Source organism: Ruegeria arenilitoris (genome assembly GCF_013035425.1).
Taxonomy (GTDB): Bacteria; Pseudomonadota; Alphaproteobacteria; order Rhodobacterales; family Rhodobacteraceae; genus Ruegeria; species Ruegeria arenilitoris_A.
In genome coordinates this window covers 1-44,293 of record NZ_WQHX01000014.1, presented here as the reverse complement: position 1 = coordinate 44,293, position 44,293 = coordinate 1, and the positions used below count along the sequence as shown (strand labels likewise).

Below are 44,293 nucleotides of genomic sequence, written 5' to 3'. Positions count from 1 at the left end.
TTGAACGGAGTGAAATGGGCATCACGGAGCACGATATCGAATGGCACAACGCCTTACATGGTCCCTTGGTTAAATGAACAGAGCAGCCCTTTTTGCTAAACCGATAAGCGAGAACGACCAACAACCGTTCTCAAATGCTATTGAGCGGCGGCTTCGTCCGTAAATCAGTCATTCATGCCTGTTGCAGCGAATGTCTACTTCTGAGCCCGAAGCGGGCTTCTTTGCGTCTCACTAATCTGGCAATCCTGCGGCTTTCAGGCCCGCAACAATTTTTTGTCTGTGCTCTTCCTTTGCGTAGGGCAATTGGGAACTCAGTGTGGATACCGTAGCTACAGGGATCAATCCGAGAAGTCTCATGCCGGCTTCCTCGGCCTCCTGCAATTTGCCCTGCGCAGTTTTTACCGCCGACAAAAATATGTAGTTCATAGGGAACTGAGGAGCGTTTCGTATTGCTGCCTGCAAATATTCGATGGCTTCTTCATAGCGGTCAAGCTGCAACATCAGGTGACCATAATTCAGAAGGTAAATGGGTGGAGTATGCGGTTCTAGCCGCATTGCTCGATCCATGGGAGCAATTGCCAACTCCGGCGTTCCCGCGTAGATAAGTGAAGAAGCCTGCCACAAGTGTCCATCTGAGGAATTGGGGTCCAATGATAGAGCTGTCTCATGCTCAGAAAGAGCTCTTTCGAATCCCTCGCCCCACATATGCATCCAACCCAGAAACGCGTGAGCCGCGGCTAGGTTAGGATCGATCTTGGCTGCATGTTCGGCCTCAGCCAATGCTTCGTCGAACGCGTTGTGGTGGCTGTTCCACTTGAAGAACCAAGCATGGAATTTCAGGTAGCTTCTAACAGCCATTGCATACGCGAAGTTTGGGTCAGCTTCTAAAGCCTTGGTCAACAGTAACTGCGCTTCGGCGTTGGCTTGAGGACCCGGTTCACGATAGCGCAGTCGCCCTTTAAGAAACCAGTCACGCGCTTCGATATTCTCTGTGTATTGACTGCCAAGGCGCTTTTCCTCACCTTCCCGTAACTCAATTGACAGCGCATCGACAATTTCTCTTGTAATCTCGTCCTGCAGGTCAAAAACATCTTCTAGCGTTCCGTCCCTGCGATTGGCCCATACGTGGGTTCCATTCGCTGTTTCAATTAGCTGCGCGTTCATGCGAACCCGATTGCCTGCCTTGCGGATACTGCCTTCAAGGACATAGTGCACACCCAACTCCTTACCGACGCGTCGCAGATCTACGGCCTTGCCTTTGTAAACAAAAGAAGAGTTGCGACCGATGACTAACAAGCCAGACAATTTTGAAAGGTCGGTGATCAGGTCCTCTGTCATGCCGTCTGCGAAGTACTCCTGCTCGGTATCGCCTGACATATTGTCAAACGGCAAAACCGCGATAGACGGAGTGTCTGGCAGCTTGGGAGTTGAAATCAGGACTGACTCTGAATTGGGCTCTTTAGTAGTTGCTGGTTCGTTTGCCGCGCCCACCCATTTCCAGACGCGGATTGGCTCTGCAATGTTTTTAACCTGCTGGTCACCCGCGTCTTGAAAAGGCACATCCAGGCGGTGCTTGATCTGTTCATAGACTAAGGCCGAAATGCAAATCCCACCAGGATCGGACAGCGTCTCCAACCTTGAGGCCACGTTGACACCATCGCCTTGAATGTCATCACCTTCCACCACGACGTCGCCGATGTTGATGCCGACGCGAAAAGTAATCCCCTCATCAATTGGGAAGTCTCCGTTGCGTGAATGGATAGACTTTTGAATATCATAAGCGCATGAAACCGCGTCGACAGCGCTTGCAAACTCCGTCAGTACTCCGTCGCCCATCCATTTGACTACACGGCCTTCATGTTTTGCAAAGGCGGGCTCGATGAGGTTTTCCCGTAGTTCTCGCAATTGCTCTAACGTACGCTCTTCATTGGAGCGGACAAGGCGCGAATAACCCACGACATCTGCTGCAAGTATTGCAGCAAGTCTTCGTTTCATGCACGCACCTCCCTAAACGCTGAAACTAGACTCAGAAACAACTGAAATCCAGTTTTTGATTGTATCTCCCGGTCAACAAGATTGCGGCGTCTAAGCTAAACTCTATTGGCGACCACTGGGTTTTGGAGCAACGATGCTGTGAGAGAGAAGTTTCATCCAGCGCCGCGCTTTAACCCGATGTCAAACTAGAAGTTAAAACGAATTTACGAGCGGACGGCACCACTTGATATGTTCTGGCGTCCATGGAATTAGTCGTGCATTTTCGGTGTTTCGAAGGTTGTGTCGAAGAATGTCGGCATTGTCCGCAACAGGGCCATCGCTCAAATTTCCGCCACCGTCCGCTTTTGCGAGGAGCAGCCATTCACAGTAGGAACTTCAAAATTTTTGTCCTGAACGTCGGCTTGGTTCACGTCGCATGCATTGGAGCAAGTTGCAACGAACGACGGCTCTGTGGACTTTTGCCAACGGAACTAAGGCGATCCAAATGAATTAACGCGAGAGTATCTGCATCGTCTTTTCGCAGATTTTTCCGTCATAGAACTCGTCGATAGCTTTTTGGACAATTTCCCCCCCACCTGCCGCCAGCATCAGTGTCAAAGAAGACTGAAGTTTTTTGGCATCCAGAGGCCCCATAATGTCCTTGATCGGAATTTCAGAGTTTGAAAGCAGAGCGTTCACACACTTCACGTATCGAGGACCGAGCGTGGGGTCATTGAGATAAGCTCGAGCTTCACCCAAGTCCTCGATCCCGAACCACCGTGATTTCTCAGAAAACCCTAGTCCTTTAACTTGTGGAAAAATGTACCAAACCCAATGGCTTGTTTTCATACCCCGTTCGATCTCAGCCAGCGCGCGCTCGTAACCGTGTTCCTGTGCCTTTGCGAACCGCAGAAGATCATACATTAAGTGTCCCCCCGAAGCTGAATGAATGAAAACTCTTGAGGCTTGTTTTATCATCTCTAGGAGGCGAGTAATGGAACTTTCTAATCGACACCATCCAAGTGAACGCATAGCGCATCAAGGACAGCTTTCGGGTTTTCCTCCACAAGAAAATGGCCGGCTTCAACAGGGTGGCCTAGCGCGTTCGGAAACCACGCCTGCCAAGCCTCGACTGGGTCGATGTGATGATCCACCACGCCTTTACTGCCCCAAAGTACAAGGCACGGAATGAGGCTCTTTTCGCCCTGACTCGCCCGGTCGTGCTCCACGTCAATCGTTGCCCCTGCCGAATAATCTCCGCACCACGCTGCCACAACATCTGGATTCTGCGCGGCGCGTTCATATTCAGCCAGCGCGTCTTTGTCGAAAATATCGATCGACCCTGACAAGCCAAGTAAGGCGGAATGCAAAAACAAAAGAGGATCGTTGTTAATCAAGCGGCGAGGCATGTCGCCTGGTTGAGCCAAGAAGGTCCAATGATAGTAGCGTTTGGCGAGCCAATCATCCATTGTGCGCCAAACATCAAGCGTTGGAAGTATATCGAGGAGTGCAACGGAACGCGTCACGCCAGGGTGGTCCAACGTCATCCTGTGAGCGGTGCGTGCGCCACGATCATGAGAAACCACATGAAAGATGGTATGTCCCAAGTGCTTCATTAACGAAACCTGATCCTGAGCCATGGCGCGAAATGAAAAGTCTGCATTCTTCGCAACAGAGTCTCCGTAACCCCGCAAGTCTGGCACGATAACGTTGTAGGAAGCTGCAAGTTCCTCGACAATTGTATGCCACATAACGTGAGATTGTGGGTAACCGTGTATGAGAAGCAACGGCTCTCCCTCTCCACCAACCTTAGCGTGAATTTTGGCGTTTTCTAGTTCCACATCGATTTCGGTGAAACCCTCAAACATAACTTTGCTCCGGCTGCTTCTCACTTCCGGTTTCTTACGATGTGCTCCTGTAGAAGGCAAAGCTGTTGCTTCTATCTCTGCATCGACGTTCTGCTTTTTCCGAATAACGGTCATTGGCGCGAGACGCAGCGAACGACCGCTTCGAGCCCAAACTTGCCGTTGGAGGATAGGTTGCGAACGTCTGCTTTATCCTCTCTTTCACTGAGCTCGAGCTACGATTGTGGTTTTAAGCGCCGGGTTTCGAAAGGAAGCTACGCTACATCCGGCTTTCAACGCGAACCTGTCTGGCTAAAACTGTGACAAGCTTCTCGAAAACGAAGTTTTCAACTTTGCCAGAGAAGCCATCCAATCATCATTAGCCTGTAATTCTACATCGAATTGACGGGCCGGTTAATCAGCGGAGGCCGGCTCTCAGAATACTAAGTGCTAGACAGAAGTTTCGGTTTTTTTCTGTCTCATAAGTTGAATCTCAACCTCAGCCCGAACACCAGAGGATCATCATCGGAGAAGCCGGGATTGTTCAAATATTGGACATCTGCCGTGAGCGCGAGGTTGTCGGAGATATCCAGCCGGTAAAACGCTTCGACGGTGGTTTGCGTGTCAAGGCTTTGATCGGTTGGGTCGGCGACCGTCACGCCAAACCCGAACAAGTCGTCATAGAACCCGGGGCGCCACATGACCCCGGCGTTGACCGCACGTCTGGCAATCGGGGCATCGCCGTCGGACCAGCCAAGGCGGCCGAACAGCATAACGCTTTCGTCAAGGGTCACATTGCCCGACAGCATCGCTCCGTGACTGCTGGGCACGCCGGCGTCTTCTCTGTCATCCACATGGAATACACCGAGGTGAACATTGGTGAGGTATCGTTGGTCTCTTGCAGGCGTCCAGCCGATCTCTCCGTAGGTGAAGAACTCCGAACCGCCGGGAAACCAGTCTATATCCGTCAATGATCCATTGGCATCGCTGACCACGCCAAGTGCGTAGATCTGATCTGTAAAGTAACCACCGCCAGCAATGCCAAAGCCGGGATCGGGAATGGGAAGGACTGGACTGAACAGAATTGAAAAATTCGAAAAGGTCGTGCGGGGATTCACATAGCCAAGGATATCGGAATAGTCGCCGGGGTCGATGCGACCTGCAACGAAGCCTCCGTCGATGCCGGACAGCGCCTGCGACCAATAAGCAACCGACAGCGTTGAATCTGTGTCGCTGAAGGTCGTTGCCGTGACACCGAGATATCCGATTTCGCCCGCGAGACCGCCCGGCGCGATATCCGTTCCTAGCCGATGACGGTTTTCGAGGATGAAGACAAAGCTACCCGCATTTTCACTGCCACGATTAAAGAGTGCCCAGTTGCCAATGATCCGCGCCTGCCCGGATGCCGCCTCGTCGGTGCCACTCAGGCTGTCTGAAGACTTCTGGTACAGCGCTTGGTAGTCGAAGGACAAATTCAACCCAGTGCGTTTGGCAAAAGCCTCGCGCGACTGTTCGAAGGGATCGAAAAACCGATCCAGCCCCGGCAATCTGGAATTCTCGAGACGCCGGAGCCTGTCCTGCTCCAATTGCGCCTGAGCCGACGCTGGCCCCCCGAGCGATGCGGTGGCTGCCGCCTCCAGTTGCCGTACCGTGCTGTTCTCTTGGGCTGCCGCCCCGGATGCGATGGCCGCCACTCCTGCGCAAACGCTCATGGTCTGTTTCAACCGCGCCATTGCAACTGTTACATTGAGGTTTGAGCGCATGGTTTTGTTCCTGATACGACTGACACTACTTCAAATCATCCTGCGCCTTGATCTCGGGCACGCGGGACAACGCTTCGGCCATGTCCGCGCTGCTCATCAATTCGATCATCTGGTAGTCGTCCAGCAGTCCATCCCCAAGACGGCTGACGTAAAACGCCTGAATGAAGGTGGGATCGTCAGGTAGCAAAACAGTGATATAGTTTTTCCCGTTTCCGAGCCCCCAATAGTAACTGAGAAGCTCCCCGCCAAGCGCCTCAATTCCACCTTTGACGCTAGCTGCACGATCGCCTGGATTTGCAATCTGCATTTCCCACGCGGCACTGTTGGACGTGCCAATGAACAAAAACGTGCGCATGTTTTGGGTATCTTCTGCAGTGGCCAATGTGGCGTATCCCGCCATAAGAGCCCCTAGGATAAGATGTTTCATCGTACGTCCTTTCGATGAAGAGCCTGACGAGGTTATTGGTTCTCTGTTTGAGATTGACGGTTTTGCTTGAGCTTTTCGGCGAGACCTTCCGCCCAAGCCTTGGTGGCGGCTGATGGATCGGTAGTGCCCACTGACTGGCGGACGTCATTTTTACTGAACGTTTGAACGTCAGTAACATCCATTTCGAAGGTGGCACGCATTGAAACGAAACCGTCGACTACCAACATCCGCTCATCCGACGGCTGGATTTGCAACTGTCCCGTCACAACAATTGGTTCATACATCTCGGTCGACTTCCAGCCATTGGTCAGACGCAAGCGAACCATCTGGTTTGGCGGTGGTGGTGGTACGTGGCTGCACATTCCCCGCTCTGGAACCAGATAGCCCACAGGCGTGCCGTCCTCGGCGGCGGGTGCCGGAATGACAAATCCACCCAGCTTGATGATTTCCCCGTCTTTCGCCGGATTTCCGGCTTCTCCTGCCAGCTTTCTCCGATCCGCAACAACCCACCTTTGCGAAATAAGCCAATTGGCATCAATCCCCTCGGCTTTCAGCTCCGCCTCGACGTCGGCGAGCTGAGCTTCCAGTTGCGATCGGTCATCTTCCGCAGTGTCTCCGGATGTCAGGCTCTCCTGAGCATTCACAAAGGTGCGCAGTGCGACAAGCTGATCGAAGGTCAGATCACGGAAGGGATCCTCGAAGTTCTGAGCCGCCTCATCAACGAGATCGGGCCAGTCAGTTACCAAAGGTTCGGCAACTGCGGCCTGCCAACAGGCTGAGAAGACAAAGGAGGCGAGGACCGACCGGAAAGCCCTCATTGCTCCGGGCTCCCGGGTATCGTGGTTTCGAGCGCTGCCGGCCGATCAGGGAACTCCGAGTGTTCATCCTCTGGCGTTTCGATATCCGCATGCCACGAGAATGCCTTGTCGCCCAGATCGAGATCGATTTCACCGTCTGTGATGCGCGCGTACCGGATCGGCTTTCCGGGCCGCAGATCGGTGTTTGCAACGCCGCCGTCGATGATGATCTGACCGCTCACCAGAACGTAGGGAATCCCCTTGGTGAATGATCCGTTCATGCCCTTTTTCATCGATGATGTCTCAGTGATCGTCTCGGGGTTGAAAATTGTGATATCTGCGATCATGCCTTCCTGCATCCGGCCGCGCTCTTGCATCGCCTGAAGACCGACGCGGGAGAAGTACTTGGCGGGGATGTAAGAGGCGTTGTTGACGATCTCCATGAGCGGGATACCCTGCTCGCGGGCTTCGCGGAACACGATGCCATAAGTGCCGGCATTGCGCGGGTGGCCGCCGTACTCTCTGAAATCGGCCTCAACTGGCAGCGGTTCGCCATCGACGAGATAGCCGACGATATCATTGGCGATCGCAATGTCCTTCATGTGGATCCAGCGCTTCAGATCGGCTTCCGGGCGCACAGTGATGAAGATTGGCTTGGACGGGTCCTCTGCCTGTTGACGGAAGAATTCTTCGTCCGTTTCATAGAGCTCCCCGGTGGAGGTATCGAAGATATCCCGCGTCGGAACGATATTGTTCGACTCGATCTTGTCGGGCAGCAGTTGTGGGGTTGCGATGTTGGGATTTCCGGTGATCGCCGGATAGTACTCGGCGAAGATGTCCATGTCGCGCTGCTGCAGGCGGCGGGCGAGTTCGTAAATCTCTTCCCAGCCCTGATTCTGAATGTGCGACAGGATCAGCGCGCCATCCAGGGCCACGGCATTTGCGATCACCTCGTTTGCACCCAGCGAGTAGTAGAGCGGCAGGCTCTCGGTCGGCCCGAACCGTGTATGTGCGCCAAAGTACCGGTCATATTCCTTGGCAAGCTTCTGGAGTGCGAAGATCTCTTTCGGGAAGGTGTTGTACCCCATGTAGCCGACCGTCGTATTAACGGTGATCGCGCCGGCGCGCAGACCCTTGACGTACATGGTCATGACTTCTTCGAGTTGTTCCTTGGACGGGACATCGAGGGCCCAACTGGCATGGCCGTCTTCTTCCTCGGCCGCCCCGCGCGATTTGAGGATGTATGTCGGATCGGATGCCAGTTCGACCGGTACGCCGTCCATAACCACACGCCGGATCTCTTCATGTCCCATCCCGGTGCCGTAATTGAGAAAGGAGTTGCCCTCATACTTGTCATAGAACAGGTCGGCATCGGCCACACCGCTTTCCGTGTCGAGGATCGTGGTGGTCCCGTCGTGGGCCATCATCTTCTGATCAAACCCCCCGAAGGAGTGCGAGTGGGTATTGATGAAGCCGGGCGCGACCACGTGGCCTGCAACGTCGATCTCGCGTTCACCCGAAATTGCATCTTCGGTAATCGACGTGATCCTATCGCCCTTGATGCAGACGTTACGAACGGCGTCGAAATTGTTTTCCGGGTCCATGACCCGCCCGTTGAGCAGTGCAACATCGCAATCTGCGGCAAACGCCGGGGTTGCGAAACCTGAGAGTGCGACCAGAATGGCTATCGCGGATGTTTTCATTTCTAAGACTCCAAAAGTTGTTGGCGGACAGAGACCGATGACCCCGCCGTAATGGAGAGGTCAGTTCAGCGTGTTCTTGTAGATCACGCCGTCCTTCATGATCATTCGAATGCTTGGGACATCCTGTCCGCGCGGCGGCGCATCAAACCATGTATCCACCGCGCCGATGGCCGAGATGTCTTCAAGTGGGTTCCCGTCTACGATCAGAATGTCGGCGTAGGCGCCTTCTTCGATCACACCAAGCTTGCCTTCAGGGTAAGGGTTTCCTCGTCCGGTCAGAGCCGCCAATTCGCCACCATTCGAGGTCATCATCTGCAATGCCCAGAGGTTGCCAAACTCACGCGCGACAAACGCCTTCGTAAAATCCATTGACTGGCGATAAGGGACACCCGTGAGAAGCACGTAATCGGAATCGAACACCATCTTCGGCTTGTATTTTTTCACAAGATCCATGAGCTGCTTGCTGTTTTCCCGCAACCACAGAAACTTCGCCGTCGGCGGGAAAGTCGGGTCCTGATGCATCGGGTGTTCCAGAGCTTCGGGCGCAAGCGCAGTCAGGTTGGGCGAAAAGAACGCCTCTTTTTCGACCAGCTTCTGCATCGTCGGTTCGGTAATAGTCAGGCCGTGGTCTACCACTTTGACACCAAGATCGAGAGCACGGGACAGGTCGCTGTCCATAAATACGTGCATAGCGACGTATGAGTCCATATCGCCTGCAACCTCTACTGCAGCAGAAATCTCTTCGTTTGTGAAAGCAGACTGATAGATCGGGTCCTTGATCGATGTCACGCCACCGCTGACCATGATCTTTAGATAGTTTGCCCCTAAAGCAAAATTCCTCCTCGCACCCTGAAGCACCTCGGCGGGCCCGTCCACCAATCTGGTTATCTCCAGTCGCTCAAGATTGCTCTCGTTCTTGCGCTGACCAGCGATACCCCAGTCGCCGTGTCCGCCCGTTTGGCTAAGGCATGCGCCGGAGGAATAAATTCTTGGGCCGGGAAGTGATCCTTCATCAATAACCGCTCTAAGCCCACCATGAGCGCCGCACATATCGCGAACCGTTGTAAAGCCCATCGCCAACATTTCCTGCGCGAATGCGGCAGCACGTGCGCCAATCTCTTCCCATGTGGTGTCCTGAAGCCCCGGGATAGTCCCGTTCTTGTACATGTTCACATGCACATGGCTGTCGATAAGCCCGGGCATGAGCGTACGACCGTCTCCGTCAATGACGGTCACATCCACTTCTTTGGTCTCGATGCCGCGTTCCGTTTGAACGGTGAAGGAGTAGCCGTCGATGCCGCCGACTGGATCAGGCAACCGCTTGGATCCCCCGGTGCGCACATCGACTTCCCACTTCCCGCCCTCAGGAATGTCAGCGTCAATCTTGTGAATCTTGTTGCCTACGACGAGAACGTCGACGTCCTTGAGCCCGTCACTCACTCCATCAAAAACCATCACATTCTTAAAGAGTGTAACAGGGGGGATTTCACCTGCGGCCTCCTGTGCAAAAGCCGCGCTTGTTGTGAGAGCGACTGCGCTCGCCATCATTGTAGATTTGCCGAGGTATTTCATGGGCTTCCTTTCCCTTCCGCTATCGGGGTGCGCGGGGTGCCGAGGTGAATTCACCCCGCGCGACACTCAATCGAGTGTATTCTTGTAGATCACGCCGTCTTTCATGATGATTTTCAGATTGGCGTCCGGCTCGGCCAACAGAAGGATGTCCTCCAGCGGGTTGCCATCGACGAGTAGAAGATCTGCATAGGCACCTTCCTCGACCACGCCGAGGGGGCCGTCTTGATACGGGTTGTTCAAGCCGGTCAGTTGGTTCATGCGGGCGCCGTTCGACGTAGCGATGCGCAGAATGTCATATGCGCTGAAACCCGCTTCGTGCAGATACCCGATTTCGTCGTTCATCTTCTTGTCTTGCTCAAGCGTCTGATCCCAGTTGTTCACAAGGTCTGTGCCCAGTGTGTAGAGATCGATCATGCCCGGCGTCGTCTGGATTACTTCGATCATATTGGCTGCAGCATCGCGCACGCTTTTCCATTTTACAAAGGACGCTGGCGTGTAAAAGGCTTCCGCTTGTTCGGTGGTCACCGAGTAGACCGGGGCCACCGCCGTCGCGAACATGATCTGCTTTTCGACCATAATCTCGGCAGCCTCCTTGGTCAGGAACGGGATGTGTTCAATCGTCTTGGCGCCATTGTCGATGCAGTTGCGGATCGCCTCTTCGGTGAACACATGGCAGGTGACATAGGTGCCCCATTGCGCGGCCGTCTTGACCGCCATCTGGATCTCGTCAGCCTGATACTGAAGTGAGTGCAGCGGATCGAACTCTGACGTAACCCCGCCGCTGACCATGATCTTGATCTGGGTTGCCCCGCGACGCAGGTTTTCACGCACCGCCATTCGGATTTGCTCAGGTCCGTCGGCGATAAAGCTCATGTCCGTCTCGACCCAATGCGAAGGACCCTGTCCGGAGAGTGTCGGATGCCGGTCGTTCAGTTTGCGGAAATCGGCATGACCGGATGTCTGAGTGATAAACGCTTCCGAGGAATAGATACGCGGGCCGGGAAACATTCCGGTGTCAATGATGCGGGCGATGGATTTGGCCGGACCACCAAGGTCGCGCACGGTTGTGAATCCGTTCATCAGGATGCGTTCGGACCGGATCGTGGCGACGCCGCCAAGGTGAAAGGGAGTGATGTTCTGGCGTAACCCGTCGCTGAGCGGATTGAATACCGTAAGATGCACGTGCTGGTCATGCATCCCCGGCATCAGCGTGCGCCCGCCGCCGTCGATGATCTGGGCGTTGGCGACGGCCAGAGGTTCGGTCGAGACATCGGCGATCAAGTTGTCGACGACCAGCACATTGGCATTCTCGATCCGCTCTTCGTTCACCCCGTCAAAGACATGCACATTGGTGAAGAGGATCGGAAAGCTCTCCTCTTGAGCAAATGAATATGTTGCGACCGCTGAAAGAACAGTGGCGACTATAAATCTTTTGAACATTTTGGAGTTTCCTTCTTGGCAATGCACTGCTCTGCACGATTGTATCTTTGCGTGTGGCGCTCAGACTGTCATTAGCAATATGGTTGAATTGTCCAAAAAAATGCTCGAAAATGCGAATAAAAAATTAAATCGCGATAGTTCAGGTCGGCAAATGAAACTCCCAACTGTTGAATGCTCGATGGCGCAACCTTTTGTGTCCCTTGCCCTCAGCCATGGCCTTGAAGTTGAAAAATTTCTTGAGCCATCCGGCCTCTGTCTGAAGGACGTGCAGCGCGGCGAAGCGTTCATGGCAGGGCAGCATTGGTACGATCTGATCGACAATCTCGCGAAGGCATTGAGTAACCCGCATTTAGGGTTTGACGTCGGTGCTAATGCGGCTCTCAATACATTGCCCAACCTGTCGATCCTTGAAACTCAAAGCGCGACGCTCGGTGATCTTTTAATATCGCTTGTTGTGGACGTCGGCAGGATTTCGTCCATGGCGAACTACAATCTCGAGACCAACGGTCATGTCGCTAGGTTGGTTGCAAAACGCACATTCAAGCCATCTTCTCCACCTGGCCAAGTCGACGGCTATTATCTGGGATTTATGGTTCGACTAGTTCGATCCGTCTGCGATCCCGACTGGGACTCCAAGAAACTACAATTCTGGGTTTGCAAACCTGATTGTATCCCTGATTGGCAGAAAAAGGAAATTTCGGTACGCAGGACCAACCGCATGGGGGCGCACATCGAGTTTCCAGCAAACTGGTTGTTGCTTCGGTCCGGAGGTGGGCAAAGCCAGAATCTCCCGGAGAACTTCACAGGCGCCGACGACTTTCTTCAGCAAACCCGCGATTTGCTTGAACTGCATCTCGACAAGCAACCTGCCACCCTGAACTGGTTTGCAGAGTTGTATTCGCAAAGCCCCGACCGTTTGAAACGCACCTTCCGAGCCAATGGTACAAGCTTCAAAGCAGAACTGGAAAAATGTCGGGCGAAGCGAGCGAAGACTTTGCTTGTAAACAGCCAACTTTCGATAAAAGAAATTGGTGAAAGTGTTGGGCTTCTGGACCAACCCAGTTTTCACAGGAGTTTCAAGCGATGGACCGGGATGACTCCGAATGAATTCAAAAAACGCAATCAGATATGCAACTCCGACTGATCGTTAAGCTAAAGATTACCGCTCCAAGATTCAGAAGCGACGACGCAAGTCCCAACTTACTGCAGGCGTTGGCTCGCTTCGGATATCCGGCGTTTTTCCGTGGGACTTCAACGCCGCGAAAAGCGTAAAGACTAGGCCATACCGACTCAACAGGCTTCTCACGGGCGTTTCGGATATGGGCTGATAAGGCCCCCGCAGCTTTCAAACGATCCAACAAATACGCTTACCCCGCGAACGAAGCCCACTTCTGGAAAGCGGTCATTGACCAAATGGTGGCTTTGTCCGCAAAGCGGATGCTCACGCCGAGTGAAGCGAATGACCGAACCGAGCCCGGAGCGTCCAATTGGGCCGCTGACAATACCTGTGGTTTTGACCCCTGAAAAATTCAAAATTGCTTTGTGAATTAGGTCACATCTCAATGAGTTTCTTTCTGATATTTTATTTCTATCGAGGGAGATTTAATCATGAGCGTGGTTGCTGCACTCGCACTACTATCTGCTCTTTTTTACTGTATTGCTATAGTTGCCATGAAGTCATGGTGGACACTACCTAACCTGGGCGTGGCAACTATAATCGCTGTTGCTTTGCTGACAGCTGGCGCATTCGAAGTTGCAGCTCTGGGGCATGAAAAATTGGGGCTGATTTACGTAGCTATATTGGGAGCTGAAGTCATAATTTTGGGTGTGGTTTCACATTTTTTCTTCCAAGAGGTGTACTCAGTCAAAGAAGCTGCTGGGATGGCTCTGGTTCTTGTTGGAACAGCTGTCGCCTGGACTTAGTCCTTCGATTTCCCAGCGATCTTGCAGCTCTGCGATCTCTTTGAACAACCCTATTGTCCGCATATGCGGGCGCCGATTTGGTTTTCTATGCACCTTTACTTGGCCTCGGGCTCGTGGCGCACGCGATGGCCGCTTCGTGGGCTGCGGCGGTGCTCGGTGCAGCCTTGGGAATTACCGTTTACTGGCCCGTCGCGTGTCTTTGGACCGTTAGGGCGGCTCGGGGCACTGAGGGCTGGGACTTGCCCAAGGAGGAGCAATATTGGTTGGTCCTACCCCGCGATCGCAGGCTGGGGTGTACTCGCTCTCGTTTTGCTTCTGCTAGCCGCGAAATAGAGATGGAACTTGGGACCTGCGTACTAGAACTAATACCGGCGTCCGCTAAGAGCCCAAAGCTGACTTTCGAGAGTTACAGTCACGGGGTTGCCTGCAGTGAAGATGCCTAGCCAACCGCGCGCTCAACGGCACGGAGCTTCACGACGACCCAAGCGGAAACGCTGTTTCGCCAACCTGAAATCAACGCGTGAATGGCTGCATCGGAGTTCTTGATTTGCCGTGCGTGCTCGGCCTTGACGTACAATTCCCGCTGTTCGTGAGGGAGCGGTGTTTTCAACAAGTTCAGATCAAAAGGCGGTTGCATGTTGTGTCTCCTTGGTTGCTAGAAACACGATGCACAACATGGGACGTTGCCGCTTGAAGGCGGTCCTTAGAAACCCCTTTGATTTCCTTTGGAATCGTCTAGAATCTCCAAAACCAGCTTAAATCAAAGGTTTTCTCATTGTTCTACCGTTTTGGAGATTGCGAACTCGACACTGCTAGCCGTCGACTGAAATGCGCCGGTTTGGAGGTTGCCATCGAACCGCAAGTTTTCGATTTGCTGCGATTTCTGGCGGAGAACCCTTCAAGGTTGGTGACCAAGGATGAGATCATTGACGCGGTCTGGGGCGGGCGCGTCGTTTCCGAAAGTGCCGTAAGTGCCCGGATCGCCGCGGCGCGCCGTGCGATTGGAGACGACGGAAAGCAGCAGAAGGTAATTCGAACACATCACGGACGAGGTCTGGAAATGGTTGCTGTTGTTACTGGCGGCGAGGCAACCGATCGACCATGTTCGGAAAAGCCGACGACTCCCAAGGTTCGATACACGATCTCAAAACGCGGGCACTCGCTGGCCTACCTTGTTTCAGGCTCTGGCCCACCGCTGTTTCAACTTGATGGACCGCCGCTTAGCAAAGAGAAGGCCTGGCACATACCGGTCTTACGCGATGGCTATGATGCCTATCGTGAGGGCCGAACACTCGTCCAAATGGACTGGGCTGGAACTGGTCTATCGGAGGCGTTGGATGACGCGCTCAGCATCGAAGAAAACGTCGAAGATATGGCCGCGGTTGCCGATGCTGCCGGTTTAGATCGATTTGCCCTCATGAGTGAGTCCGGTGCGTGTATGGAAGCAGTCACATTTGCGGCAACGCATCCTGAAAAGCTCACTCAACTGGTAATCGTCGGCGGGTATGCAGAGGGCCGCGGGCTTCGTCAGGCAGACGGCCGACCTGAGGTCTTAAAGGTTATGATGGAGGCAGGTTGGGGCCAACATGAAGGCGGAATTGCCACTGCGTTTCTTACGGCCTATTTTCCCGAGGGCCCAGCCGAAGGCGTGCGGCAAATTGTGGGACTAATGCAGGAAAGCGCCTCTCAGAAATTCATGCTCGATCACCGCGAAAGGTCCAACAATGCATCAATCATTGATGTGTTGAACAAAGTCGAATGTCCGACTCTGATCATTCAGGGTCGCGACGATGCAATACACCCCTTGGTGCAGGCGCAGAAACTTGCCGCAGGTATTCCCGACTCGGAGCTGTTGGTGTTGGAAAGCGCTAACCACCTACCTGTTCCCGGCCACCCAACATTCCATGTGTTTGTAAAGGCGCTCCGGGATTTTCTCGATGCCTGAAAGCTAAGGCGCTCGTCTCGCGGCAGTGGCTGCTTTGTGCGCAGAGCAGATCTTGGCGCTTCGTAAACTTCGGTCTGCTATCCACCCCGGACCGGACATCTGACCAAATAACTCAGATGACCGTATTGAGCCAAGGAGTTATGTATCAGTTGTTTTACCTAGCCAGGTCACCGACGATGCCAACGGCATCCACGACAGTAGACAGATCATCCGAAACTTCCAAAATTTCATCGTTGACGCGTATGTAACGATTTCCCTTTCCTGGAGGTTTCAATTTCCAGTTAGCAAGGTCGCCGATGTCCGAGTAGTCCAAGTCGGCGGGAAGTTTTGCCCCCCTTGTATATCGCTTTATTTGCCCTGGCGGTACGGCTTTCTGCCCTTTGCCTGGTTTGCTGTCCAACTGAACTTTCTTGTCTTTTGACTTTCCGCCCTTCTCTTTGGCAGAAGCCACATCGATGACGCCAACCGTCAAGGTTAGAGCAAGCATCCAAACGAATACAGAATAGATCTTCACGCGGTGTCCCCTCAATTTCACTGAACTCATACTGTTGATGTATAAGTTACATTTGCTTTTGAGGCTTCATTTTTTGAATCAAGCAACGATCATGCCCGAACCTATGTTCATGTAGGTCTGAAATTGAAGGCCTCTGGAACAGTTTTCTCATGAAATGTGTTTTTAGCAGTCAGAATTTGTGGCAATTAAAGGCGTGGGGTCAGTTATTAAATGCACTGAACCCGGCGCCCGCCAAAGCGTCCGCGCCATGCCATCGTGCAAGCAAATGTGCTCTGCGATGATAGGGCAATCGTTGGGCGGTTTATTGCCAAGTTTAGACTTACTCTCACAACCTGCCACAATTCTGACCCAATCCTCCTCACGATAACCAGCCGTGGGGGTTGCATGCGCAGCTAAGAGGAGAAGAAATGAAAAGCTTAATGAGGTTTTCAGCCGCCCCCTTAATGGCACCCCCGGATGCAGGTGGACCAGCAGGTTTCACGACTAAGTGGCACGGACACGGAAGTGGGCATCAGGCCAACAACAATCCTGGCGATACTGCCGCGGATCGACACAATTTTGGCGATGCGCCTGCTGGCAAATCAAATCATAAACCCACACAGGGTTCGGCTCAGGATGATTTCTCAGCCGTTGCAACGTTGGACATTGGTGAGTTTCATCATGGAGCCCACACAGATTGGGATATGATGGGCTAGCTGTTTTGTTCCGGCGACAGCACTAGGCCGGACGGATGGACATGTCAGAAGAACTTGTCTTGAGCGGGGCAGGGTGGTTGGGTGGATTTTGCCCACGACCAGACCTGCCTCTTTCAAGTATTTCGAAACCAGTCCTGAGATCACCCGCTTGGCGGTCATTCTGTATATTCGGTTTCCGCTGTCACCCCACAATGTTGAAGATCTGCTGCACGAACGCGGGATCGTTGTGAGCCATGAAACTGTCCGATACTGGTGGAACAGGTTCGGTCCGATGTTTGCCTCCGAGATCCGAAGAAAGCGTGTTCAGCAACTTCACGCATTCTCGAAATGGAAGTGGCACGTGGACGAGGTCTTTGTGAAGGTCAATGGAAAACGACACTATCTGTGGCAGGCTGTGGATCAGGAATGTGAGGTGCTGGAAGCCGTCGTCACGAAACGTCGAAATAAGCAGGCAGCACTGAAATTCCTCAAGAAATTGATGAAGCGGCACGGTTGTGCTGAGAAGATCGTGACGGATCGCTTCGCATCCTACAAGGCGGCGCTCCGAGAAATAGGAGCGCTGGAAAAGCAACGTACTGGAAGGTGGCTCAACAATCGCGTTGAGAATTCGCACCTACCATTCCGACGAAGAGAACGCGCCATGCAACGTTTTCGGCGTATGCGAAGTTTACAGAAATTCGTATCCGTCTATTCCTCCGTTTACAGCCACTTCAACCAGGAAAGATCGCTAACCAGCCGAGACACCTTCAAACTGACACGCACCGCCGTTCTTGCCGAGTGGCGCGAACTTGGTGCGCCATAAAGGACAGCGTCACTGGCCTAACAGAGATAAGTTCGAATTCGTCTGGCAGGACCATCTGATGACTGGCATTGTGTGCGACGGTCTTCATTGAACCTGCACCGAGCCCAAAGCCACCCCGCCGGCAAAAGCTGCTTTTCGGGGTTTGCTGTCAAGATTGGTTTCAAAGATTCCATCATTATTTTGGTTTAACAGCCGAAAAAGCCTGTTCTAGACAATTTACTTACCTAGACGAGGATCCGTATTGTTTCACATGATCCGAATATTCCGATTTCTACTGCTCGCACTTCTCTTTCTTATTATCGCCTATGCAGTTCTTTGGGGCACGCTGGCGCTGTGGTACAAGCTGCCTGGGTCCGAGCTTTTGGTCCTGGGCTTCGCCGCAAGTTTCGCCGCGTTTGGAATTGGCACGCTTGTTGCATTCTTCACATCGATGCGTTGGCGATTTTTTGCGGCGTTTGTAGCCGCTTTAATTGCAGTTAACGTTTGGTGGAATTCACTTGTCCCTCCGTCTGACGGAAATTGGGATCCAGAAGTGGAACGACAAGTAACAGGAATAATCAATGGTGATATCCTGACTCTCCAAAACGTACGGGCCTTCAATTGGCGAACAGAAGGTGATTTTGATAAACGTTGGGTGACGCGAACATATGATCTGTCTCAGATCACAAGCACCGATTTATTCATGTCGTATTGGGCTGGGCCAGAAATGGCGCATTTTATGCTGAGTTTCGGCTTTGCGAACGGGGACTACTTAACTTGGTCCGTCGAAGTTCGTCGTGAAATCGACAGCACGTTTTCTCCTGTCGCAGATTTCTTTAAGGCACATACTATTTCTGTGATCGCCGCCGAAGAACGCGATGTTGTGGGTCTGCGCTCAAACATCCGGAAAGAACGCGTACAACTGTTTAGGGTTGATCGAAATCCAGGTGACACTCGTCTGCTAGAAGCCTTCGTGGCAGCTGCAAATGAAGTTGCAGAGAACCCACATTGGTTCAACTCCGTTTTTACGAACTGCTCTCGTTCTGTTGTATTGCTGGCGCGTCATGTCGGAATAAAATTACCAATTGACTATCGCATAATCGTCAACGGCTATTTCCCAAATTACCTCTACGAAATGGGTGTGCTGAACACCGATTTTTCTATCGAGGATTTGTACCGACTTGGAGATATTACGGAACGTGCCTTAGCAGAGGGATTAAGCGATAACTATTCAACATCCATAAGGTTAGGAGTGCCAAAGCCTTGAATTGGGTAAAGACCATAGCTTCTTCGGGTAACATTTCTTGTCAACAACAGGTACTGAACCCACAATCAACCTTGAGAAAATCCAAAACGTGCGGATCAAAGTGAAAGTTTTCGGGTAAAGAGCTTCTTTCGACGAGGCGCAAATAAACACACGTGCTTTCGCCGATTTGGAAGCGTAAGGAAGTCAATCCGCAATAATTCTGATTGGAACGCCGGCCAACATACCGCCAAGACTGCCTGCAGGGACATCAGGGTTAAGCTGGCGAGCCTTCAACCCTCTGCCTATGAGCTGCACTAATTCCGGAGATCCAGCAAATTTTGTGTGGCTTCCTGCCGCAGAGTCATCGACTTGGCTAAGGTCGATGACCACAACGCCCAAATCTTTCAATTGGGCCAAATCAGACGACCCAACACGTTCTACGCCGCCCGACAACGTACGAGAAATTCTGAGAATTCGATCATCTTTGGCAACCAATACGAAAATACGAGAGAAGTCCGTTTCTATTTGCCTTAGTTGCGAACGAAATAAATCAATATCTATGTCCGGCGAAGCTAAAACTACTGAACCTAAACGACCGGTGCGATTAAACCGGCCACTTAAGTCCGCCTGAACTATTCCTTCCATTACCAACAGCGAACCCATGGAATGCGCGAATATATCAACCGTGCGAGCGTTCGTTCTTGCCACGATTTCAAATGTCGGCTTTAGCTTTTCTCTGGCCACCAAAGCGCTGTTCAAATCATAAACGTACTTTGCGGGCTTAGCTCCTGAGGCCCAAGTGAAAAGTATAGGTATACCATTGAAATTTGTGTCCTCTACAAACTGCGCCATGCGAAGTACCGCTTCGCTTGTTGTATTGTTGTATCCGTGAACAAAGAACATAATTGTTCTGTCTACAGGTGCGCGTTTCGAAAGCTCTCGATTTATATCCTTCACAAATGCTGAATCGGTTTCGTAAACAACCGGGTCGATTACTGCGAATTCTTTTCTAGGATCGGGAGGCAGCCGTTTCGGTGCCTCCAACTGCCCAGGAACATGAATTGGTGGAATAGATACGACTACAGAAGCCAATCCCACCTCTGGCGCGCGTTCATCGTTGTAAAAAACGTCTACAACATCCGATGCTTCTCTGGTCGTCATAATGAAGATTTTCTGACGACTCGCGTCGGCAATAGTTGCGGTCGGAAGTTTGGGATTATCCACACCGATTAAGTCAGGTGTGCGTCCGCAGGACGCAACTAGAACAAATATCATCAGCGCAGTAAGTATCGGGTAAGTGCGGACACCAAAATTGATCTGAAAAAGTTTTGTTGGTTTTCTACGGGCCATAAATTACCGTGTTTTTGGCTTTTGATTTTCAACATCTCACACGTTTTTACAGAAAACGTTTTTTTGGCTACTTCAATAAGCCGAATCCGGTATGCGCAGCGAGATACAATTTAATTAACCTGAAATCATAAAGTGTCGTCAACAAAAGCGTACTCTCGTACGCGCGTATTAAACTCACCAAAGGTTTCGCCTTCCTCGACTCCAACCTGCTCGCTTTTGCGAGGACCTTCTATAATCCAGGCGAAATCGGGCGTTTTTTTTGGGCCATGGGTTGTTGCGCTGCTTTGACCGCCATTCTGAGTGCTCAATTCCAGATTTTAACCTGCCTATAGCGGCTCCCCGAGCGTCGCCATGCTAAGCTATGTCATTTTAGATCGATCCGCCCTCCACCATGTAGTTGTTCGCCGAACACATCGCAGCATCGTCTGACGCGAGGAAAACTACCATACGGGCCACATAAACAGGATCGATCAAGTCAGGCAGGCATTGTCGCTCGCGCTGTTTTTCCAAAGCTTCTGGTGTTGCCCAGAGTGCCTTTTGCCTCTCTGTCATGATCCAACCGGGCACAACGGTGTTTACGCGGATGCGGTGCGGGCCGAGGTCCCGCGCCATTGTCCGCGTCAGCCCATGCACGGCAGCTTTGGCTGTTGCGTAGGCCGGAAACCCTCCGCCAGCTTCCCACCAAGAGTTTGATCCCATGTTGATAATTGCGCCTCCCCCGGCGGAAATCATGTCTGGGGCTACCGCCTGAATTGCAAAAAACATGTGCCGCAAGTTGGTATTCATACGCTCATCCCAATAATCGGGTATTACATCGGACCAGTCATGCCGATCATCCCGCGCGGCATTGTTAACAAGCACATCGGCAGGCCCAATTCTTGATCTGAGTTCGCCAAGACCAGCGCGCAGTGCATCGATATCGCGCAGATCGCACGTCTGGTACGCCAGTTCTCCAGCTATTGTTTTGACGATATTTTCGCTGGAATCCTTATCCATGTCGAGAAAGCCGACGCGACATCCCTGTACGGCGAATGCTGAAACGATTTCTGCTCCGATACCTGAAGCGCCGCCTGTAACAAAAACGGTTTTTCCTTTTAGGCTTGGATAGGACGCAAAGTTGGAATTCATACTTCTCACCTTTTTACCCGTGCGTCTGGAATGGGTCATCAAATTGACGTGCTCATGCACATCCGAGTGGTATTCGAATAGCCAGTAGATGTCTTCTACAGTTCCGAGGTCGATAACAGCAACAGCACTTTCTAAGTGTGCAGGATAAAGAACCGTCGCTTGCTTCTTTCGACAGCTTTGGTTGAAGTTGAAACATCCGACACCAGATCAAAAAACGACCGTTGTCAGGAAAAGGCTCGATTGCATCGCGAGCGGTTATAAGAATTTGACCAAGCGGGCAGCCAAAAAATCGCTGGATCTACATTGGGTGGCTTTGTCCGCATAACAGCCTCTCACGCCGATTCTGACAAAAGTTTGCTGTGAGCCCAAAGTGGCTTCTGCGGGGCCATTGTCATCAAGAGGCAAATCATGCTTAATTTCCGGATTTATACTACTTCCCGTTTCGACATTTTTTCAGTCGACCGAGGACGCTTTGGAACTGTAGCAAAGATGGAGGTTTGTCGCCTTTGCCGCTAAGTCAAGGTGAGAGTCATTTAGCAAGAAGCGGGCCTCACACAGTTTTCTCTTAAGGCAAACAGTAACGAACAGGCTCCTTGGTAGCGTGAATATTACCTTGCGAGAATGTTTGATGATAGATTAGCGGTAAGGGGGTTGGAAAGGGAGCAGCCAAGGTAATTTAGGAAGAGATTGAAGCGGGCCATACGCAGAAAAACCTCGACATAGTGAAATTACCTGACAGAAGACAGGTTCTGCACGATGTAGAAGCTTTGATCGGAATTTATAAGCTTGATTTCTCTAAGATGTAACAAGTTGACCCGAGTACACTTCCTGATGGGACATCAACAGAATTCGAGGGGGAATCCAAAGGACCTGACTTCTGATGCGGTTTTGCAGATATCTAAACAGGCACATTTTCTCATTGTTTATTGTCGTAAATCGCGGACTTCACGCCGATAAAACTCTGGTAGGCGCGCGAAACTGGCGCATCATCGCATCAGCAAGAAACTGATTAATACTCGGTGATCGGCCGAGCTTGTCTATCACCCAGAATTACCCAAGCATAAACCCCTGAGCGATCCGGCAAAATGGTTTTTATCTGAGGAGCTATCTATGATTTCTGTACGACTTGCGGTGTCATGGCTGATCTTTGTCGTCGGTTTTGCATGGGGAGTGGCGATGCTCCAATTACGTATTTTTCCCTACTCCATTTATTCGGAAATTCGGACGTTTATCACTGGTGGACTGGGGGAAGATTCCTCGCCTTTCGACAAACTGGCGAATGATATCGGCTTATCGCCAAGCCGCTGGACACACGAGTTCGATCACACAGCGACGGGATTCACGTATCGCGAACTTGCCGTTCCGGGTTTAAACAAGCGCCGGGACCAGCCCCTGATTTACATTTCCGATGCCGCTCCTCGTGGATATCGCATTCTGTTCGGAGCATTCGATTTCGACCAAACATTCTGGGGTGCCGTCCTGATCGGGCCTGACGGAAAACTTGTCCAGACCTGGGAGTTGAGCACGGACGAACTCCCGACATCGCGTGTGCCGGCCAACCGTAAAAACATGTATGGGGTGAACCTCAGGCCTGACGGTTCGATCATCTTTACAATGCAAGAAGACGGCGGCGGCATCATCAGCGTTGACTGGTGCGGACGCCGTAAATGGGCCCTTGAGGGGGTCTACCACCATACGGTCAGCCCGGACGATAATGGTGGATTCTGGACCTTCGAAGGCAATCAGGGTGATTTTGATCATATATTGACAAGGATTGACAGTGAAAGCGGAGAAGTGCTGCAGCGCGTTGATATGGGCGAGGTCCGGCGTCAGAATCGCCATATCCATATCTTTGATCTGCAACGCCAACCCGACGTTTGGGACCGCGTTCACGGCAATGATATCGAAGCGTTGCCCATGAACCTGGCCGACAAGTTCCCGATGTTCTCACCTGGTGATCTGCTGATAAGTTACCGTGTGCCAAATCTCGTGTTCGTCGTTGACCCTGATAGTGCGAAGATTCGATGGTGGCGTATCGGCCCGTGGGACCGGCAGCATGACCCAGATTGGAACGTGGACGGTCGCATCAGCGTTTATTCCAACAATGAGCGCGGTGTCGGTGATTTCTCGACCATAATTGCCATCGACCCGGCCACATATGAAACAGAGGTGCTTCTCGATGGCGAGGACTACAATTTTTTCAGTGCTTTCAACGGAATGCATCAGCGGTTGCCAGCGGGCGGGCTGATCGCGGTCAGCGCGCATCAAGGCCGTATTTTCGAGACCGATGCAAACGGGCAGGTCGTCTTTGACTTCATCAATTCCTACGACGCGGATAAGAAATCGACCTTGCATGTCGCAGATGCCTACCTCTTGCCAGACGGATACTTTGACTTTGATACCCCGCCCACATGTAACTGAAGGGCTTAGTCCTGTGCCTAGGGGTATCACTGAATGTTGGTTCTGATCGGCCGCCATTCAGCGAATTTTTGCATTAGAAAACCGTAATGTGATCACAGTGTTGCCGTACTTATGGATTGAAATGCTCAGAACGACCAAGCTGAATTCAAAGCTAACTGGAGGCATAGTAATGAAAAAGTTTGTGGTCCTTATGCTAGCGCTCGCGACCGTCACAGTGGCCCCTTCTGCAGCATTCGCCTATGTTGGTCCCGGTCTCGGAGTTGGCGCCGTGACAGCGGTTCTCGGAGTTGTCGCTGCCCTTCTGATGGCCATTGTCGCGCTCGCCTGGTATCCTTTGAAACGGCTTCTGCGCCGTCGCAAACCTACGGCTACCGGACCCCAAGGGTGACCCTAATTTTGGCATCTGAGCTCACGGCGCTTACCTTGATAGGGGTAGTAACCGGGTTCTTGGCAAGATCGATGCCCCTCTGGTCGGTTTTTTCTTTCACGAATGAAGCGATCGGGAAGGGAATGCGCGTCATGCTGCGCTCTTCCGTTTCAGACCATTGGAAAGAGAAAGTCTTGCTGACCTGTGCAGTCCGCTGTCTGAAAGGTATTGCCGCGCTTTTCGCATGTCTCGCACTGATCTGCGCCGCCGCCTTATGCATTATTCTTCTGTTCTATCCATTACTGCCAGAGCTCATGAGCCGTCTGTTCTACCCCGTGGGTCTGCTTTTTACTGCGCTCGGGACGATGTTTTATCTTTTGACACCCCGCATTTTACGACATGTCTGATTACGGTACCGTTGATCGCCTGCTGCATCACCTGAGCCTCGCTCATCCTTCAGTGGGTGAGGTTGCCTTCGCGCTCGACCAGATGTTCTTCAGCGCAGATCCGGTCGAGGCCGGACACCACGTATATGTAGCAGGACTTGCCCGAGCTGGCACGACCGTGCTGATGCGCCGTATTCACGACAGTGGAGAATTCCGGTCGCTGACTTATGCCGATATGCCCTTTGTACTTGCCCCCAACCTATGGCGATCAATTCGGCAATCGCGATCTAAAGTCGTGCATTCAGGTCCCCGCGCACATGGAGACGGCATCATCGTTAATAGTGAGAGCCCGGAAAGCTTCGAGGAAGTTTTCTGGCGAACCTTCGCTGGCGCCAGTTTCATAGCTCCATCGCACCTTTCGCCGCACGACCCGGATCACGATTTGATCGATAAATACCGCAGTTTCGTCGCCTCAGTCCTTCGTACGGGACATACAAGCCGATACCTTTGCAAGAATAACAACAATATACTGCGGCTATCCACAATCAGATCAGCGTTTCCAAATGCGACGATCCTGATCCCGTATCGCAATCCCATTGATCAGGCGTCTTCACTGCTGCGACAGCATCTCCGCTTCAAGTCCTTGCAGCAGGCCGATTCTTTTACCGATTCATACATGAAATGGCTTGTTCATCACGAGTTCGGTGGCGATCATCGGGCCTTCGCGGTCGGACGCGAGTCGGCGTACGCGACTGATACACTCGCCTACTGGGTCGACCAATGGTTGGCCGTCTACGGGTGGCTGCAGAAGACCGCGCCGAAAGACGCACTTTGGGTACGCTATGAGAGCCTTTGCGAAAAGCCCCAGTATTGGGATTTGCTAGCCCAAAAGTTGGAAATACAACATGATAACGGTTTGACCGAGTTCAATCGCCCACCCCCGCGTAAGCGCGATCATGCCATGGACTTGCCGGACGGGCTTCTGAAGATTGCAGAAGCGCAATATCAGGACCTTCCTCACCTCGTATGATTTAACAATCCAATTTACCTGCCGGTTTTAACCGGTACAAAGTGTTCCCCCAAAGAGGAAGCCCAACGACTCGGCACCGACGCCCGTGCCGTGATGTGCTTTGCCTTAGATTTCCAAAGTTTCGTGGATGGCCTATGCCGTCACCACTTTCTCTGGCGACAGGCGGTCGTTCGAAGACTGTGCGCTGCATTCGAGCTTGGTTACATCGAAAGGGCATTCCCTCGGGTCGTTCAGGATGCCGTCTGCGAGCCCGTCGAGGGCGTCGCACTCAGCCATGATGGTGCCGCGCCTTTAACAGAACCTTTCCTACGCCAATCTTGGATCCACCGTTCCATGCTTCAGGGCCGAGCAATCCAGATCGACAAACCAATTTTGCTTTCTGTTTACGAGAACTTAGAGTGGGTCCGTTCGAAACATGGCAACTATAACCGGCTAAACAGAATACACCGAGTAACTCAATGTTTCGTATTTGACTTGCTTCCTGGGCTGCGACCCGACGAAACTGTGTCACCTCTTGCAGCTAGACAATTTCAAGTTTTCAGGATGCATTATTTTGATATCAAGTATTCCGCCCTGCTATTCGACCTAACACAACGGCACTCAATAAGCCATTTCCGGACAGGTATCCGCTGTCACCCCTGCCAGAAATGCCTGTAGCCGCCCCGCCACCTGCGTAGAGGTTGGTGAAAGCAGTGCCGTCAGCCTTGAGGACGCGCGCAGAGGAATCGACGCGTAAACCTCCTTGGGTATGAAATAAGGCACCAGTTACACGTACGCCCTTGTAAGGGGGCGTCAGAGGCGTCTTATTGAAAAACCTACCGAATTGATCGGTGCCGTTGACAGGAATTTCCCGAATGGTTTGTTCCAAAGCCGCGGGTGGTAGGGCCAAAGCCTTCGCAAGTTCTTCAATTGTTTCAGAGGATTTAATAGCGCCTGAAGTTTCTGCGCGTCTGAAATCTTCAAATTGGCCAGCAATGGTGGCAATGCGACCGTCGAAGATGGCGAAAGCCTCTCCATCGGGCTGAGCCAGTACTGCACGGGCAGCTTCAGAATAGCCTTGCGACTCATTCCAGAAACGGTGGCCATTACGGTTAACCTGCACACCACCTTCTGTGATTACCGCCCATGTTATCAGGATGCCATGTGGGTGTGCGACATTGCCGTGACCCTGGTAGGCACTCAAATTTCGAAGCCCGGCACCAAGCGCTTCTCCCCAAAGAACTGCCTCGCCCCGGTTGCCGCTGTGTCCGAACCAGAGCGCACGTTCAATCTGCGGCATATGCTCGGCCACTAACGCGCGATTGCCACCGAATCCGTTACACGCAAGAATAAGGCGGTCGCAGGCAATGGTTTCGACATTTGCATCCGGACCAGCCACTGCGACACCCAGAATCTGATCCTGATCTCGGTAGAGCGTTATCGCGCGACGATTACAAATAATGTCCAAATCTTCACGCTCGCAAGCGCTGCGAAGAGCGTCGATCAACTCGCCGCCCGACCGCGACGGTAGCCCGTGCATCCGTCGACGAGAGTGACCGGGATAGTCAAAATCCGTAACAATCGAAAAGGGCAGGGCATGGCGTTCACACAGCCAATCGATGACTTCGGCGGCGTTGTTGGTCAATAATTCGACCAGTGCTTGTTCGTTTTCGTTATATGCTTTGGTCTGGATATCACGGGCAAAGCGCGCGGCATCGTCCGTGATCCCTGCGGCCTGTTGGATCTTAGTACCTGCAGCCGGGATCAACCCGGCTGACAAGGCTGTCGACCCGCTGGGAACAGGATCAGCTTCGATGACCAGCAAGTTCTGTCCCGACTCTGATGCCGATAAAGCGGCTACCAAACCGCAAGCACCCGCGCCGATGATCAGAGTGCCGGTCCTGAGATCGAACCGTTCCGGTGGGGCATTCTCAACGTTGGGTGTCATCGTAGCGGGCCCCGGCATCCAGCATCTCGGCTGTTCCGATGACTTCGTTCAGACCGTTGAAGTCGAACATGTTCTTCGCAAAGGGCTTGTTTGAGCCGTTGGCAGCCAGACTCTGATAGTATGACTGAGCAGTTTTTGCCAAAGCCCGAACGATCCCACCAGGGAATATTACGATGGAATAGCCCTGCGCCTCCAAATCATCGGCGCCAAGAATCGGTGTTGCGCCACCTTCAACCATGTTAGCCAAAAGTGGGACACGGGGAGCAAATTGATCCGCGATGGACGTCAGTTGTCCGCGGCTCTGCGGAGCTTCGAGGAAGAGGATATCAGCACCCGCCTCCAGATATGTTTCTGCCCGGTCGGTCGCGGCGTTGAAACCCTCAACGGCAATTGCGTCTGTTCGGGCAATAATCAGAGTGTCACTTCTGGCGCGCGCGTCGACCATCGCCTTGATCTTCCCAGCCATTTCCTGCGCTGGGATAAGTGATTTGTCTGATAAATGTCCGCAGCGTTTCGGATAGGTTTGGTCTTCAACTTGCAGTGCCGATGCACCGGCACGTTCATATAGCCGCATGGTTCGCTGAGCGTTCAGTGCGTTACCAAAACCGGTGTCAGCGTCGATGATAACAGGTAACAAGACCCGATCTGCGATCAGGGTCATCGTGTCTGCCATCTCGGACGCAGTGGAAAGCCCGATATCGGGACGGCCCAATCGAGTATATGCGACGGCTGCCCCGCTTAGATAGAGGGCCTCGAAGCCAGCTTTTTCAGCCAAAGAGGCCGTCAACCCGTCATACACACCCGGCGCAACGAGAATGTCCTTCTTTGAAAGGCGGGATTTGAGGTTCATTTGGCTCCCTCCATCCACGTCATCATCTGAGCGCAACTCCGCTGGTGAGTGACCGTGCCAAGCGAAAGAATTGTTGCCTCATGTACCTCCTGCCGAAATGCGGCGCATCCGTCTGTTAGCATGACGGTTTCGACATCACGCAGATGCGCATCCCGCAAAGTCGAGGCAACACCGCCATTGGTTACGATGCCCCCGACAATCAGATTTTCAATGCCCAAAGCGCGCATCAGATATTCCAGTCGTGTCTGGTAGAAGGCAGAGTATGCCACCTTTTCGATGACGAAATCACAGGGTTGCAGTGTATCGACCAAGCTGTGACCAAATCCTCCCGGCGCAAAGTCACCTTTGGTCAAGAACGGGCGCAATTGCTTGAGATGCGGTGCAATCAGAGGTTCGCCATCGCGGTCCGGTACAAGAGTAAACTGTGCGGAAAAATAGCGCCCGCCCGCCGCTTGTAGCCTCCTTGCCAAAGGAGCGATGCGTTCTGGAAGTGCTGCAATTTCTGGGGCCGATTGCCCAGCTCGGCCATAGGCACCTTCAGGATGGATGAAGTCGTTCTGAAGATCGATGGTCAGCAACGCCGTCTTTTGCGGGTCCCAGGTTCCTGGATCGCTCATTCAGTCCTCCTTTTGCGGTTCGATGATCGTGTTGCCAAAGGCGTCTACGCGACCCTGAAAATCTGGTTCGATCAGGACTGTAGTGTCCGGTTGCGTCAGGATGGCTGGACCTTTGATTGCAGTGCCAACTGGCAAAGACAAGCGATCATAAATGGCGGTGTCATACCAGGCGTGCCCAAAATGAACCTTCCGTATCGCCGATGGTGCAACGACGCCTTCGGTTTCGGGAGCGAGGGAGGTGAGATCGAACTTCGGCCGTTTGCCTGTGACTGCGCTGCGCAGGTTCATTATCCGTCTCACGCCGTTGTTCAATAGCCTTCCATAGGTAGCATGATAAGCTGTATCAAAAGCCTGTTCGATGTCGGCTTTGCTGGGCGCAGTGACCGTACCGTTTGTCTGCGTAACAGTCAGTGGCACCGGCACGGTATGAGTTTGTCCCAGATATGCCATGTCGAGCTCGAATGAAATCTCATGTCGCTCGAAACTGGTCCGCGATGCACCAAGCAGTGCCATGCCCTGATCCACATGCTCTTGCATAAATGCGCCCAAAGCAGCTTCGTCCAACTGTGTGACCAGGGTATTGACCGTTTGTACGAAATCCTGCCGCATATCAGCGATCACACAGCCTAACGCCGAGGTGACCCCGGGAAAACGCGGAACAATGGCGCGGGATATCCCCACTTCGGCCAGCATTGCCCCGGCATGTAACGCGCCGCCGCCGCCGAACGGCATGAAGACAAAACGTTTGGGATCGAATCCACGCTCAATGCTGACAAGTCGGATCGCTCCGGCCATGCGTGAATTGGCGACGCGCAGGATGGCTTCGGCCGCCTCAAGTCTGGACAAGCCCAGTAGTTCGCCCACATGGGCATCGATCGCATTTCCTGCGGCCTCTACGTCCAGCCGTTCCAGTTTGCCGCCAATGGGATTTTCCGGATCGATACGACCAAGCACAACATTTGCATCCGTTACAGTCGGGCGATCGTTTCCCATACCGTAAGCCACCGGGCCGGGATTCGATCCAGCGCTTTCAGGGCCGATGTTCAGCAGTCCTCCCTTGTCGACCCAAGCAATCGAGCCGCCACCCGCGCCAATGGTCGTTATCTCGATCATCGGGTTGCGAACAACCATGCCAAAATCGATTGAGGTCTGAGCTGACAACATCGTCTGTCCCTTGGAGATCAGCGAAACGTCAAAGCTGGTACCACCCATATCCCCCGTAATGACATTGTCGAAGCCAGCGGATTGCGCGATATAACCGGCGGCGATGACGCCTGCTGCCGGACCGGACAGCGCCGTGCGTACCGGAAGGCGGGATGCAGTGTTGACGCCCATGACACCGCCATTGGATTGGACAATCATGAATTCGCCATCGAATCCGTCGGATTGCAGGGCGTTTTCCAAGCGGGTTAAATAGCCTGAGACTTCGGGCTGCAGATAGGCGTTCAGTGCCGTGGTCGAGAACCGTTCGAATTCTCGGATTTCTGGCAGAATTTCTGAAGAGGCGGACACATGCGGATTTGGCCAGATTTCACGCACCGCGGCGACAGCGGCGACTTCGTTTTCCGGGTTGGCATAGGCATTGGCAAATAGGATCGCGACGGCTTCGCACCCCTGCTTCAGTAATTGCTTTGCGGCTCTGCGTACGGAATCCAGATCAACCTGCGTGCGAATACTGCCGTCTGCCAGCGTGCGTTCCGGCACCTCTAGCCGGTCGCGGCGATCCACGACGGGTTCAAAATCACCACGTAAGCCCCAGGTTCGCGGCCGATCTCTGCGGCGCATTTCCAACACGTCCCTCAGGCCCTCAGTACAAATCACACCAGTTCTGGCACCTTTGCGTTCCAGCAGGGCATTGGTGCCTGCTGTAGTGCCGTGTACGACAACGGAGATCTCTGACAGATCGTCGACCTCGCGTCCGATCCCGTCAAGGAATCCGCCCGACTGATCTGGCCGTGTGGTGGGAACCTTGGCGACGGTCGCGCTGCCATCTGCTTCGTTCAGAACAAAGACATCCGTGAACGTGCCCCCGACATCCACACCGATCATGCGTCCGGTCATGGCGTCACTTCCCGCCACGCGGTGCCATACACCTGATCCGCCCGTTCGTCGCTGACCAGTCCGCGCGCCACGTCCCTGGCGATAGCCTCTGAAGAGCGGCTGTTTGCGGCGCCATATCCACCACCACCGGGTGTTTCAAGGCGAACTGCTTGTCCCTGCTTCAATTTGATCCCCCTCGTTTTTGAAACCAGAGGCGGTGCCTTCCAGCCATCGTCCTGTTCGTAGGTGAAGACATTCATCGCCCCGTTCCCACCTTGGGCGATACCCTTTGGAGGAAACTTGCCACGTTCGCCAAACAAGAATGCCTCGGCGCCGTTTTCCTCGAGCACTTCAATCTCATAGACAGCGCCAAGTCCGCCGCGGTGGGCGCCGGCGCCAGCGCTGTCGGGACGCAAAGCCCATTTACGAAACATAACCGGATAGGCGGCTTCAAGAATTTCCAACGGCGGGATCGTCGCCGTCGAAATCGGCGCGTTGCCATGGTTTAAGCCGTCGCTTTCTACAGACCCGCCGTGACCCCCGCCGTAAAAACTAAACATAACCCATGGCTGCCCGTTTGAACGTTTACCAGCGATGGAAAGCGCATTGATCGTGCCGTAGGCATTGGCGACAACCCGATCCGGTGCAGCCTTGGCAAAGGCGGAGAACACCACATCGATCATCCGCAAAATAGTCTCTGTGTATCCGCCTGTTGGGGCGGGGAAATCAGCGGACAACAGACTGTCTTCGGGTACGATCACTTCGATAGGGCGCATAACCCCTGCGTTAGCTGGCAGCGACGGAAAGACGTGTTTGATTGCGACATAGGCGGTTGCCACAGTCGTGGGCAGGGCGATATTCACCGGCCCAGCGCATTGCTGAGATGAACCAGTGAAATCAAGCACCATTCTATCCCCTTTTATTTCAAGCGCCAGATTGATGCGAAGCGGAGCATCGATGATACCGTCGTTGTCGAGGAAATCCTCGGCTTCCCACCGGCCATCTGGTAAATCCTGCAACTCAGAGCGCATGAGCACCTCGGCCCGATTGCTGAGCGATTCAAGAGCGGCCGAAACCGTTTCTGCCTCGTATTCGTCCAACAACTCGTCCATCCTCCGGACCCCAAGGTCCAGGGCGCCCAGTTGCCCATTCAGATCGCCCATTGCTGATTGAGGCAGACGGGTGTTGCGCAACAGAATATCGATAATATCCTGATTAACCGCGCCCTTGCGCGCCAACTTTACAGGCGGCATGACAAAGGCTTCTTGAAACACTTCTGTTGCAGCAGGGTTGTAATTTCCGGGAACTGCACCGCCAACGTCATGCCAGTGCCCGACCGACGCGAGAAAGCAAAACAATTTGCCGTTGCGGAAATATGGTCGCACCAATCGCATGTCAGACAAATGCGTGCCACCTATATGCGCATCGTTAAAGATATAGATGTCGCCATCTTCCAGATCTCCGTCAGATGCGGCTTTCTCGATCACCGCTTTTACGGCAAAAGACATCACACCCACAAAGATCGGTAATCCGGATTTGCCCTGAACCAACGTATCGCCGGTTGTTGCAGAATAAAGCCCGTGGCTGGCGTCATGGGCCTCGGCAATGATCGGGTTGAAGGCTGCTCGAAACAGAGTCGCGTCCATTTCGTCGGCGATTTGCTCCATGCGGCCCGCCAGAACCGAAAGAGTGATCGGGTCAATTTCGCTCATGACTGCGCCCTTGTTTCTGCAATGTCGTTCCAGACATCCTGCCGTGCGATCAGATTGTTCTTAATCTCAAACCGGTCAATGAAACGGATGCCTTCAAATGGTGTCCCATCCGTCCATTCACCCGATAACGTACCCCTGCAATAAACGATCGCTGCGTCGTCATTGCTTTGCATGGCATCAAAGCCTTCGTAAGTTTTTGCAATACGGCGGTAACGGGTCGCGGCCCAGTTCTTGAGCTCGACCAAATCTCGCATAGGTGCCGCGCCGGGGAATTGCATAACGAAATTCGGGGTCAGTCTTTTGTGTGCGTTTTCAAACGCACGGTCGCCCATTTCGGACAGAAATTCGCGTACGATAAGTTTGGGGTCTTCTTTCGCTGGAGCCGGCCGTCTGGTCTTGCCGCTGCGATAGTAGTTCTGATCGGAAATGTCGTGGATCAGAACAGTCACAAGTTCCGGTGCAGCGGGCAATACGAATCGTACCGCATTGGTCAGAGCCTCGCCAAGTCGTTGTTTTTCTTGCGTGCTATAGCCACTGATTACATGCAGTTCGACAATCGGCATGCAAAAGATCCTCCTGTGTAATGTATTATTTGTAATACAGGTTTGGAAAATAATGTAAGACTATTTTTGGAGTTGCAATAATACTAATGCTTGATTTTCCAAGTGTCGGATCTACGATTGGAAGCGCTGTGAAAGGGGGAATCATCGGGTGAACAAGATTAATGGGGCCAATCTTCCCGACGGGACAAAGGCGCAGCGCGTCTACCTGTATCTGCACGATCAGATCACGGAAGGTCAGCTTTCAGCGGGTGAAACCCTGCCCGGTGAGCAGCGGCTAGCCGAGAAGTTCGGGGTTTCGCGCGTGACCGTTCGGCGGGCGCTCGACACTCTTTCACGAAATGGTTTGATCGAACGTCAGGCAGGTAGCGGCACTAGGGTTTCTGGTCAATCCGCCCTCGGAGCGCCAGCAGCAATGGACTTCAACACGCTGATGCCGCAGCTGGTTGAAATGGGGCAAAGCACCACCGCGCGGCTTTTGTCATTTTCATACGGCAAAGCACCAGATGTGGTGGCGCTTGCGATGGGGTTGCCGAGCGATCAGCAAGTACAGATTGCCACAAGGGTGCGCCTGACTAATGATGTCCCGTTTTCGCATCTGACGACTTATGTGCCGGCTTTGATTGCTCGCAACTATTCGGAAAGCGACTTAGCGACTACACCGCTTTTTAAACTTCTGGAACGCGGCGGCGTACAGATTGAAGAAGCGCATCAGACCGTTTCCGCGACGTTGGCGGGGCCTGACGTGGCCGAGGCATTGGGCGTCGCCGTTGGATCTGCCTTGTTGTCGTTGAAACGGATCGTTCGAGACGTCGAAGGCAATGGGGTCGAGTATCTTTCTGGTCTGTATCGCTCTGACATGTTTCGTCTCGAGATGCCTTTAACGCGCGTGGGAACCGGGTCAGCGCGGCATTGGGAACCTGCTATCGGGCGCAGCGAGGAGGTTGGTGAATGAACGCACCCCGCACCATGCTCGACAAACTCTGGGCTTCGCACGAGGTTTTGAGGCGCGAGGATGGTGTGTCGCTGCTTTGGGTTGATAGGCATCTTGTGCACGAAGGGTCGCATCATGCTTTTGCCAAGCTATCGGAACGCGGCTTACCGGTGGCTGAGCCGGGACTAACCTTTGCGGTGGTAGATCATTACGCGCCAACAAGAAACCGAGAACGGATCGCCGATCCAAAGATCGCCCGGATGATCGAGACCTTGCGGAACAACGCGTCTCGTCACAAACTTAGGATTTTTGATCTGAATGATCCGGCACAGGGCATTGTGCATGTGATCGGACCAGAGTTGGGTCTGACTTTACCTGGACTTCTGATCAATTGCGGGGATAGCCACACATCCACACATGGTGCATTTGGCGCATTGGCATTCGGGATAGGAGCGACGGAGGTCGCTCATGTGCTGGCGACACAAACAGTCTGGCAACGAAAGCCCAAGGCGATGCGCATAGTCGTCGATGGTAATTTAGGGTTCGGCGTTACGGCCAAGGACATTGCACTGAATTGGATTGCGCGTTTGGGTGCCGGCGGCGCGCAGGGCCACGCAGTTGAATACACAGGCCAGACTATCCGGGATTTGTCGATGGAGGGGCGCATGACACTGTGCAACCTCTCAATCGAAGGCGGGGCGCGGTTTGGCATGGTGGCACCGGACGAGGTGACTTATGCCTATCTAGAAGGTCGGGATTACGCGCCTTCAGGTGCAGTCCTTGAAGGTGCGCGACGCGCATGGCAAGGACTTGTGACAGACGAAGGCGCAGGTTTCGACCGCGAGGTCACGCTGAGCGCCGCTGAAATCGCGCCAACCGTCACTTGGGGCACCAGCCCAGAGCAGGCCCTGCCCATATCTGCCAAGGTTCCGAGCCCAGAACTTGCTGACCCGGCCAAATCAAGCTCGGTTCGCGATGCGCTGGAATATATGGGTTTAGCGCCAGGGCAACCCTTGGACGGGATCTCGGTTGATCAAGTCTTTATCGGCTCCTGTACAAATGGCCGCATTGAAGACCTTAGAGAGGCGGCTTTGGTTTTATCAGGGCGCCGGGCGATTGTGCCGGGGCTCGTCGCACCCGGGTCAGCGCGGGTTAAGAAGCAGGCTGAAGAAGAGGGGTTGGACAGGATCTTTCGAGATGCTGGGTTGGAATGGGCCGCTTCAGGCTGTTCAATGTGCGTTGGCATGAACGGAGATGTTGTTGCTGAGGGTAAGCGCTGCGCATCCTCGACCAACCGTAATTTCCGCGGACGTCAGGGACGTGGCGCGCGAACGCATCTGATGTCCCCGGCGATGGTCGCTGCAGCAGCCGTAACAGGCAAAATCACTGATGTCAGGCCGCTTTTGCAGGGCAGGGCGGCTTGATGACGGGGTGGAGCACACATAAGGGATCCGCGTTGGCTTTGGCGGTAGATAATATCGACACGGATCAGCTGATCCCGGCGCGTTTTATGTCTGTCCCGCGCAGCGAAGGGTATGGCCGGTATTTATTGCATGACATGCGGCGGGACGATGATGAGCAATTGTCAGCAGAATTCCCGCTGAACCGGCATGAAGGTGTCAGTATTCTGGTCGCCGGGCATAATTTCGGCAGCGGATCTTCGCGCGAAGCGGCGGTTTACGCGCTGGTTGACGCCGGCATTCGCGCGGTCATCGCGACCAGCTTCGGTGACATCTTCGCCACCAATGCCATTAATAATGGTCTGCTGCCAGCACGGGTTAACGCTGAGAAGGTGACGCAGCTACAGCAGGCGGTGAGCGATGTTCCGGGAGAACTTTCGATTGATCTTACCGAGAACCGACTAACTCTTGGAGAAATAACGGCGACATTTGAACTGGACGAAGGATGGCGTCTGAAGCTGATCAATGGCTGGGACGATATCGATCTAACTCAACAGCACTATCATTCAATAAGCGCTCACAGAGACAAACGCACCAAGACCACTCCATGGGCGTGGCCGACTAAACCGGATTAATTCACGTCGCGCGAAGACGGCGCAGTACAGGCCAAAAGGCCAGAAATAAGGGGTGAAATGAGGAAAATACCCCTGAAACAAGCGGAGGAATACTTATGAAAATGAACTCATTGGCTGGCCTGCTGGCAGGGGCCGTAATAGTCGCCGGAGCGGCTAAAGCACAAGAAACGATTTCGGCGGTTCACGCCTTTCCTGAAACGCTGATTTATACACAGAGCTTTCTGGAATTTGTCGATAAAGTTAACGAGGCCGGCAAAGGGGTCATTCAGATTGACGTGCGCGGCGGACCAGAAGCCATTGGCATGTTCCAACAGCCGGATGCGGTGCGCGACGGGATCGTCGACATGGTCTATACGCCAGGTTCGTTTTACGGCGGTTCATTGCCTGAAAAGGACGCAATGGTCGCCTCGAACCTGACCGCGATCGAGACCCGCCAAAACGGGGGCACCGAGTTGATCGACCAGATCCATCAGGAAAAGATGGGCTTGAAATACCTCGGTTGGTTCGACAGTGGAGTCTGCTACAACCTTTGGACCCGCAACGAACCCAGTTTTGATGCCGATGGCAATCTGGAAGTTGAAGGGCTGAAGCTGCGCGGCAACAACGTCTACAACGCCTTTTTCACAAACTACCTTGGTGCGCAGGTAATCGACTTACCTACGGGCGAGGTATACTCGGCACTGCAACGCGGTGTCGTGGATGCGACGGGCTGGACCCAGATCGGTCTGATTGACCTGAAGTGGAACGAGTTCCTAAACTACCGCATTGAGCCATGTTTTTTCTCGACGGATCTTGGCGTCATTGTGAATCTTGATAAGTGGAATTCTCTGTCTGAAGAAGCCCGGACTATCTTGCAAGACGTTGCGATCCAACACGAAAAAGACAGCGTTGAGGCCCTGCGAGGTAAACGCGACGAGGACTTTGCGGCCCTTGACACTGCGGGCATGACAGTTGTCAGCCTGGAAGGGGACGCAAAGGCAAACTATCTTGCCGCTGCCCGCGAAAAGACATGGGAACGGATGAAAGGCCTGATGGCTGAACAGCCCGGCGGCACCGATAACTATGATCGCTTGATCGAGCTGTTCTACGATCTCGACGCTGCAAACTAAGTCCATAGACAGGCCCGGGGGAGTCTTCCGGGCCTGTCTAATTTACGGGGCAAAGCAGGCGCGACGATGAAAAGGTTCTATGACGCAGTGCTGTTTGGCATGGCTATTGTCGCCGGGTTTTTACTGGTTTGGTTGATGCTGTCTGTCATCACGTCAGTTCTGATGCGAAATCTAGGGCTGCAGCCCTTTGCCTGGCTATTTACTTCTGCCGAATACGGGCTTTTGTACATGACCATGTTGGGCGCGCCTTGGCTAGTGCGGGAAAAGGGCCATGTCCATATCGAGCTGGTCACTGCCGCTCTTCCAGTGGGTTTGCGCCGAATTGTCAGCCGAGCAGTGGCAGCTGCGTGTGTGCTGGTTTGCCTCATACTCGCTTGGCAAGGCGCTGATTTGGTCCTGACAAATATCGAACGCGGAGACTATGACACCCGTGCTTATTATTTTCCTCGATGGATGCTGACCGTCGCCTTTCCCCTGTCTTTCGGGCTCATGGCGATTGAGTTTTCGCGCTTTGTTTTCGGGACCGAACTGATGCACAGCGGCGAAGCAGGGATACACGAATGATGGAGTGGTACGAAGCTCTTGCCTTGCTGCTTGGGTCAATTGTTTTCCTGATGGCCATCGGAATGCCTGTGGCACTGGCTTTTCTTGCAGCCAATATTTTAGGCGCTTGGGTGTTCATGGGGGGCGAGCGAGGCGTCACTCAACTCCTCAATAACGGACTTGGTGCATTGACCAAATATGCGCTAATGCCAATCCCGCTGTTCTTGCTGATGGGCGAGATATTCTTCCACACCGGCTTGGGCGGGCGCATGTTCAGTGCAATAGATAAGTTGCTGGGAAGACTTCCTGGGCGTCTTAGTTATGTGACAGTGCTGGGAGGCACTGCATTTTCCACGCTATCAGGATCGTCGATGGGCTCAACAGCACTTTTGGGATCGCTCATGGTGCCCGAAATGAACAGGCGCGGTTACAAATCGTATATGAGCATTGGGCCTATTTTGGGAACGGGTGGCTTGGCTATCATCATACCGCCTTCGGCGCTTGCGGTTCTTCTGGCCACACTTGCACAGATAGACGTAGCAGCGTTGTTGATAGCGGGTGTAATTCCCGGTTTGATCCTAGCATTGTTTTATATTGGCACAATCTGGCTTCAAACTCGAATAGATCCGGACGCGGCTCCTGCTTATGACGTAGAGCCTATGTCGATGGCATACCGCTTGAAACTACTCATGACTGAGGTCGTGCCTATGGTTGGCGTCATGGTGGTGATTATTGTCTTGATGATTCAAGGCTTTGTAACTCCATCCGAAGCCGCGGCTTTCGGAGCGCTGGGCGTTCTGATCCTGGCGGCTTTTTTCCGCTGTTTGACATGGGAGGCGATCAAAAAGTCGGTAACCGGCGCGCTCAAGGTAACACTAATGGCCTATCTAATTGTCTTTGGTTCGGCCACGTTCAGCCAGCTATTGGCCTTTTCTGGTGCGTCTCGCGGGCTAGTAAACTGGGCCATCGCGTTTGAACTTACCCCACTGGCGATGCTTGCTGTGATGTTCGCAGTTTTGCTGCTTCTTGGTATGTTCATGGAGCAAATTTCGATTATGTTGCTGACCGTGCCAATCTTTTTTCCTCTGGCGCAGACACTTGGTTTTGATCCGATCTGGTTTGGCCTGATCATGTTACTCTCACTCGAGATCAGTTTCACAACCCCACCTTTTGGGTTGCTTCTGTTTGTGATGAAAGGTGTTGCACCGCCGGGCACCACAATGCGGGAAATCTACACATCCGCCTTCCCGTTTATTTTCTGCTCACTTTTGCTGGTTGTTTTGCTGATCGCGTTCCCAGATTTAGCATTGTTTCTGGCGTCTTTGTGAGAATTGCGGATGGCCTCACCAAAAGAACTTGGATGGAGGCGGGAATAGGGCTTCCCGGAACATGGTAATTGAATGAATTACAATTTGGTCTGTGAAACAGACGTCCGTTGCGATTTAGGCGAATTTCAGCACCGAGCCCAAAAAAGACGTTCATTCACCTGTTGGGTTATGCGCTTATAAGAAATTTGAATAGGTAGCGTGTTTCTTCAGGGCTCGCTCCAAATTTGTTGGTTCCGCTCCCAAATTTTCTCACCGATTAAGCAGTCATAGGCTGTGGACGACGTGTATTGCGCCGACAGGATCCTTTCGGGCAAAGGCGTCGATGCGATTTCAAGCACAAGTTTTCGGCGCACGGCCTCTGCAAAGTCCTGCCAATTCAGCACCGGAATTACAAATGAACCAGGTCCGCCCGTCACGCAATTCTCATAGTATACGTCGAGGTCGTCGAGGTGCCATTGGCTCCCCAAACCTTCTCGGGTCATCAGCGGTAATCCGTTTATGATGATTGATTTCGACAACACTGTTTCGCGGGCCTGCAATACCGGGCGACCCTGATTGTTAGGTCCGTCGCCCGACACATCGATAACTTTGCGCAGGCCTTCGAATTCGTTCTTTTCTATCATCGCGGCCCCAAAGATCAGCGCTTCGGAGATCGAAGTACGGCGCAGAGCTGGGTCGAAACGCGTGGTAAGAACGCTCGCGAATTCTTCAAGATCAGCACGCGTTTCCAGAAGCCTCCAACCTACGATCACTTCTTGCGTGCCAGCCCACTCAACGTAAGTCAAAGCTACCCGTTGTAAGAGGCCCGATTGAACGGCGGCGAAAACATCGTCCGACAAAAGGGCTGATGCATAGCCCTGTCTTTGAATTTCGAGTTCACGCTCGGTCATTGACCGAGACACGTCTACAAGAAGAGCGAGCTCTAGATCGACTTCCAGCACCTTTGATTTGGCAGGCTCTGCCGAGAGAGAGGCAGATGCGGCAAGAGTTAGGAATATGTTGCGTAGCATCACTAAACGGATGGAGCGCTGGCCAATTAAGTCAAGCTACAAATGTATTATTAAGTCTCCAATGAGGAAACGGAATGTTCAATATTGACGGTTTGGCACGATGCAACGGCGATAAAGGCCATGGGAAACTCGGCTTCCTCGTCATCAGGTTTCCCGATCACCGCGGTGTCGGTGAATGCAGGATAACCTCCCTAGATCGGAGCGCGCCGACCCCGGCTTTGGCTTCACCGCACATCCATGGGACAGCTATACTACCTAAGCTCAAAGGGCGCGGGCATTCAACAAATCTGATGGAGATTGTCTAAGAGCGGACACTTGCGGCCAATGCGGTTGAAGTCTGCCTTTTGGTCGTGGACCCAAAACGAACGCCATCAGGTTTTGCGAGAACGGTGGCTACATACTTGCCGCATCTAAAGAGTTTAATGGCTTCGGTGCCGACAACGATGCGAAAAACGGCCACTTTTCAATAGCCGATCTTGCGCAATCTAGATGAATGAAATCGGTGGCCACTAATTTCGCAGAATGGTCGTTCGCCTAATCTTGTCGAGCGGCTGCATCGAGCCCGGACTAATTGTCCATTCTGTTGACATATAAGCAGCATAATTCCGCCTTGTTTAGTCTTAGTCTGGACAAAATACAGATCCGTGCTGCGTCAAAATTTGATTGGGTTGTAGTAAATTCACGACTGCTAGAGGGAAGCGCGGTATTGGAGCGCTCTAACTGTCTGGAAACGTTGAATGCAAAGCAAGGTTTACCTAGATGAATCCGCGACGACTTTGGAACTCCAAAGTGATGGCTCCACGGGTCCCGAAACCATGGACCCGGTGCTCAGCAACATAAGGTCGGCAATTGATCCAAACGCGGCCCAGAAAATTGAGCAACACACAAAGCCTAATAAAACCGAAGAAACGACTGAAAAACTTGAAGGTCAAGTGCAGAAGATCCTACAGCTTGTAGGAAAAAAATTGCCAGTTCGCTGGCTTTTCGAGCGCGTAAGTTCTTTTCTTAAACGGCCGGACGCAACCAGAATATTGTCCGTTCTGATTTTACTAGCGCTCTTCGCCTTGCAGCCGGGCTTCGTTTTATTCCTGTTCCTGATTGCTGTTCTTATCGGTCTCGTACTTTACTTATCGTTCGGCCCCGACCGAGTGCAAGATTGGGTTCATGATCGATATCGACGATTGCATGAGCGCGATCCGGAAGGCGCAAAACGCATCAGGCGACGCGCTGCAGCAGCCAGCAAAAAGATCACCAAAATCATCGATAAATTTCCGGAAAAGTGGACGAGGGGCCTGTACATTCCTGATTTCGAAGAGCCAAAAGCGCTTCCTGAGAAATTCAAGACTGACCCCTTTGAGCGGCTGGCCAGTCAGAAAAATTAGGCGGACCGTGCTTGGCAGTGTTTAACTAGGATGAATTTAGTGTTTGTTCTTCTCTGTAAGGTGCGCATTGGGCCTTCTCCGCAAGCCCTTTTGGTGTCTTAGTTGCACTTGCGGCATATTGTTTCTCTAAGCGCCAGGCCTTTGACGCCGTGATGCAGCGGAGTAGGGAGCTGTTCATACGGCGTGCTTAACGCGCGGATAACTCATGGGCGCTATGCGGTCTGGCGTGACAAGCTGATCCACATATGGTCGTGCCAAAAAACCGTCTCGGGTCTTTGGTGCAAATATCTTACCAGTGCTTATTGCCAAGCAAACAACTTGTCGACGATCAGGCAAATAGATCGAAATAGAAGTAGGTATCGTCTATCAAGCCGGCATCGACATCGCTCAGGATCAGCATATCGCCGCCGCCGAGGTCTGCTACAGCATTGCCAGATCCATCATCTGTGAAGTTAACGGATGCCGGGTCGAATCCAACGAAATAGAGCATGTCGAGTTCGCCGCCGGAGACACAGTAGTCGAGAACGGTGTCCGTTCCACTGCCCTCAGCGAAAACAAAAGTATCCGTGCCCGCGCCACCGACGAGCAGGTCGTCGCCCAACCCGCCATCCAGCGTGTCGTTGCCGCGCATTCCGTGCAATTCGTTGGCGACATCATTCCCGATAATGTAGTCGGCGCCATCACCAGCAACCACGTTCTCGATCACAGTACCTGCCGCAATGGTTAGGAACTCTGCCCCTGAGGAAGAGCTGACAGCGCCTTGGCGCAGATCAATTTCCAAGTATCCGGTCATTGCCGACAAGTTCAGCCAGTCGGTTCCACCGTCGCTATCGGTGAGCACCTGACGGGTTGCATCCTGGGCCAGCGTTATTTGCGCTCCGGTAACGGCGTCGGTGCCAAGTGCCGCAAAGATCTCGTCGGTGTAGTGATAGGTGCTGTCGGCGCTTGCCGCGGACCCGAACCAGATGATTTCATAGTCGGTCAGACGCGCCGAGCCACCATCGAGGTTGTTAAACTCAAGAGACCATATCCCGTCGGCGGCGTTCTCACCTCGGAAGGCCTCTGCAGAGAAGCTCCAGGTCAGCGGTCCGTCGACCGTATCAAGGCTGTCGAGCAACTGCACCCTCGTGCCTGATCCAGACACAAGCCATACATCCAGGCTGGTGCTGGTAAGGGACAGTGTGACTTCTACTGTTTCCAAATTCATCGAAGTGACGCCCGAATCGAATGTCAAGGTCGTCCCGCTTCCGATAGTTACGTTTTGAGCGCTTTCCAGAGTGTAGGACACCTCGTTGGCTGAGGTTTGGGCCGTGCCGAAAAGGTGCCAGGCTTCGGCCATTCGGACCGCCGCATAGGCATCGATCATTCCATAGCCGAAATCTTCTGCGAAATGCAGCCCGCCGCCGTTCCAGTTGTCACCGCCGTTGAAGCTCCAGTCTACAGATTCAACTAGCGACGAAACGCCCGTCAGCCAAGAAAGATCAACACTTGCAGCCTCGTTCTCGGTTATCTTCGCCGAATACGCCAGGATGTTCTTGATGTCCCGCCACCCTAGATCTGGATTGGCTTCAAGCATCAGGGCAGCAACACCAGAGACGATCGGAGCCGCCGCAGATGTGCCGCCGAAGCCAGTCAGGCTATCAGTGCCGGTGTAATCGTCAGGCCCGAAACCTTCGGCTCCGGTCAGATCTGTTGTCAGGATGCCAAGCTCAGTGAACGGATCACCACTAGACGGTGCCGCTATCAGTAGATTGGCCCCGTGGTTCGAGTAAGATGCGATCCCGCCGTTCTCAGTGACTGCACCGACAGTGATCGAAAAACGCGAGGCATCCAGTAGGTCACCCTGGCTGTTCGACGCGGCATTGCCGGCCGACTTCACCAAAACCGTTCCGAGTCCATCGCGCCCGTTCACGATCGCATCTTCGAAAGTCGGCAAAGCAGTGGCGAAGAAATTCGTGGCCTCTGTCGACGTATCGAAACCGGGGGTCGCGCCCCAGGAATGGTTGACGATGTCGAATTGCGTCATACCCATCATCGCGGCTTCGAAGCCCGAAAGATCGGTATTCCCGGCCCCCGCTACTCCGTCGATCATGTTAACCCCGGTCAGAGTGGCATCGAAAGCGACACCAACCGTCCCAGTCCCGTTGTCATCTGCTGCGATAATCCCCGCGACGGCGGTTCCGTGTGCGGAGCCGCCGGTTGACGGGTCAAGTTCCTGACCGCCGAACCAGATATGACGCGAGGCATCGTAATTTGCAACGAGGTCGGGATGCAACCATTGTAGCCCGTCGTCGTAGACCCCAACCGTGATCCCGTTTCCAGTGTAGTCAGCCCATAGCGTTTCCATGTCGCCTATACGGCCCAAATACCACTGTTCGTCGTAGCGGTCGTCCGTCGGCTCCACCCGTGGCAGGGCTTCGTCCAGACGCAGGCCCGATATACCCCAGATATAGCTGGTCAACCCGGTCTGCACGAAGCTGACCGTATTGGTGCCGGAAATCTGCATGTCTCCCGGAAGCAGAATCTTGTAGACACTGGTCCCGTTGTCGACGCCCGGCTCCAGTGTTCCGAGCAGCGTGCCATTTAAATAGACTTCGATCTCTTGCGCATTATCGATATCGAAGGCCGAGAAGCTCAACGACAGGTCGCTCCCGTTGGAAACGAATGTCGCGTCCAGCCGACCGTCATGGTCAGTTTGACCGTTTATGCCATTTCCATAGCTGGTCGGATCAGCCACACCGATCTCAAGATGCGGCGCTGGCTCGGGCAGGCGTTCGCGCAGGGTCAAGTCAGTGACTCCCCAAAGATGCGAAGTCAACCCGGTCTGAACGAATGTGATCGTGTTGAAACCCGCTTCAAGTTCGTCGGCGTCGATGGTGATGACATGCTGCGAGAAACCGTTGTCGACCCCGGTGGTTAGGAAACCCTGGCTGGCCCCGT

At 53.2% G+C, this 44,293-nt stretch carries 40 protein-coding genes; 18 read left to right on the top strand and 22 right to left on the bottom strand.

Translation table 11 applies throughout. The features are described 5' to 3' along the window. Positions 1 to 231: 231 nt before the first annotated feature. From GOV45_RS22430 to GOV45_RS22390, 9 genes are all read right to left on the bottom strand, one after another. The gene (locus GOV45_RS22430) at positions 232 to 1,995 is read right to left on the bottom strand and encodes an adenylate/guanylate cyclase domain-containing protein (RefSeq protein WP_170482521.1); all 1,764 of its coding nucleotides are present in this window, start codon (positions 1,993 to 1,995) and stop codon (positions 232 to 234) included. A 489-nt stretch (positions 1,996 to 2,484) separates the two neighbouring features. Beyond that, a complete protein-coding gene (locus GOV45_RS22425; protein ID WP_217362475.1) occupies positions 2,485 to 2,898 on the bottom strand; it encodes a DUF1810 domain-containing protein in 414 nt (137 codons plus the stop codon). A gap of 80 nt (positions 2,899 to 2,978) precedes the next feature. Continuing rightward, the gene (locus tag GOV45_RS22420) at positions 2,979 to 3,842 is read right to left on the bottom strand and encodes an alpha/beta fold hydrolase (protein ID WP_170482516.1); all 864 of its coding nucleotides are present in this window, start codon (positions 3,840 to 3,842) and stop codon (positions 2,979 to 2,981) included. 455 nt (positions 3,843 to 4,297) lie between these two features. Further along, positions 4,298 to 5,581 carry a carbohydrate porin gene (locus tag GOV45_RS22415; protein WP_170482513.1) on the bottom strand — a complete coding sequence of 428 codons (1,284 nt, stop codon included), beginning with the start codon at positions 5,579 to 5,581 and terminating at the stop codon, positions 4,298 to 4,300. Positions 5,582 to 5,606: 25 nt separating this feature from the next. Continuing rightward, positions 5,607 to 6,008 (bottom strand): hypothetical protein, encoded by a 402-nt coding sequence (locus GOV45_RS22410; RefSeq protein WP_170482510.1) that lies wholly within the window; start codon positions 6,006 to 6,008, stop codon positions 5,607 to 5,609. A 32-nt stretch (positions 6,009 to 6,040) separates the two neighbouring features. After that, positions 6,041 to 6,826: a DUF3299 domain-containing protein gene (locus tag GOV45_RS22405; protein WP_170482507.1), complete on the bottom strand. Its 786-nt coding sequence runs from the start codon at positions 6,824 to 6,826 to the stop codon at positions 6,041 to 6,043. Beyond that, a complete protein-coding gene (locus GOV45_RS22400; RefSeq protein ID WP_170482504.1) occupies positions 6,823 to 8,508 on the bottom strand; it encodes a hypothetical protein in 1,686 nt (561 codons plus the stop codon). Before GOV45_RS22400 ends, GOV45_RS22405 begins: the two co-directional genes overlap by 4 nt. Before the next feature lie 60 nt (positions 8,509 to 8,568). Then, positions 8,569 to 10,080: a metal-dependent hydrolase family protein gene (locus GOV45_RS22395; protein ID WP_170482501.1), complete on the bottom strand. Its 1,512-nt coding sequence runs from the start codon at positions 10,078 to 10,080 to the stop codon at positions 8,569 to 8,571. 66 nt (positions 10,081 to 10,146) lie between these two features. Next, on the bottom strand, positions 10,147 to 11,520 hold the full coding sequence (locus tag GOV45_RS22390; protein ID WP_170482498.1) for a metal-dependent hydrolase family protein: 1,374 nt from the start codon (positions 11,518 to 11,520) through the stop codon (positions 10,147 to 10,149). A gap of 151 nt (positions 11,521 to 11,671) precedes the next feature. Here GOV45_RS22390 and GOV45_RS22385 point away from each other — a divergent pair, with 151 nt between their 5' ends. From GOV45_RS22385 to GOV45_RS22375, 3 genes are all read left to right on the top strand, one after another. Continuing rightward, the gene (locus GOV45_RS22385) at positions 11,672 to 12,664 is read left to right on the top strand and encodes an AraC family transcriptional regulator (RefSeq protein ID WP_170482494.1); all 993 of its coding nucleotides are present in this window, start codon (positions 11,672 to 11,674) and stop codon (positions 12,662 to 12,664) included. A gap of 464 nt (positions 12,665 to 13,128) precedes the next feature. After that, positions 13,129 to 13,443, top strand: a complete 315-nt coding sequence (locus GOV45_RS22380; RefSeq protein ID WP_170482491.1) for a hypothetical protein — start codon at positions 13,129 to 13,131, stop codon at positions 13,441 to 13,443. 53 nt (positions 13,444 to 13,496) lie between these two features. Continuing rightward, positions 13,497 to 13,886 carry a hypothetical protein gene (locus GOV45_RS22375; RefSeq protein ID WP_170482489.1) on the top strand — a complete coding sequence of 130 codons (390 nt, stop codon included), beginning with the start codon at positions 13,497 to 13,499 and terminating at the stop codon, positions 13,884 to 13,886. On the opposite strand, the gene GOV45_RS22370 is transcribed toward GOV45_RS22375, so the two are convergent. Next, positions 13,883 to 14,080: a hypothetical protein gene (locus GOV45_RS22370; RefSeq protein WP_170482487.1), complete on the bottom strand. Its 198-nt coding sequence runs from the start codon at positions 14,078 to 14,080 to the stop codon at positions 13,883 to 13,885. The genes GOV45_RS22375 and GOV45_RS22370 overlap by 4 nt on opposite strands. A gap of 138 nt (positions 14,081 to 14,218) precedes the next feature. On the opposite strand from GOV45_RS22370, the gene GOV45_RS22365 reads away from it, so the two are divergent. Next, the gene (locus tag GOV45_RS22365) at positions 14,219 to 15,388 is read left to right on the top strand and encodes a winged helix-turn-helix domain-containing protein (protein ID WP_170482484.1); all 1,170 of its coding nucleotides are present in this window, start codon (positions 14,219 to 14,221) and stop codon (positions 15,386 to 15,388) included. A gap of 154 nt (positions 15,389 to 15,542) precedes the next feature. Here GOV45_RS22365 and GOV45_RS22360 read toward each other — a convergent pair whose 3' ends face one another. Continuing rightward, entirely contained in the window at positions 15,543 to 15,902 is a 360-nt protein-coding gene (locus tag GOV45_RS22360; protein ID WP_170482481.1) for a hypothetical protein, read from the bottom strand. A 407-nt stretch (positions 15,903 to 16,309) separates the two neighbouring features. Here GOV45_RS22360 and GOV45_RS22355 point away from each other — a divergent pair, with 407 nt between their 5' ends. From GOV45_RS22355 to GOV45_RS22345, 3 genes are all read left to right on the top strand, one after another. After that, positions 16,310 to 16,597, top strand: coding sequence for a hypothetical protein (locus GOV45_RS22355; protein WP_170482477.1), 288 nt, complete (start codon positions 16,310 to 16,312; stop codon positions 16,595 to 16,597). Between the two features lie 88 nt (positions 16,598 to 16,685). Further along, positions 16,686 to 17,399, top strand: coding sequence for an IS6 family transposase (locus tag GOV45_RS22350; protein ID WP_170482526.1), 714 nt, complete (start codon positions 16,686 to 16,688; stop codon positions 17,397 to 17,399). A gap of 250 nt (positions 17,400 to 17,649) precedes the next feature. Then, complete coding sequence (locus tag GOV45_RS22345; protein WP_170482474.1) at positions 17,650 to 18,645, top strand: lipoprotein N-acyltransferase Lnb domain-containing protein; 996 nt, start codon at positions 17,650 to 17,652, stop codon at positions 18,643 to 18,645. 183 nt (positions 18,646 to 18,828) lie between these two features. Here the strand turns inward: GOV45_RS22345 and GOV45_RS22340 are convergent, their stop codons facing one another. Together GOV45_RS22340 and GOV45_RS22335 are read right to left on the bottom strand one after the other, a co-directional pair. After that, positions 18,829 to 19,974 carry an alpha/beta hydrolase gene (locus GOV45_RS22340; protein ID WP_170482471.1) on the bottom strand — a complete coding sequence of 382 codons (1,146 nt, stop codon included), beginning with the start codon at positions 19,972 to 19,974 and terminating at the stop codon, positions 18,829 to 18,831. Positions 19,975 to 20,343: 369 nt separating this feature from the next. Beyond that, positions 20,344 to 21,102 carry an SDR family NAD(P)-dependent oxidoreductase gene (locus GOV45_RS22335; protein ID WP_170482468.1) on the bottom strand — a complete coding sequence of 253 codons (759 nt, stop codon included), beginning with the start codon at positions 21,100 to 21,102 and terminating at the stop codon, positions 20,344 to 20,346. 1,110 nt (positions 21,103 to 22,212) lie between these two features. Here GOV45_RS22335 and GOV45_RS22330 point away from each other — a divergent pair. The 4 genes from GOV45_RS22330 (at position 22,213) to GOV45_RS22315 (ending at position 25,306) form a co-directional block, all read left to right on the top strand. Beyond that, positions 22,213 to 23,523, top strand: a complete 1,311-nt coding sequence (locus GOV45_RS22330; RefSeq protein WP_170482466.1) for an arylsulfotransferase family protein — start codon at positions 22,213 to 22,215, stop codon at positions 23,521 to 23,523. 169 nt (positions 23,524 to 23,692) lie between these two features. Further along, positions 23,693 to 23,911, top strand: coding sequence for a hypothetical protein (locus GOV45_RS22325; RefSeq protein ID WP_170482463.1), 219 nt, complete (start codon positions 23,693 to 23,695; stop codon positions 23,909 to 23,911). Positions 23,912 to 24,033: 122 nt separating this feature from the next. Continuing rightward, complete coding sequence (locus GOV45_RS22320; RefSeq protein ID WP_170482460.1) at positions 24,034 to 24,297, top strand: hypothetical protein; 264 nt, start codon at positions 24,034 to 24,036, stop codon at positions 24,295 to 24,297. Then, on the top strand, positions 24,290 to 25,306 hold the full coding sequence (locus tag GOV45_RS22315; RefSeq protein ID WP_170482457.1) for a sulfotransferase: 1,017 nt from the start codon (positions 24,290 to 24,292) through the stop codon (positions 25,304 to 25,306). The genes GOV45_RS22320 and GOV45_RS22315 overlap by 8 nt, the downstream gene beginning before the upstream one ends. A gap of 132 nt (positions 25,307 to 25,438) precedes the next feature. Here the strand turns inward: GOV45_RS22315 and GOV45_RS22310 are convergent, their stop codons facing one another. The 7 genes from GOV45_RS22310 to GOV45_RS22280 all read right to left on the bottom strand — a co-directional run bounded on the left by GOV45_RS22310 (position 25,439) and on the right by GOV45_RS22280 (position 33,015). Then, positions 25,439 to 25,582, bottom strand: a complete 144-nt coding sequence (locus GOV45_RS22310) for a tannase/feruloyl esterase family alpha/beta hydrolase (RefSeq protein WP_170482454.1) — start codon at positions 25,580 to 25,582, stop codon at positions 25,439 to 25,441. A gap of 283 nt (positions 25,583 to 25,865) precedes the next feature. Beyond that, positions 25,866 to 27,233, bottom strand: a complete 1,368-nt coding sequence (locus tag GOV45_RS22305) for an FAD-dependent oxidoreductase (protein WP_170482451.1) — start codon at positions 27,231 to 27,233, stop codon at positions 25,866 to 25,868. Beyond that, positions 27,217 to 28,083, bottom strand: coding sequence for an isocitrate lyase/PEP mutase family protein (locus GOV45_RS22300; protein ID WP_170482448.1), 867 nt, complete (start codon positions 28,081 to 28,083; stop codon positions 27,217 to 27,219). Before GOV45_RS22300 ends, GOV45_RS22305 begins: the two co-directional genes overlap by 17 nt. Continuing rightward, positions 28,080 to 28,700, bottom strand: a complete 621-nt coding sequence (locus GOV45_RS22295; protein WP_170482447.1) for a cysteine hydrolase family protein — start codon at positions 28,698 to 28,700, stop codon at positions 28,080 to 28,082. The genes GOV45_RS22300 and GOV45_RS22295 overlap by 4 nt, the downstream gene beginning before the upstream one ends. Beyond that, a complete protein-coding gene (locus tag GOV45_RS22290) occupies positions 28,701 to 30,761 on the bottom strand; it encodes a hydantoinase/oxoprolinase family protein (protein ID WP_170482444.1) in 2,061 nt (686 codons plus the stop codon). Continuing rightward, positions 30,758 to 32,452 carry a hydantoinase B/oxoprolinase family protein gene (locus GOV45_RS22285; protein ID WP_170482441.1) on the bottom strand — a complete coding sequence of 565 codons (1,695 nt, stop codon included), beginning with the start codon at positions 32,450 to 32,452 and terminating at the stop codon, positions 30,758 to 30,760. Before GOV45_RS22285 ends, GOV45_RS22290 begins: the two co-directional genes overlap by 4 nt. Next, a complete protein-coding gene (locus tag GOV45_RS22280) occupies positions 32,449 to 33,015 on the bottom strand; it encodes a tautomerase family protein (RefSeq protein ID WP_170482439.1) in 567 nt (188 codons plus the stop codon). The genes GOV45_RS22285 and GOV45_RS22280 overlap by 4 nt, the downstream gene beginning before the upstream one ends. Before the next feature lie 148 nt (positions 33,016 to 33,163). Here GOV45_RS22280 and GOV45_RS22275 point away from each other — a divergent pair, with 148 nt between their 5' ends. The 6 genes from GOV45_RS22275 to GOV45_RS22250 all read left to right on the top strand — a co-directional run bounded on the left by GOV45_RS22275 (position 33,164) and on the right by GOV45_RS22250 (position 38,961). After that, complete coding sequence (locus tag GOV45_RS22275) at positions 33,164 to 33,967, top strand: GntR family transcriptional regulator (protein ID WP_170482436.1); 804 nt, start codon at positions 33,164 to 33,166, stop codon at positions 33,965 to 33,967. Continuing rightward, positions 33,964 to 35,370, top strand: coding sequence for a 3-isopropylmalate dehydratase large subunit (leuC, locus tag GOV45_RS22270; RefSeq protein ID WP_170482433.1), 1,407 nt, complete (start codon positions 33,964 to 33,966; stop codon positions 35,368 to 35,370). Before GOV45_RS22275 ends, leuC begins: the two co-directional genes overlap by 4 nt. Next, a complete protein-coding gene (gene leuD / locus GOV45_RS22265) occupies positions 35,370 to 35,981 on the top strand; it encodes a 3-isopropylmalate dehydratase small subunit (protein WP_170482431.1) in 612 nt (203 codons plus the stop codon). The genes leuC and leuD overlap by 1 nt, the downstream gene beginning before the upstream one ends. 95 nt (positions 35,982 to 36,076) lie before the next feature. Next, complete coding sequence (dctP, locus tag GOV45_RS22260) at positions 36,077 to 37,090, top strand: TRAP transporter substrate-binding protein DctP (protein ID WP_170482428.1); 1,014 nt, start codon at positions 36,077 to 36,079, stop codon at positions 37,088 to 37,090. A 66-nt stretch (positions 37,091 to 37,156) separates the two neighbouring features. Then, the gene (locus tag GOV45_RS22255) at positions 37,157 to 37,654 is read left to right on the top strand and encodes a TRAP transporter small permease (RefSeq protein ID WP_170482425.1); all 498 of its coding nucleotides are present in this window, start codon (positions 37,157 to 37,159) and stop codon (positions 37,652 to 37,654) included. Next, on the top strand, positions 37,654 to 38,961 hold the full coding sequence (locus GOV45_RS22250) for a TRAP transporter large permease (RefSeq protein ID WP_170482523.1): 1,308 nt from the start codon (positions 37,654 to 37,656) through the stop codon (positions 38,959 to 38,961). The genes GOV45_RS22255 and GOV45_RS22250 overlap by 1 nt, the downstream gene beginning before the upstream one ends. Positions 38,962 to 39,167: 206 nt before the next feature. Here the strand turns inward: GOV45_RS22250 and GOV45_RS22245 are convergent, their stop codons facing one another. Beyond that, positions 39,168 to 39,971: a DUF1194 domain-containing protein gene (locus GOV45_RS22245; RefSeq protein ID WP_170482422.1), complete on the bottom strand. Its 804-nt coding sequence runs from the start codon at positions 39,969 to 39,971 to the stop codon at positions 39,168 to 39,170. A gap of 737 nt (positions 39,972 to 40,708) precedes the next feature. Here GOV45_RS22245 and GOV45_RS22240 point away from each other — a divergent pair. Continuing rightward, entirely contained in the window at positions 40,709 to 41,353 is a 645-nt protein-coding gene (locus GOV45_RS22240) for a hypothetical protein (protein ID WP_170482418.1), read from the top strand. A 328-nt stretch (positions 41,354 to 41,681) separates the two neighbouring features. Here GOV45_RS22240 and GOV45_RS22235 read toward each other — a convergent pair. Next, on the bottom strand, positions 41,682 to 44,293 hold a 2,612-nt coding region (locus GOV45_RS22235), incomplete at its 5' end, for a S8 family serine peptidase (RefSeq protein ID WP_170482415.1).

Bases quoted from the DNA above. Each gene is read 5' to 3' on its own strand.
- GOV45_RS22430 (WP_170482521.1), bottom strand. From the start codon at position 1,995: ATGAAACGAAGACTTGCTGCAATACTTGCAGCAGATGTCGTGGGTTAT.
- GOV45_RS22425 (WP_217362475.1), bottom strand. From the start codon at position 2,898: ATGTATGATCTTCTGCGGTTCGCAAAGGCACAGGAACACGGTTACGAG.
- GOV45_RS22420 (WP_170482516.1), bottom strand. From the start codon at position 3,842: ATGTTTGAGGGTTTCACCGAAATCGATGTGGAACTAGAAAACGCCAAA.
- GOV45_RS22415 (WP_170482513.1), bottom strand. From the start codon at position 5,581: ATGCGCTCAAACCTCAATGTAACAGTTGCAATGGCGCGGTTGAAACAG.
- GOV45_RS22410 (WP_170482510.1), bottom strand. From the start codon at position 6,008: ATGAAACATCTTATCCTAGGGGCTCTTATGGCGGGATACGCCACATTG.
- GOV45_RS22405 (WP_170482507.1), bottom strand. From the start codon at position 6,826: ATGAGGGCTTTCCGGTCGGTCCTCGCCTCCTTTGTCTTCTCAGCCTGT.
- GOV45_RS22400 (WP_170482504.1), bottom strand. From the start codon at position 8,508: ATGAAAACATCCGCGATAGCCATTCTGGTCGCACTCTCAGGTTTCGCA.
- GOV45_RS22395 (WP_170482501.1), bottom strand. From the start codon at position 10,080: ATGAAATACCTCGGCAAATCTACAATGATGGCGAGCGCAGTCGCTCTC.
- GOV45_RS22390 (WP_170482498.1), bottom strand. From the start codon at position 11,520: ATGTTCAAAAGATTTATAGTCGCCACTGTTCTTTCAGCGGTCGCAACA.
- GOV45_RS22385 (WP_170482494.1), top strand. From the start codon at position 11,672: ATGAAACTCCCAACTGTTGAATGCTCGATGGCGCAACCTTTTGTGTCC.
- GOV45_RS22380 (WP_170482491.1), top strand. From the start codon at position 13,129: ATGAGCGTGGTTGCTGCACTCGCACTACTATCTGCTCTTTTTTACTGT.
- GOV45_RS22370 (WP_170482487.1), bottom strand. From the start codon at position 14,080: ATGCAACCGCCTTTTGATCTGAACTTGTTGAAAACACCGCTCCCTCAC.
- GOV45_RS22355 (WP_170482477.1), top strand. From the start codon at position 16,310: ATGAAAAGCTTAATGAGGTTTTCAGCCGCCCCCTTAATGGCACCCCCG.
- GOV45_RS22345 (WP_170482474.1), top strand. From the start codon at position 17,650: ATGATCCGAATATTCCGATTTCTACTGCTCGCACTTCTCTTTCTTATT.
- GOV45_RS22340 (WP_170482471.1), bottom strand. From the start codon at position 19,974: ATGGCCCGTAGAAAACCAACAAAACTTTTTCAGATCAATTTTGGTGTC.
- GOV45_RS22335 (WP_170482468.1), bottom strand. From the start codon at position 21,102: ATGAATTCCAACTTTGCGTCCTATCCAAGCCTAAAAGGAAAAACCGTT.
- GOV45_RS22330 (WP_170482466.1), top strand. From the start codon at position 22,213: ATGATTTCTGTACGACTTGCGGTGTCATGGCTGATCTTTGTCGTCGGT.
- GOV45_RS22325 (WP_170482463.1), top strand. From the start codon at position 23,693: ATGAAAAAGTTTGTGGTCCTTATGCTAGCGCTCGCGACCGTCACAGTG.
- GOV45_RS22320 (WP_170482460.1), top strand. From the start codon at position 24,034: ATGCGCGTCATGCTGCGCTCTTCCGTTTCAGACCATTGGAAAGAGAAA.
- GOV45_RS22315 (WP_170482457.1), top strand. From the start codon at position 24,290: ATGTCTGATTACGGTACCGTTGATCGCCTGCTGCATCACCTGAGCCTC.
- GOV45_RS22310 (WP_170482454.1), bottom strand. From the start codon at position 25,582: ATGGCTGAGTGCGACGCCCTCGACGGGCTCGCAGACGGCATCCTGAAC.
- GOV45_RS22305 (WP_170482451.1), bottom strand. From the start codon at position 27,233: ATGACACCCAACGTTGAGAATGCCCCACCGGAACGGTTCGATCTCAGG.
- GOV45_RS22300 (WP_170482448.1), bottom strand. From the start codon at position 28,083: ATGAACCTCAAATCCCGCCTTTCAAAGAAGGACATTCTCGTTGCGCCG.
- GOV45_RS22295 (WP_170482447.1), bottom strand. From the start codon at position 28,700: ATGAGCGATCCAGGAACCTGGGACCCGCAAAAGACGGCGTTGCTGACC.
- GOV45_RS22290 (WP_170482444.1), bottom strand. From the start codon at position 30,761: ATGACCGGACGCATGATCGGTGTGGATGTCGGGGGCACGTTCACGGAT.
- GOV45_RS22285 (WP_170482441.1), bottom strand. From the start codon at position 32,452: ATGAGCGAAATTGACCCGATCACTCTTTCGGTTCTGGCGGGCCGCATG.
- GOV45_RS22280 (WP_170482439.1), bottom strand. From the start codon at position 33,015: ATGCCGATTGTCGAACTGCATGTAATCAGTGGCTATAGCACGCAAGAA.
- leuC (WP_170482433.1), top strand. From the start codon at position 33,964: ATGAACGCACCCCGCACCATGCTCGACAAACTCTGGGCTTCGCACGAG.
- leuD (WP_170482431.1), top strand. From the start codon at position 35,370: ATGACGGGGTGGAGCACACATAAGGGATCCGCGTTGGCTTTGGCGGTA.
- dctP (WP_170482428.1), top strand. From the start codon at position 36,077: ATGAAAATGAACTCATTGGCTGGCCTGCTGGCAGGGGCCGTAATAGTC.
- GOV45_RS22255 (WP_170482425.1), top strand. From the start codon at position 37,157: ATGAAAAGGTTCTATGACGCAGTGCTGTTTGGCATGGCTATTGTCGCC.
- GOV45_RS22250 (WP_170482523.1), top strand. From the start codon at position 37,654: ATGGAGTGGTACGAAGCTCTTGCCTTGCTGCTTGGGTCAATTGTTTTC.
- GOV45_RS22245 (WP_170482422.1), bottom strand. From the start codon at position 39,971: ATGCTACGCAACATATTCCTAACTCTTGCCGCATCTGCCTCTCTCTCG.
- GOV45_RS22240 (WP_170482418.1), top strand. From the start codon at position 40,709: ATGCAAAGCAAGGTTTACCTAGATGAATCCGCGACGACTTTGGAACTC.